Genomic DNA, 56907 nt, shown 5'->3' with positions numbered 1-56907 from the left:
CGAGCTGCGCGACTACGGCTTCTCGACCGCCATCGGCATCGGTGGCGACCCGATCGTGGGCACCACCCACATCGACGCCCTCGAGGCGTTCGAGAACGACCCGGAGACCAAGGCGATCGTGATGATCGGCGAGATCGGCGGCGACGCCGAGGAGCGGGCCGCGGCCTACATCGCCGAGCACGTCACCAAGCCGGTCGTCGGCTACGTCGCGGGCTTCACCGCGCCGGAGGGCAAGACGATGGGTCACGCCGGTGCGATCGTGTCCGGCTCCGCCGGCACCGCGCAGGCCAAGAAGGAGGCCCTCGAGGCCGTCGGCGTGAAGGTCGGCAAGACGCCGTCCGAGACCGCCGAGCTGATGCGGGAGATCCTCAAGGGTCTCTGATCGGCGCCTGACGCACGTCACGTACGACGGCCCGTCCTCCTCCGGGAGGGCGGGCCGTCGTCGTCTCCGAGCGTGGTCCCCAGGACCTTCTAGGGCCCGTCGGCGAGCGCTGCCAGCTGCTCGAGCACGTCCTGTGCCTGCGCGATCGCCTCGTCCAAGGCGGCGTCGTTCGCCTCCGGCGTGCCGCCGCCCTCCGACTCGCTGCCGACGATCAGCAGCCCACGTCCGACGGTGCCGGCCGCGAGCACGCCGGTGCTCTCCTCGAGGACGGCGCCGTCGACCGTGGTCACCCGTCCGATCCGGACCCAGCCCTCGCCCTCGGCGGCCGTCGACACGTCGTACCGGGTGGTGACGGCGCCGTCCTGCGCCTCGCACGCGGTGAAGGCCGCGGTCAGCGAGGCGAGGGCGTCGGCGGCCTCCTGGGGCTCGTCGTACAGCGCGACCCCGCGGAACGCTCGCTGCGTGGGCCCGCGCAGCACGGCCGTGCCGTCGCTGGTCGGGGAACCGAACCGGGGTGAGGCACCGCAGGCCGTCGTCACCTCGTCCGAGCCCGGCAGGATGCCGCGCCCGCCGTCCGATTGCCACTCGTAGTCCTGCCCGCTGGGCCACCCGGACGCCAGGGTGAGCTCGTCCGGGAAGGTGCTGGTCGATCGATCGGGCACGGGTGCCGTGGCGCCGTCCGGCGCTGCGGCGTCGGACCGCATGAGGTCGACGGCGACAGGGAGCATCCGCTGCATCGGCGTACCGTCCAGGAAGGTGTAGTCCTCTCCGACGATCTGGGTGCGGACCACGGTCAGCCGATCGCCGCTGACCGCGAGGCCGGTCTCGGTGATGTAGGCGGAGTCGCCGAACTCGTCGAGGTCGCGCGGGACCGGACCGTAGTTGGCCTGGATCACGGTCGCCCCGACGCCGGCTGCGACGTCAACCGGCAGCGGGTCGAAGATGCTCGCCTCCGTCACGCCCTCGACGCCCTCCTGGCAGTCCTTCACCCAGCTCTGGATCTCGCTGTAGGCCTGCCGGGCATCGGCGTCGGTGATGAACTGGGCCACCACCTGGTCCATCGCGTCGCCGCGCACCTCCACGTCGGCGCCGTCGGGCGAGGTGTTGCGCAGCTCGAAGCTGCGCTCCCGTACCGAGACCGCCCCCTGGCTGGCGAGGCTCCGCCGGGCGCACGGGTGGTAGTCGGCCTCCCGGTCGGTGCTGTCCGGGCCGGTCACGAACCAGTCCGCGCCGTCGCTGTACACCGTGTCGTCGTCGCCGAGCAGGTCGGACTCGGTGACCACGGACGACGCGCCGTCGGTCTGGTCGGCCGGCGGCACCTCGACGGTGCGGTGGGCGCCGCCGGTCATGGCAAGCACCGGTGCGGCGATCAGCGCGGCGGCCAGTGTCGCGCCGCCGGCGATCATCGCCCGGTTGCGGCGCCTGATCCGGTCGCCGCGCCGTCGGATCTCGGCCGGCGGGAGTGGCATCGGACCTCCCTCGATCTCGGAGCCGAAGCGGCTCAGCCTCTCCATCGGGTCAGACATGGCTCACCCCTCCTCCCTGCAGTCCGCCGGCCTCGTCGCTGAGCAACGCGGCGAGAGCGGTGCGGCCACGGCTGAGCCGGGCCTTGATCGTTCCTTCCGGTACGCCGACCTCGGCGGCCACCTGGTGTACCGGCAGGTCGGCGATGTGGTGCAGCACCAGCGCCTGGCGCTGCGCCTCGGGCAGCTGCCTGAGCGCGGCCACGAGGGTGACGTGGGACTCGTCGAGCGCGGCCGTCGTCAGCGGTGCGCCGACGGCGCGGTCGACGGGTCGCTCGGCGACCCTGCGGCGGCGCCAGCGGCTCACCGCGAGTCGGTACGCCGTGGTGCGCACCCATGCCTCGGGGTGGCCGGAGCGCTCCAGCTTGCGGCGGTGCGCCCAGGCGCGGGCGAACGCCTCCTGGACGCACTCGGTGGCCTCGTCGAGGTTCCCGATCATGGCGTACACCTGCCCGGTGATCCGCCGGAACGACGCGTCGTAGAGGTCATCGAACTCGTCGGCGTCCATCGCCCCCCCTTCCTCCTGCCCGCCGTGCGCGGTGCCTGTCGAGAGGGTTTACGCGCCCGGTCGGCGTACGGTTGCACGTCCGACCCGAGAAATCTCGCAGCCGACCCGGGGCGGCCGGGATCAGTACGCCGGCATCTCGCCGATCCGCTGCTGTGCACGCCGGGCCAGGGCCACGAAGTCGGCGTCGCTCATCCGGGCGTCGGGTGCCGCCACGTAGAGCAGCTGCGTCAGCGCGGTCCGTCCGCGCACCGCTGCGAGCTGGTACTCGACGGTGCGGTCGCCCGGCAGCTCCGTCACCAGGCGCCACGCGGAGAGGCTGCCGGTGCCGTCGTCCTCGGTCGCGAGCCGCGTGACCGTGGTGCCGGCGCTGGCCTCCTGGTCGGGGCAGCCCTCGACCTGGGAGCGCATCAGCTCCGCGAACGCCGCGGCGCGGGCGGCGGGCAGCGAACCGACGACCTGGGTGAGGCCGGCGGTCTCCGGGAGGTCGCTGTCGACGAAGACGAACGTCCGGAACAGGTTCCTGCGCACCTTCGCCCCACGGAACTCGTCGCGCAGGAGGACCGTCGAGCAGCCGACGCTGACCTCGCCACGGCCGCCGGTGACCTCTCGGGCCGGGGTGCCGACCAGGGCGCCGTGCCCCGTGCCGACCGGGGGCAGGTCGATCTCGGAGAGCAGCGCGGGCGTGCGGCCGATCGGGAAGGGATCCCGGTCCACGGGCGGGGGCGACGCCGGCGCGCAGGCGCCGCCGTCGGCGAGGTCGCACAGGCGGTTCACGGCGGTGCTCAGCAGGTCCGCGATGGCCTGCCGGTCGGCCCGGCCGGGGGCGACCTCGGTGCGCAGCGAGGTGACGGTGACGAACTTGCCGGTCCGGGCGACCCCGGCGAGCACGGTGCGGTCCGGGTCGTCGGTCTCGGGGCCGGTGTCGCGCAGCAGCAGCAGGGCGGCCTGGTCGCCGAGGTCGGGGACGTCGGCGGTGCTGAGCAGCTGCGTGTGCGGCAGCTGGGACCGGTCCTGGTTCGCCGGCGGGGTGCACGCCGCGAACCACCCCACCGACGTCCGGAAGCTGCGCTGGGCCGCACGCCGGTTGCTCGACGCCTCCGCGGTCTGCACGAAGCGTCGCGTCACGCCGTCCTCGTTGAGCCGGAACGGGCGGACCCAGGCCCCGACGCCCTGGGGGTCGGCGTACCGGGTGCTCTGGCAGGGGTGGACCAGGCCGTTGCCGGTCGAGTTGTCGGTGGTGCGGCCCTCCTGCCAGGCCCGACCGCCCGCGAGCCGGCCGCGCACCTCGATCAGCGGCAGCAGAGCCGTGTCGGGCAGGCTGACCTGGACCGCCGGCGGCTGCGAGGGCTGCGCGGTCGGGGTCTCGGCGCGGTCCAGCGTCGGGCGGGCCCCGGTCGCGTCGCCGACGAGCGCGCCGGCGGCGAGCAGGCAGGCGACGGCGGTCGTGGCGCCGACGATGGTGTGGGCCCGGCGGCGAGCCGCCCCGGCGCGCCGCAGGATCGAGGCGCGGGGCCAGGTCACCCCGGCGGTGGCCTTGCCGAGCTCGGCGAGGGCGAACGGGATCGCCGAGGTGGGGATGTCGCGCTGCAGCGCGAACTGCGCCGCCGCGGCCTGCAGCTCGCGCTCAGCCGCCTCCAGCGGCAGCCCGACCTCCCGGGCCATCTCGGGCATGGTGACCGCGGCGAGCTGGGTCAGCAGCAGCGCCGCGCGCTGGTTCGCGCTCAGCCCGGCCAGGGCGGCCAGCGTGGCGCGGGTCTCCTCGTCGACGTCCTTGCCGCGGCCCCACGGCTTGGTCGAGGCGCGGCGCTGGGCGTTGCGCCAGGCGCGGGGGCGCACCTGCCGCTCGGGAGCGTCGGTGTGCGACAGCTTGCGCCAGTGGTGCCAGGCCACCACGAACGCCTCGCGCACCGCGCTGCGCGAGGCCGTCAGGTCCCCGGTCAGCGCGAACGCCTGCAGCAGCAGCCTGCCGCGCGCCTCCTTGTAGAAGGCGTCGAAGCCGGCGGCGAGGTCGTCTCGGGACGGGGGAGCGGGCCGGGCTTCGACGTCGGTCATGGCCGGACCACGGTACGGCATGGCCTGATCGGCGTGGCGACGCAGTGGGTGCTTCGGCGACACGCATGATGAGAGAGCCATGACCTCGCTCCCCTCCTCGCTCAGCCGACGCACCAGCCACGACGGCGGGACCCGCTCCGCCGGGCAGGTCAGCCGCGACCTCGCCACCCGTCGACCCTTCGTGGCGACCGCGACCCTCGGCGGCGCGTTCGCTGCGGTCGGGCCGGTCGTGGTGTGCATGGCGGTCGCGGTCGTCGGCTGGTTCCTCACCGACGCGGGCGGCCACGGCGAGCCCTCCGACGCGCTGCGCGTCGGCGCGTCCGGGTGGCTGCTCGGGCACGGCAGCGGCCTCGGCGTGGGCGGCGTGCGGATCACCGCCGTACCGCTCGGGCTGACGCTGCTCTGTGCCTGGGTGGTGTGGCGGGTCGGTCACCGCGTCGGCGAGGCGGTCTCGGGGCACGGCCCCGACGCGGCCCGGCTCGCGGACGGCGAGCGCGACTGGACCGTGCCGACCGCGACCGTCCTGTTCACCGCCGGCTACGTCATCGTCGCGAGCCTCACCGCCAGCACGGTCGCCACGGCGGCCAGCGACCCGAACCTGACCCGGGTGATCGGCTGCTCGATCCTGCTCGGCATCGCGGTCGGCGGGCCGGCGATCGCCCGCGGCTCCGGTCGGGCGGCGATCTGGGTACCGGCGCTGCCGGCCGCGCTGCGCGCCGCCACCGCCTTGGCCCGCACGATCCTGCTCTGGTGGCTGGCGGCCTCGGCGCTCGCCTTCGGGGTGGCGTTCGTCCTCGACCTCTCGACCGCGGCGAACGTGGTCTCCCAGCTCGGCGCCGGCACCGGCGACACCGCGCTGATCGCGCTGCTCAGCGCCCTCGTCGTGCCCAACGCGGTCCTCTTCTCCAGCAGCTACCTGCTGGGGCCCGGCTTCACCGTCGGCACGGGCACCCTGGTCTCGCCCGGTCTGGTGGTCCTCGGCCCGCTGCCGATGTTCCCGCTGCTCGCGGCCCTGCCCGACCCCGGTACGCCGCCCGCCTGGACCGAATGGCTGATGCTGGCCCCGCTGCTGGTCGCCTTCGTCGCCGCGGCGCGCTGGCAGCGGCGGTCGCCGGCCCCGGGGTGGGACCAGGTCGCGATCCGCGGCTGCGGCGGCGGCATCCTCGCCGGGGTGCTGCTCGGCCTGCTCACCCTGCTCGCCGGGGGCGCCGTCGGCCCCGGCCGGATGAGCCAGGTCGGACCGTTCGCCTCCGACGTGCTGCTGCACTCGATGACCGCCTTCGGCTTCGGCGGTCTCCTCGGCGCGCTGGCGATGGCCGGCTGGCAGCGACGCGGGCCGCGGACGCGCGGGGCGCTCGGCTCGCTGCGGGGCCGCCTGCCTGGACGCGGCTGAGCATCCGCGCGGCTGCGCACTAGACTCACCGCTCGTGCCTGCCGCCCCCGCACGCCTGGTCGTGCTCGTCTCCGGAGCCGGCACGAACCTGCAGGCGCTCCTCGACGCCGCGGCCGACCCGGCGTACGGCGCCGAGGTGGTGGCCGTGGGCGCCGACCGCGACGGGATCGAGGCGCTCGAGCGAGCCCGTCGTGCCGGCGTGCCGACCTTCGTCCACCGGCTGCGCGACTTCGAGTCGCGCGGGGACTGGGACGCCGCGCTCGGCGCGACGGTGGCGGCGTACGACCCCGACGTGGTGGTGCTCGCCGGCTTCATGAAGCTCGTCGGCCCCGCGTACCTGGCCGCACTCGGCCAGCGCACGGTGAACACCCACCCGGCGCTGTCGCCCGCGTTCCCCGGCATGCACGGGCCGCGGGACGCGCTGGAGTACGGGGTGAAGGTCACCGGTGCGACCCTCTTCGTCGTCGACGGCGGTGTCGACACCGGCCCGATCGTGGCGCAGACGGCGGTGCCCGTGGCCGACGACGACACCGAGGAGACGCTGCACGAGCGGATCAAGGTGGCCGAGCGGGCGATGCTGGTCGAGGCGATCGGGCGGATGGCCCGTGAGGGATACCGCGTCGCGGGTCGTCGCGTGCTGTTCGGGCGCTGACTCCCGCTGGGTGGTGGGTCGTGTGCCCCACGCCCCGTCATGCCGGGTTCTCGGGCACACGACGGCACCCCGTTGGTGGGTCGTGTGCCCCACGCCCCGCCATGCCGGGTTGTCAGGCACACGACCCCGCTCGGGAGGCGCCCCGCGCCGGTTCGCCAGCACCCGCTCGGCCCGACTAAGGTTCGAGCCACACGACTGGCGCAGGTGGGGGACCACCGGGGAGTGACGAGCCGGCATCGACCGCCTGGGTGCCCCTCATCGAAGAACGACCCCACCGATGAGGAGAGTCCCCCGTGACCGACCGGATCCAGATCAAGCGCGCACTCGTCTCCGTCTTCGACAAGACCGGTCTGGACGACCTGGTCCGCGGCCTCCACGAGGCCGGCGTCGAGCTGGTCTCCACCGGTGGGTCCGCCGCCCTGATCGCCGACCTCGGCCTCCCGGTCACCAAGGTGGAGGACCTCACCGGCTTCCCCGAGTGCCTCGACGGCCGCGTCAAGACCCTCCACCCGCGGGTCCACGCCGGGATCCTCGCCGACCGTCGCCTCCCCGAGCACGTCGCCCAGCTCGACGAGCTGGGCGTCGCCCCCTTCGACCTGGTCGTGGTCAACCTCTACCCGTTCGCCGCCACCGTCGCCTCCGGCGCCGGCATCCAGGACTGCATCGAGAAGATCGACATCGGCGGCCCCTCGATGGTCCGCGCCGCCGCCAAGAACCACGCCTCCGTCGCGATCGTCACCGACGGTGCCGACTACGCCGCCGCGCTGGCCGCCGCCCAGGGCGAGGGGTTCACCCTCGCCGAGCGCCAGCAGCTGGCCGCCAAGGCGTTCGTGCACACCGCGACGTACGACGTCCAGGTCGCCTCGTGGATGGGCAACGTCCTCACGGACACCTCGGTGGAGGACGGCGAGAGCACCGGCTTCCCCGCCTGGATGGGCGCCACCTGGGACAAGGCCGCGGTGCTCCGCTACGGCGAGAACCCGCACCAGCCCGCCGCGCTGTACCGCTCCGGCTACGGCCCCGGCGGCCTCGCCGCCGCCGAGCAGCTGCACGGCAAGGAGATGTCCTACAACAACTACGTCGACACCGACGCGGCCCGCCGCGCGGCGTACGACCACGGCGACCAGCCGACCGTCGCGATCATCAAGCACGCCAACCCGTGCGGCATCGCCGTCGGCGCCGACGTCGCCGAGGCCCACCGTCGCGCCCACGCCTGCGACCCGGTCTCCGCCTTCGGCGGCGTGATCGCCACCAACGTGCCGGTCTCGGTCGAGATGGCGCGCCAGGTCGCCGAGGTCTTCACCGAGGTGATCGTCGCGCCCGGGTACGACGAGGGCGCGGTCGAGGTGCTCCAGGGCAAGAAGAACATCCGGATCCTCGTCGCCGAGCCGCTCGCTGCCGGCGGCGTCGAGACCCGCCCGATCAGCGGCGGCCTGCTGGTCCAGCACGCCGACCGGTTCCAGGCCGAGGGCGACGACCCGGCGAGCTGGACGCTGGCCACCGGTGAGGCCGCCGACGAGCAGACGCTCGCCGACCTCGCCTTCGCCTGGCGCTCGGTGCGCGCCGCCAAGTCCAACGCGATCCTGCTCGCCAGCGACGGCGCGGCCGTCGGCATCGGCATGGGCCAGGTCAACCGCGTCGACTCCTGCAAGCTCGCGGTGGAGCGTGCCAACACCCTGGTCGAGGGCGTGGAGCGGGCCCGCGGCGCCGTGGCCGCCTCGGACGCGTTCTTCCCGTTCGCCGACGGCCCGCAGATCCTGCTCGACGCCGGTGTCAAGGCGATCGTGCAGCCCGGCGGGTCCGTGCGCGACGAGGAGACCATCGCCGCGTGCCAGGCTGCGGGCGTGACGATGTACTTCACCGGCACCCGGCACTTCGCCCACTGAGCTGGATGGCGCGAGCGATGTCGCTCGCTTCGCTCGCGCCACGCTGCCGCGCTCGCGGTCGAGGTTCGCTCGGTGCCAGGTGGGCTGGCGGCCTACGGCGGCTGCGCGCGGAGAAGCTCGCTCGCGGCCTCCGGTCGCTCGTCCCTCGCTCCCTCCGGCTCGCTTGCTTCGCGTTCCCCGCGACAGCAGCCGTCAAGCCTCGCGGTGGTTGAGGTGCGAGCGCGCTCGTCCTGAGGTGCGAGCGAAGCGAGCCTCGAAGGAAGCCTCGAAACCACCACACCAACGTTCACTCTGGAAGGATTCGAACCGTGACTGCTCAGAAGCTGGACGGGTCGGCGACGGCCGCGGCGATCAAGGACGAGCTGCGCGTGCGCGTCGCGGCGCTCAAGGAGCAGGGGGTCACCCCCGGGCTGGGCACCGTGCTGGTCGGTGACGACCCCGGGTCGCGCTGGTACGTCAACGGCAAGCACAAGGACTGCGCCGAGGTCGGCATCGCCTCGATCCGCGAGGACCTGCCCGCGACGGCCACCCAGGCCGAGATCGAGGAGGCGGTCGCCCGGCTCAACGCCGACCCCGCCTGCACCGGCTACATCGTCCAGCTGCCGCTGCCCAAGGGCCGCGACGAGAACCGGGTGCTCGGCCTGATCGATCCCGCGAAGGACGCCGACGGCCTGCACCCGACCAACCTCGGCTGGCTCGTCCTCGGCAACCCCGCGCCGCTGCCCTGCACGCCGTACGGGATCGTCGAGCTGCTGCGCCGCCACGAGGTGCCGATCGCCGGCGCCGAGGTGGTCGTCGTCGGTCGCGGCGTCACCGTGGGTCGCCCGCTCGGGCTGCTGCTCACCCGACGCTCGGAGAACGCCACGGTCACCCTGTGCCACACCGGCACCCGTGACCTGGCCGCGCACGTGCGCAACGCCGACATCGTCGTCGCCGCCGCGGGTGTGCCCGGCATCGTCACCGGCGACATGGTCAAGCCGGGCGCCGCGGTCCTCGACGTCGGCGTCTCCCGCGTCGACGGCAAGATCGCGGGCGACGTCGCCCCCGACGTCTGGGACGTCGCGGGCTGGGTCTCCCCGAACCCGGGCGGCGTCGGCCCGATGACCCGTGCCATGCTGCTGGCCAACGTCGTGTCGATGGCTGAGCAGGCAGCCGCGACCGCTCGGTGAGGAGCGACCGCTGAACGAGGAAGGCCCGGCGCCGTCGCGCCGGCACCCACGCACGCTCGGCGGAGCCTTCTACATCGGGATCCTGCTGGCCATGGCGACCGCGATCGGCGTGGTCGCCTTCGGCGGTGACTGGCGCGTCGGCATCCGGATCCTCTCCGGTGCGCTCGGCGTGGCCGGCATCCTGCGCCTGGCGTTGCCCGAGCAGGAGGCCGGCATGCTCGCCGTACGGGGACGGCTGCTCGATGCGGCGCTGCTGATCGGCGTCAGCATCGCGCTGTTCCTGCTCGCCGCGAGCATCCCGGACCAGCCCGGCGTCTGAGGTCCACCCACCCGCCGACTTGCGGGCTGTGGCGGTCCCACTTGCGGGTTGTGGCGCCACAACCCGCACGTCGCGGCACCACAACCCCCAAGTCGCGGGGTGTCAGATCAGGCCGAGCTCGGTGACCGCCGCCTTCTCGTCGGCCAACTCGGCCACCGAGGCGTCGATCCTGCCTCGGGAGAAGTCGTGGATCTCGAGGCCCTGGACGATGCTCCAGTCGCCGCCCGAGGTGGTCACCGGGAACGAGGAGACCAGGCCCTCCGGTACGCCGTAGGAGCCGTCGGAGACCACGGCCATCGACACCCAGTCGCCCTCGGGCGTGCCGTGCAGCCAGTCGCGGGCCGCGTCGCAGGTGGCCGAGGCGGCCGAGGCCGCCGAGGAGGCGCCGCGGGCGTCGATGATCGCCGCGCCGCGCTTGGCGACGGTGGGGATGAAGGTGTTCTCGAGCCAGTCCTGGTCGCCGACGGCCTCGGCGGCGTTCCTGCCGGCCACCTCGGCGTGGAACAGGTCGGGGTACTGGGTGGCCGAGTGGTTGCCCCAGATCGTCATCTTCTTGATCTCGGTGACCGGGGCGCCGGTCTTGGCCGCGAGCTGGGAGATCGCCCGGTTGTGGTCCAGCCGGGTCAGCGCGGAGAACCGCGACTGCGGGATGTCGGGGGCGTTGCTCATCGCGATCAGCGCGTTGGTGTTGGCCGGGTTGCCGGTCACGCCGACGCGGACGTCGTCGGCGGCCACCGCGTTGAGCGCCTTGCCCTGCGCGGTGAAGATGGCGCCGTTGGCCGCGAGCAGGTCGCCGCGCTCCATGCCCGGCCCGCGCGGGCGCGCACCCACCAGCAGGGCGAGGTTGACCCCGTCGAAGATGGCGTTGGGATCGGCGCCGATCTCGATCCCGGACAGGAGCGGGAACGCGCAGTCGTCGAGCTCCATGACGACGCCCTCGAGGGCCTTCAGCGCGGGCTCGATCTCGAGCAGCCGCAGCTCGACCGGGCGGTCGCCGCCGAGCGCGCCGCTGGCGATGCGGAAGAGCAGGCTGTAGCCGATCTGACCGGCGGCGCCGGTGACGGCGACCTTGAGCGGGGTGGTGCTCACGTTCACTCTCCTCAGAGACGACATCGGGAAACCGCTGGCGACGCTAGCAGCGTCGCGGCTGGCGTGGGGGTGGACGACCACGGCTGAACGACGATGCGAGACGATGAGCGGGTGAGCGCTCCCCGTCTTCCCGCAGCGACGCGCGCGGCGGCGGCGCTCCTCCTGGCGCTCGCGCCCATGGTGGCCGGCTGCGGCGCGGAGGCGACCTCGAGCCCGCCGACCGGCGTGGACGAGCTGGTGATCCCCACGCCGGATCCCGCGGCGGAGGACTTCGTCGACGTCGTCGACAACCCGTGGTTCCCCCTCCCCGTCGGGGCGCGGTGGCGCTACGAGGACGGTCTCGGCGCCACCGGCACCGAGACGACCGTGGTGCGCGCGGTGGCCGGCCCCGAACGGGACGGCGTACGTCTGACCGACCGCGTCACGACCGTCACGGGCGCCACCCGCACCGGCCCCGGGGCCGCCGAGCCGATCGTCGAGCGGACCGTCGACCACTACGCGCAGGACCGCGCCGGCAATGTCTGGTGGTGGGGGAGGGACGAGGTGTGGTTCGACGCCCCGGGTCTGGCGATGCCCGCCTCCCCGCGCCGCGCGGACGGCTTCCGGATGGCGCTCGCTCCCGGCCTCGACGTCCGCGCCGAGGTGACCAGCACCGACGCGACGGTGCTCACCCCGCTGGCCGAGTACGAGCCCGCGGTGGTGCTGCAGGTGACCACCGGCGACGCCGGGTTCGCGGTCGAGTACTTCGCCGAGGGCGTCGGGCTGGTCCGCGACAACACGGCCGGCCTCGTCGCGTACGGCGAGCCCCGCTGATCCGCGCCGGCCCGGTGCCGCCCGGTGGCGCCCGGGTGTCCCCGCGGTGCGGGAGCGTCGGCTCAGTCCTGCGGGCGCACCACGGTCGGCTCGCCGTCGTCCGGGTCGGGCTGCCCGGCCGCGGGGTCGGCGGTCCCGGCGGATGCCTCGGGCGGCGCGGGCACCCACTGCTGGGCGTTCGGGTCCCACATCCAGCCGTCCTGGATGATCGGCTGCGCCTGGCCCTGGGCCTCGCTCTGCTGGTTCCACTGCTGCTCGAACTGGTTCGGCGCGCCGAGGCCGGGTACCCCGGCGCGACCGGCGCCGAAGCCGGAGCCCGGCACCGGCTCCGCGTGGCGGCCGAAGACCAGTGGGTAGAGGAGGCCGGCGATGGCGCCGCCCAGCAGCGGCGCGACGATGAACAGCCACAGGTCGACGATGGCGTCGGCGCCCGAGAAGAAGGCGACGCCGATGGACCGGGCCGGGTTGACCGAGGTCCCGGTGGCGTTGATCCCGACGAAGTGGATCGCGGCCAGCGACAGGCCGATGGCCAGCGGCGCGAACGCGACGGTGTCGTTGCGCTCGTCGGTGACCCCGAGGATCACCACCAGGAAGATGAAGGTGAGCAGCAGCTCGATCAGGAAGGCGCCGGCCCAGGCGACGTTGCCGTTGTCGCCGAAGCTGTTGCTGCCCAGCGGCTCCCCGAAGGACCAGCCGATGTCGCAGGCCGCGGTGGTGATCGCCAGCGCGAGGCCGCCGACCAGCGCGCCGACCACCTGGGCGGCGGCGTAGATCCCGGCCTCGGTCCAGGCGATCCGGCCGGCGATGGCGGCGCCCACCGAGACGGCCGGGTTGAAGTGGCCCCCGGAGACGCGTCCGAAGGTGTAGGCCATCATCACGATCGCGATGCCGAACGCGAAGCCGGTGGCGACCACGTCGGCTCCGGTGAGGACGGCGGCGCCGCAGCCGATGAAGACCAGCACGAAGGTGCCGACCGCCTCGGCGGCCACCTTCTGCGTCAGGCTGGGCGGGGCGATGGTCTCTTCCACGACTGCTTCGGTCATGTCCTCAGCTCTCCTCGGCTCGGCGCCTCGTTGGGGTGCTCGCCTCCTGGGCTGCTCAGCACTCTAGGACCTGCGCGGGTCCGTGTGAACGTGCGTGGGATCGCCGCGGGACCGGGCCGTCACTAGGGTGGGGGCCGGACGGAGCCGATCTGCTGAACAGCCATCAGATATCTTGACGTCAAGCAATCTCGTGAGATCCAGGAGCGACGCCGCAACATGTCCGACACGCCCAGCATCATCTACACCCACACCGACGAGGCGCCGCTGCTGGCGACGTACTCCTTCCTGCCGATCATCTCCGCCTACGCCGCCAAGGCGGGCGTGAACGTGGAGACCCGCGACATCTCCGTCGCCGCGCGGATCCTCGCGCAGTTCGGTCTCGCCGACGACGCGCTGACCGAGCTCGGCGAGCTGGCCAAGACCCCGGCCGCCAACATCGTCAAGCTGCCCAACATCTCCGCCTCGATCCCGCAGCTCAAGGCTGCGATCAAGGAGCTGCAGGCGCAGGGCTTCGACGTTCCGGACTACCCCGAGGCGCCGGCCACCGACGCCGAGAAGGAGATCCGCGCGAAGTACGACAAGGTCAAGGGCTCCGCGGTCAACCCCGTGCTGCGCGAGGGCAACTCCGACCGCCGCGCGCCGGGCTCGGTCAAGGGCTACGCCAAGACCCACCCGCACCGCAACAAGCCGTTCGCCGAGGGGTCGAAGACCAACGTCGCCACCATGGGCGAGCACGACTTCGCGAGCAACGAGAAGTCGGTGACCATCGCTGCGGACGACACCCTGAAGATCGTCCTGGAGACCGCCGCCGGCGAGACCGTCCTCAAGGACGGCCTGAAGGTGCTGGCCGGCGAGATCGTCGACGCCACCAAGATGGACGCCGCCGCCCTCAACGCCTTCCTCGCCGACGCGATCGCCCGCGCGAAGGACGAGGACGTGCTGTTCTCGGTGCACCTCAAGGCGACGATGATGAAGGTCTCCGACCCGATCATCTTCGGCCACGTCGTGAAGGTCTTCTTCGCCGACGTCTTCGCCCGGTACGGCGAGGAGCTGGCCGCCGCGGGCCTCTCGGCCAACGACGGCCTCGGCGCGATCCTCGCCGGTCTGGACCAGCTCGCCAACGGTGCCGAGATCAAGGCCGCCTTCGACGCCGCCCTGGCAGCGGGCCCGCGCCTGTCCTACGTCAACTCCGACAAGGGCATCACCAACCTGCACGTCCCCAGCGACGTGATCATCGACGCCTCGATGCCGGCCCTGGTCCGCAACGGCGGCCGCCTGTGGGGCGTCGACGGCGGCGAGGACGACACCCTCGCGGTGATCCCGGACTCCTCCTACGCCGGCGTCTACCAGGCCGTGATCGAGGACGTGAAGGCCAACGGCCCGCTCGACCCGGCCACCATCGGCACCGTGCCGAACGTCGGCCTGATGGCGCAGGCGGCCGAGGAGTACGGCTCCCACGACAAGACGTTCGAGATCGCCGAGGCCGGCACCGTCAAGGTGGTCGGCTCCGACGGCACCGTCCTGCTCGAGCACGACGTGCAGCCGGGCGACATCTGGCGCGCCTGCCAGACCAAGGACGTCCCGATCCGCGACTGGGTGAAGCTGGCCGTCTCCCGTGCCCGCGCCACCGGCGTGCCGGCGGTGTTCTGGCTCAACGAGGAGCGCGCCCACGACGCCGAGCTGATCAAGAAGGTCGCGGCCTACCTGCCCGAGCACGACACCGAGGGCCTCGAGATCAAGATCCTCGCCCCGGCGGAGGCGACCACCTTCTCGCTGGGCCGGATGCGCGACGGCGAGGACACCATCTCGGTGACCGGCAACGTGCTGCGCGACTACAACACCGACCTGTTCCCGATCCTGGAGCTGGGCACCTCGGCGAAGATGCTCTCGGTGGTCCCGCTGATCGCCGGCGGTGGCCTGTTCGAGACCGGTGCCGGTGGCTCTGCGCCCAAGCACGTGCAGCAGCTGGTCGAGGAGAACTACCTGCGCTGGGACAGCCTCGGCGAGTTCTTCGCGCTGGTGCCCTCCTTCGAGAAGTACGCCGAGCAGGCGGACGACCCGGCGGCCAAGGTGCTCGCCGACGCGCTCGACGCGGCGACCGAGACCTTCCTCAACGAGGACCGCTCCCCGGGTCGCAAGCTGGGCACGATCGACAACCGCGGCTCGCACTTCTACCTGGGCCTGTACTGGGCCCAGGAGCTGGCCAAGCAGACGGCGGACGCCGACCTGGCCGCCGCCTTCGCGCCGCTCGCCGCCACGCTCGCCGAGAACGAGGAGAAGATCGTCGCCGAGCTGCTCGCGGTCCAGGGGCAGCCCGCCGACATCGGTGGCTACTACCGCCCCGACGACGCGAAGGCCGCCGCGGTGATGCGCCCGAGCGCGACGCTGAACGCGGCGATCGACGGGTTCTGACCCCCGACCGTTCGCCGGACGGCCCCCGGAGCGAGAGATCGCTCCGGGGGTCGTCTTGTTTTCCGGATCCCTGCCCGACTGCGCGAGGATCGCCCGGACGATCTCCAGTCGTCCTGGGGCGGGCAATAATCAGAGGCGCGACCCCGGTCCGCCTCCGTAACTTGGATCCGATGACCACGCTTCTCGACCCCGTCGCGCCGCGCCAGGCGCCGGCCGCCCCCGACCCGTCCCGCCAGGTCGGCTGGCGCCGCCTGCGTGGGCCCGCGGCCGGCTTCGCCGTCGCCGCCGTCGCGGTGGGAGCGCTCGGGCAGGCGCTGGGCACGGTGGCGGCCGGGCAGGTGGCCGAGGGACCGACCGCGACGCTGGTGGGGCTGCTCGCGCTGTTCGTGGTGGGCTCTGCCGTCGTCGACACCGCCGGCCGGGTGGTCTGGGCCGGCGTCGTCGACAGGGCGGAGGGCCGCCTCCGCGGGGACCTGCTCAGCGCCGCGCTGCACCAGCCCCTGGCGCACCTGACCGAGCAGGCGGTCGGCGAGGTCCTCGACCGCGTCGACGACGACACCCACGAGGTCGGCACCCTGCTGCGCCAGCAGGTCTGGATGGCCATGCGCACCGCGTTCGCGGCGATCCCGATGTGGCTGGTCGCCGGCCTGGCCTGGTGGCCCGCGTTCGTGCTGTTCCCCGTCGTCGGCAGCGTCACCGTCTGGGTGATGCGACCCCGGCTCGCCGAGATCGCTCGCCTCAAGGTGATCGAGGAGGCCGCCTGGACCGACCACGCCGCGGCACTGGAGGAGGGCATCGCCGGCCGCGACGACCTGCGCACCAGCCGCGGCCAGGCCTTCGCCGTACAACGCCTGGCGCGGCTCTCCGCGGCGGTCCACGAGAAGTTCCTGCGGGTGCTGGGCGTCGAGGCCGGGCTGGCGGTCCGCGTGGGGCTGCTGCTGCACGGCCTCCTGGTCGCCATCGCGGTCGCCGGAGTGGCCCTGGTCAGCGGCGGGCTGCTCGACGTCGCCGGCCTGGTCACGCTCTTCCTGGCGACGACGATGTTCGTCGGTCAGATCAACAACCTGGCCCACCAGCTGCCCGACATCCAGGCCGGGCTCGGCGCGGTGGTGCGGCTGCGCGCGCTGCTCGCCTCCGAGCAGGAGCCGGACGGCGGCGCCGACGTCCCCGAGGGCGCCCTGGACCTGACGATCCGGGACCTCGACTTCTCCTACGCCGAGGGCGGCTTCGGTCTGCGCGGGGTGGACCTGAGGCTCGAGGCCGGCCACACCCTGGCCCTGGTCGGGCGCACCGGCTCCGGGAAGTCGACGCTGGCCTCGCTGCTCTCCCGCGCGGTCGAGCCGCCGCCGGGCACGATCTTCCTGGACGGGGTGGACATCACCACCCTCGACCTCCAGGCGCTGCGCAGCCGGGTCGGCGTCGTCACCCAGCGCACGGAGATCCTGGCCGGCACCCTGGCCGAGAACATCACGCTCTTCGCCGACACCCCGCGCACCGAGGTGGAGGCGGCCGTCGCCGAGCTCGGCCTGACCGAGTGGGTCGCCGGCATGCCCGACGGCCTGGACACCCTGCTCGGCCCCGGCGGCACGACGCTGTCGGCCGGCGAGGAGCAGCTGGTCGCCTTCGCCCGGCTGCTGGTGCGCCACGTGCAGCTGGTCGTGCTCGACGAGGCCACCGCGCGGATGGACCCGGTCACCGAGGGTCGCGTCGTGGCCGCCGCCGACCGGTTGATCCGTGGCCGCACCGGCGTGCTCGTGGCACACCGGCTGAGCACCATCGAGCGGGCCGAGGCGGTCGCCGTGCTCGAGCACGGGCGGGTGGTCCAGCACGGCCCGAGGAGCGTCCTGGCCGCGGAGGACGGGCCCTACCGCCGGCTGCTGCTGGCCAGCGGCCACGCCGGTCCCGGCGATGTGGTCGACGGCACGCCGATCGCCCCCGCGGCGCCGGTCGCGCCCGTCGTACCGGCGCAGGAGGCGGAGGACGCCGCGCCGGGCGGCGGCGTGGGTGCGCGCCGGCGGATCGGCACTCCGCCGCAGCGGCCCGAGGTGGGCTCGGGGCCCTCGCTGGCCCGCGGCATCTGGCACGCGCTCTGGATCCGCCCGTGGTGGGGTGCCTGGTCGATCCTGCTCTTCCTCGGCGGGTCGGTCCTGGCGCCGCTCGGCGTGATCACCGGCTTCCTGTGGGGCCTGGTCGTGCAGCGGCTCGCGGACGGCGAGTCGCCCCTGCTGCTGACGGCGCTGCTGGTCGTGGCGCTGCTCTCCGCGCCCCTGTTCCTGGCCGACGCCTTCCGGCGCTACCCGCGCTGGTGGATCGAGGTCATGCTCCGGGTGCGGATGACGGTCCTGCTCGGTCAGATCCGGACCCGCCGACTGCCGCGCACGCCCCCGGGCGAGGTGGTGGCCCGCACGATGGACGCCGACCGCTACGCCCGGTACGCCGACCGCTGGGTCGACTTCGTCAACGGCCTGCTCGTCGCCCTGATCACCATGCTCGTCGGCGGCACCTGGCTCGCCGGTGGGATCCTGCTCGCGGTGATGGCCGCGAGCGCCCTGGCGGCGACGCTGGGGCGGCCGGTCGCGGGTCGCTCGGCCGCGCGCTCCTCGGCGGCCCGCGCCTCGTTCGGGCGGGCCGTGGTCTCCGCGGTGGAGTCGGCGCGGACGGTGAAGCTGGCCGGCCGCACCCCCCAGGTGCGCGCCCACCTGCGCCGGGTCGACGACGGCCGGGTCCAGGCCGCCGTGTTCGAGCACCGGGTGCAGGCGCTGCTGGACGGCGTCCCGATCGTGATGGTCCAGGTCGGCGTCGTCGCCGCGTGGGCGTGCTACCTCGCCGAGGTCTGGGGCCTGGCCACCGCACTGCTGGTGGCGACCGCGGTCAGCGGCTTCGACTGGTTCGGTCGGGTCTCGGGCGCGGTGGTCACCGAGGCGCCCGGCACCCGGGCGTGGCAGCGCACGACGAGCCGGTTCGCCGGCGGCCGCGACCTGACCACGCTGCCCGAGGGCATCGACCTGGTCGCCGGCGAGGCGCCCGGGCCCGACCCGGTCCGCCGGGTCCGCCTGGACCGGCTGGAGCTCTCCGGGTTCTCGGCGGTCCACGACGACGGCACGATCGGCGTCGAGCGCGTCGACCTCGCGGTCGAGCGCGGTGAGCTGGTGCTGCTGGTGGGCCAGGTCGGCTCCGGCAAGTCGAGCCTGCTGGCCGCGCTGGCGGGGCTGATCGAGCACCGCGGCGCGCTGCGGTGGAACGGTGAGGAGGTGACCGACCCCGAGGTGTTCCTCAAGCCCGGCCAGGTCGGTCACGTCGCCCAGGTCCCGCGGGTGCTGTCGGGCTCGTTCTCCGACAACGTGCAGCTCGGCCACGACCGCGCGTTCGACCAGCCGGTCGCGGACGCCCGCCTCGGCGAGGACGTCGCCGAGGCTGGTGGCCCGAAGGCGCTGGTGGGGCACCGCGGCGTACGGCTCTCGGGCGGCCAGGTGCAGCGCCTGGCGCTGGCCCGGGCCCTGGCGGCCGACGCCGAGCTGCTGCTCGCCGACGACGTCTCCAGCGCTCTGGATGCGGCCACCGAGATCGAGCTGTGGACCGCGCTGCGGGCCCGTGACACCACGGTGATCGGCGCGACGTCCAAGCGTGCGGCGCTGGCGCAGGCCGACCGGGTGGTGGTGCTCGTCGACGGCGAGATCGCGGCGGTCGGGCCGTGGGTCGAGCTCGCCGAGCGGTGGGGGCACCTGGCCGGCTGACGCCGCCGAGCCGGGGGTTGGGCGCCGCCGAGCGGGGTCTTCCTGGCTCGGGGGTCACCGACTCACGGCTCGGGTGGTCAGGCGTAGAGCGCCATCAGGCTCTTGCCGGCGGTGGCGACGATCTCCTCCGGTGTCGCCTCCAGTGCGCCCTCCAGCCAGGCGGTGACCAGCTCGGCCATGCCGCCGATGAAGAGCAGGCCGGCGATCTCCTCCTCGTGGGGGCTGCGGTGGGGGAGGCCGAGCCGGTCGCGGGCGTCGACGGCGGAGCGGTGCGCGAAGTCGCGCAGCAGCTCGGTACGACGGGCCCGCAGCGCCGGCATCGCGCCGGCCTCGATCACCGCCACCCGCCCCTTGCGCGGGTCGTCGGTGAGGAACCGCACGAACGCCTCGAGGACGGCGGTGGCCTGGCTGACCGGCTCCGGTCCGGCGGCGTCCGCAGCCGCCTGGGTGACCTGCTCGATCTCGGCCGCGACCGCGTCGAGCACCGCGCGCAGCGCGTCGTCGAGGCCGCCGAAGCTCTCGTAGAAGTAGCGCTCGGTGAGGCCGGCCGCGCTGCACACCGCGGTCATCGTGGTGCGCTGCCGGGGGTCGGCCCAGACCTCGAGGGTCGCCTCCAGCAGTCGCGCCCGGCGCTCGGAGGCGCGCTCGGCCGCGCTCACTCCGCGGTAGACGCCCGACTGCACGGCCATGGGGCCACCCTCTCACGCCGCCGGGCGGGCCCGGCGGAGCCTGCGGGCGCCGCCGACAAAAGGTTGACAGGGTTCCCTTTCAGAATCATGCTCGGCCAGGAGGCATGTCACAACCACTGACGCCCGAGGAGGCGCGATGAGTCAGGTGACCACCGAGCGGCCCCGGCCGCGGCGAGGGGAGGCGCCCGCGGTGACGCGGCCGGTGCCCGCGCTGCAGGCCGACGACCGCGGGCTCCCGGTCTTCGGTCGGATCTTCGACTACGCCAAGGACCCCGTGGCCCTGATGCGCCACCAGTGGGAGACCTACGGCCCGGTCGCGCCGTTCAACGCCTTCACCACCGACGCCGTCATGCTGCTCGGGCCGGACGCCTGCGAGGAGGCGCTGACCAACCGTGACAAGGCCTTCGCCAACGGGCCGGCCTGGGGGCAGATCGTCGGGCCGTTCTTCACCCGCGGGCTGATGCTGATGGACTTCGAGGAGCACCACGGTCACCGCCGGATCATGCAGGAGGCGTTCACCCGGACCCGGCTGGAGTCCTACGCGGGGGCGATGCACCCGGCGATCGCGCGCGGCCTGGCCGAGTGGGGCAGCGACGCGGCCTTCCCGGCGTACCCGCGGATGAAGCAGCTCACCCTCGACATCGCTGCGGACATCTTCATGGGCGGGGCGGCGGACACCTCGCGGGCCGAGATGGAACGGGTCAACCGCGCGTTCATCGCCTGCGTCCAGGCGGCGGCCGGGATCGTCCGCGCCGACGTGCCGTTCACCCGCTGGGGCCGCGCGTTCCGCGGGCGGAAGGTGCTCGAGGAGTTCCTGCGCCACTACCTTCCGGCGAAGCGGGCCGAGCGGACCGACGACATCTTCTCCGTGCTGTGCCACATCGAGACCGAGGACGGCGAGCGGTTCAGCGACGAGGACGTCGTCAACCACATGATCTTCCTGATGATGGCCGCCCACGACACCTCCACCATCACCGCGACGACGATGCTGCAGTACCTCGGCCAGCACCCGGCCTGGCAGGAGCGTTGCCGCGAGGAGTCGCTGGCGCTCGGGGCCGAGCCGACGCTCGCCGAGCTCGAGGGCCTGGGGAGCCTGGACCTGGTGATGCGCGAGGCGCTGCGGTTGCGCGCGCCGGTGCCGATGCTGTCGCGGCACACGGTCAAGGACACCGTCGTGCAGGGAGTCGAGATCCCCGCAGGGACCGACGCGATGGTCTGCGTGCAGTGGTCGCACCTGATGGAGGAGTACTGGACCAACCCGTTCGTCTTCGACCCCGAGCGGTTCGCGTCCGACCGGCGCGAGGACAAGTCGCACCGCTACGCCTGGGAGCCGTTCGGCGGCGGCGTGCACAAGTGCATCGGCCTCTACTTCGCCGGGATGGAGATCAAGGCGATCCTGCACCGGCTGCTGCGCGAGTACCGATGGAGCGTCCCGCCCGGCTACGTCGTGCCGCTCGACAACCACTCGCTGCCGTTCCCCAAGGACGGCCAGCCGCTGAACCTGGTCCGGACCGGCGGCGGCATGGGGACCGGGGGTGCGCGATGACGCTCGCCGAGCCCACGACCACGCCCGCGACCGGGCCCGGCGAGAGCACGGTGCGGCCCGACTGGGTCACCGACGCGCGCCTGGCCTCGCTCACCCGGTGGGTGGCGGTGCCCGCCTCCGGCGGCGACGGCACGCTCGCCGCCACCGCGCCGTACGACGGTCGGCCGACCGCGTCGGTGCCGGCCGGCGTACCGGAGGACGTGGCCGCCGCGGTCGACCTGGCCCGCGCCGCGCAGCCCGCCTGGGCGGAGCTGAGCTTCGAGGATCGTGCCGCCGTGGTGCTGCGCTTCCACGACCTGCTCGTGGAGCGCCAGGACGAGGTGATGGACCTGATCCAGTGGGAGATGGGCAAGGCCCGCTTCCACGCCTGGCAGGAGGTGCTCCAGGTCGCCAACCTGGCCCGCCACTACGCCCGCCGCGGGGCGTCGTACCTGGCCGACCGCAAGGTGCGTGGCGCGATGCCGGGCCTGACCTCGGCGCGTGAGGTGCGGGTGCCCCAGGGCGTGGTCGGGATCATCTCGCCGTGGAACTACCCGCTCTACCTCGGCGTCGGCGACACCATCCCGGCGCTGCTGGCCGGCAACGCGGTGCTCGGCAAGGCCGACCCGCAGACCCCGCTCACCCTGCTGTGGACCCGGGCGCTGATGGCCGAGGCCGGGCTGCCCGAGCATGTGTGGCAGGTGGTCGCCGGGCCCGGCGCTGCGATCGGCGAGGCGGTCGTCGACCACGTCGACTACGTCGCCTTCACCGGCTCGACCGCCACCGGGCGGACGGTGGCGGAGCGGGCCGCGCGGAGGCTGATCGGGGCCTCGCTGGAGCTGGGTGGCAAGAACCCGCTGATCGTGCGCGCGGACGCCGACCTGGATCTGGCCGCCCGCGGGACCGTCGCGGCGGCCTTCGCCAACACCGGTCAGATGTGCATCCACATCGAGCGGGTGATCGTCGACGGCTCGGTCTACGAGGAGTTCCGCGAGCGGTTGCTGGCGCTGACCAGCGGGCAGAAGGTCGGGCAGACGTTCGACTTCGGCTGCGACGTCGGGTCGCTCGCCTCGGCGGCGCAGCTGGAGAAGGTCGAGGCGCACGTCGCGGACGCGGTGGCGAAGGGCGCGACGGTGCTGGCCGGCGGGCGCGCGCGGCCCGACCTCGGCCCCTGCTGCTACGCGCCGACCGTGCTCGAGGGGGTCACCGAGGAGATGGACGTGTGCCTGGGGGAGACGTTCGGGCCGGTGCTCGCGCTCTACCGTGCCGAGGGGGACGAGGAGGCGCTGGCCATCGCCAACCAGGGCTCTGCCGGTCTCTCGGCATCGGTGTTCAGCCGCGACGTCGGGGCCGCGGATGCGCTGGCCCGCCGGATCCGCGCGGGGTCGGTCAACATCAACGACGGCGCCGCGCTGGCCGCCGGCTCGATCGAGGCCGGCATGGGCGGCCGGGGCGACAGCGGTCTGGGCCGCCGTCACGGCGCCGAGGGGATCCGCAAGTACACCGAGTCGCAGACCATCGCCGCGTCCCGGATCGGGCCGGTCGGGCCGCCGCCCGGGATGGCGCTGGAGAGGTTCGTGGCGATGGGCAACGGGCAGCTGCGGCTGCTGCGGAGGCTCCGGGTGCGCTGACGCGACGGTCAGGACGCCGGCAGCCCCGCGAGCAGCTGCTCGCGCGCGGCCAGCCAGTGCCGGCGCACGGCGCGCTCGCTGGCGACCGCACGCATCATCCGCAGCCCCCGGATGGTGGCGATCGTGGTGGCCATCGCGGCGCCGAACTCGGGTCGGTCGACCAGGTGCGGGGCGGCCTGGCGGGCGCCGTCGCCCAGCGTGGTCATCACCGCCCGCTCGAAGCGGGTCAGGTGACGGCGCAGGTCCTCGTCGGTGCGCGCGGCGGCGAGCAGCTCCAGCTGGGCGAGGGAGACGGGGCCGCTGAAGATCTCCCAGAGCCGGTCGATCAGCGCCGCGTACTGCGCCCGCGGCCCGCCGGCGCCCCCGTCGGGGCTCGCCAGCGGCTTGGCGGCGAGGTCGGCGACGAGCCGGTCGGTGAGGTGGCTGAGCGCCTCGACCACCAGCTCGGCCTTGGTCGCGAAGTAGTGCGCCTGCGCGCCCCGGGTGACCCCGGCGCGCTCGCAGACCGCGACGGTGGTGAGGCCGGCGTACCCGTGCTCGACGAGGACGTCGATGGTGGCGTCCAGCAGCGCGCCGCGGGTGGTCGCGCGGCGCTCGGCCTGCGTCCGCCGCGCCCGTCGCGGCGGGGCGGCCGGGTCCGGATCCGGGGCGCTCATGTCGGCCCATCCAACCCGCCCGGGGGCGACATTTCCATGCTTGAGTGCCGAAAAGTTTCGTGCCACCCTGAGGTCGCCGATGTGGCGTGGCTCACAGACGGTCCGCTCCCATGCATGCGAGGAAGGACGAGGATGGATTTCGACGACACCCCCGACGAGGCGGCCTGGCGGGCCGAGGTCCGCGCCTTCCTCGCCGAGAACAAGGCCGAGCTCGGCGACCGGGCCGAGGAGGGGCGGGCGTTCGACAACGTCCTCTCCCGCCAGCGCCAGGCGCTCCTGTACGACGCCGGGTACGTCGGCGTCACCTGGCCGGTCGAGGCGGGTGGTCGGGGCGGCACCCCGATGCAGCAGGCCATCATCGACCAGGAGGTGGCCCGCGCCGGCATCCCGCCGCTGATCAACATGATCGGGATCGGCATGTGCGGACCGACCGTGATCGGCCACGGCAGCCAGGACCAGAAGGACCGCTACCTGCGCCGGCTGCTGCGCGGCGAGGACGTCTGGTGCCAGCTGTTCAGCGAGCCCGCCTCGGGCAGCGACCTGGCCGCGCTGCGCACCCGTGCCGTGCAGGACGAGCAGGGTGACTGGCACGTCACCGGCCAGAAGGTCTGGACCACCCTGGCCCACCTCTCCGACTACGGGATCCTGCTCACCCGCACCGACCCCGACGTGGCCAAGCACCGCGGGCTCACCATGTTCGTGGTCGACATGAAGGCCCCGGGGGTGACCGCCCGCCCGCTGCGGCAGATGACCGGCGGCGCCGAGTTCAACGAGGTCTTCTTCGACGACGTCGTGATCCCCGACTCCGAGCGCCTCGGAGACGTCGGCGACGGCTGGCGCGTCGCGCTGACCACCCTGATGAGCGAGCGGCTCACCCTCGGCGGCGGTGGCAGCGACATCGGCGCCAACGTGGAGCGGGTGGCCGAGCACGTCGCCGCCCGGATCGGCGACCTGCCCGAGGGGCGGCAGGCGCTGGTCCGCCAGGACTTCGCCCGTTCCTACGTCGCCACGCTGGGAGCCCGCTACACGGGCTACCGGCTGCTCACCGCGCTCTCCCGGGGCGCGTTCCCCGGCCCCGAGGCCTCGGCCGGCAAGCTCGCCGGCACCCGGGCCGCTCGCGAGCTGGCCGACCTCGCGGTGCGGCTGCTCGGCGACGACGCCGTCTACGCCGCCGACGCCGAGGGCAACGCCGGCTGGCAGCTGCTGCAGGCCGGGCTCCCGGGCATCGCCATCGCCGGCGGGACCAACGAGGTGCTGCGCAACATCATCGGCGAGCGGGTGCTCGGGCTGCCGCCCGAGCCGCGGGCCGACAAGGACAAGACGTTCCGAGAGCTCGCGGCAGCGGGCGCCTGAGGGGGGCAGCGATGTACTTCGACCTGAGTGACGAGCAGCGCGACCTCGCCGCGGCCGCCCGCGACTTCCTGACCGGCTCCGCCTCGCCCGCGGCGGCGCGCGCGGCGCTGGACGAGCCGGGCGCCGCGATCCCGCCCGGACGCACCGAGCTGGTCAAGAGCGGATTCGCCGCGATCACCGTGCCCGAGTCGGCCGGCGGCGGGGGCGGCTCCGTGCTGGACCTGGCCGTGGTCGCGGAGCAGGCCGGTCGGGTGCTGGCCGGACCCTCGCTGGTCACGTTCGCCCGCGCGGCCGTGCTGCTCGACGGCGACGCCGACCGGCTGGCCGCGCTGGCCGACGGCAGCCTCGCGGTCGCGGTCAGCGACGGCGGCCCGGTACTCGATGCGGCGGGCGCCGACGTCTTCTTCTCCCGGCGCGGCGACGACGTCGTGCTCGGCCGCGGCAGCGTCACCGAGCGCGCGCCGATCGACCCGACCCGCGGCCTCGGTGACGTCGTACTGGAGGAGGGGGAGGTGGTCGCAGCCGCAGCCGACGGGGCGGCCGACCGCTGGACCCGTGCGGAGCGGGTCGGCCGGGTGATCCTCGCCGCCGAGGGCCTGGGCGCCGCCTCGAGGGCGCTGGAGATCGGCGTCGCCTACGCCAAGGAGCGGCACGCGTTCGGCCGCCCGATCGGCTCGTACCAGGCGGTCAAGCACGCGCTGGTCGACGCCTACGTCGAGGTCGAGCAGCTGCGCTCGCTGGTCTGGTGGGCGGCCTGGTCCGCCGACGAGTCCCCGGCCGAGCTGCCGCTGGCCTCGGCCGCGGCCAAGGCCGCTGCGGCCGCCACGCTGGAGCTGGCCGCGGAGACCCTGATCCAGGTGCACGGCGGGATCGGCTTCACCTGGGAGCACGACGCGCACCTGTACTGGAGGCGGGCCAAGGTGGACCGGTTCCTGCTCGGCGACGACGTCGCCGCGCTCGACGAGGTGGCCCGGATCGCGATCGCGGCCGCGGCCGGGACGGAGGTGGACCGATGAGCAGCACGGAGGTGGCAGCGATGGAGGTCGGCAAGCACAACCTGGCGCGGCTCGCGGAGGAGCACTACGAGCGGGTCGGCGATTTCGACATGCTGTGGTTCGAGGGCGCCTGGCACACCACGGGCGAGATCCACGGCCGGGCGGCACGGGTCGCCGGCGGCCTGCGCCGGATGGGGATCGAGCCCGGTGACCGGGTGGTGGTGCTGATGATGAACACCCCCGAGGTCTTCGTCAGCTACCAGGCGATCTGGCGCGCCGGCGCCGTGGTGACCCCGGTGATCTTCCTGCAGACCGAGCCCGAGCTGCACCACATCCTGGAGAACTCCGGGGCCAAGGCGGTGATCGTCAGCGACCTGCTGGTGCCGCTGGCCGCGGGGGCGGCCCAGGGGCTGGACCTCCAGCTGCTGGTCGTCGGCGACGTGCCCGAGGGTGTCGAGAACGCCATTCCGTACGCCGACCTGGAGACCGCCGACCCGCTCCCGATCGAGCCGCGCGCCGACCAGGACCTGGCCGCGCTGCTCTACACCGGCGGCACCACCGGGCGGGCCAAGGGCGTGATGCTCAGCCACCACGGCCTGTGGGAGTCCGGCCGCGGTGTCGAGGCCATCGCGCGATCGATCGACGCCACCCGGACGCTGCTGCCGCTGCCGCTCTCGCACGCCTTCGGGCTGATCGTGACGATCGCCGGGCTGCACAGCGACCGGCGGATCGCCTCCTTCATGCAGCGCTGGTTCGACGCCCGGAACTGGCTGGAGCTGGTGCAGGAGTTCAAGATCGAGTCCAGCTCGGTGGTGCCCTCGATGCTGCAGATGATCCTCGAGCTGCCCTACGCCGACTACGACCTCAGCTCGCTCACCTCGTGCGGCTCCGGTGCGGCCCCGCTGCTGCCGGCGGTCCGCGAGGAGGCCGAGCGGGGCCTGGGGATCGTCCTGCTGGAGGGCTACGGGTGCACCGAGTCCAGCGCCGTCATCTCGACGCCGCCGTCGGTCGAGGAGAACCGCCCGGGCAGCGTCGGCAAGCCGCTGCCGCAGCACGAGGTCGCGATCCTCGACCCGCTCGGCAACCCGGTCCCGGCCGGTGAGGAGGGCGAGATCTGCGTCCGCGGCGACGGGATCATGCTCGGCTACTGGAACGACCCCGAGCAGACGGACCGCACGGTGGTCGACGGCTGGCTGCACACCGGCGACGTCGGTCGGTTCGACGAGGACGGCTACCTCTACGTGGTGGACCGGCTCAAGGACCTGATCATCCGCGGTGGCTTCAACGTCTTCCCTCGCGACGTGGAGGACGCGCTGCTGGAGCACGACGCGGTCGCGTCGGCTGCGGTCGTCGGCGTGCCCGACGAGGCCAAGGGCGAGGAGGTGGTCGCCGTGGTCGCGCTGCACCCCGGCCACACCGCGGACCCGGAGGAGCTGGTCGAGTTCGCGAAGGCGCGGCTGGCGAAGTACAAGTACCCGCGCGAGGTGCGGATCGTCGACGCGGTGCCGCTGACCAGCGTCGGCAAGACCGACCGGAAGGCGGTGCGCTCGCTGGTGCGCGGCTGAGGAGGGCCCGCGACGGCTCAGGAGGTGTACCGGACGAACCCCTCCTGGGCCGCGCTCGCGACCAGCGTCCCGTCGGCCAGGTGCACCTGCGCCCGGGTCAGGCTCCGGCCGTCGGCGGCCCAGGGCGAGTCCATCCGCCACAGCATCCACTGGTTCGCGTCGACCGGCCGGTGGAACCACAGTGCGTGGTCGAGGGTGGCGGGCGAGACACTGGCGTCGTACGCGCTGCGGGCATGGGGCCGCAGCGCGGTGTGCAGGATCCGCATGTCGCTGGCGTAGGTGAGCACCGCCGCGTGCAGCACCGGGTCCGCGGGCACCGGCGACCCGGGGCGCTTCCAGACCAGGGTCGGCTCCTCCGGGGGCACGGGCGTCGAGAACCAACCGGGGCCGAGGCCGACGGTGCGCAGCTCGAACGCGTCGAGCGAGGTCCCGTACGACGCGAACGCCTCGCGCCCCGGCAGCAGCTCGGTCAGCGCGTGGTGGTCGGGCGGCAGCGTCTGCGGCGCGGGTGCCTGGGGGCCGGCGACCTGGTGCCGACCGCCCGCCTGCGGGGTGGCGAAGGAGCAGGTCATCTCCATGATCACCCGGTCGTCCTGGACGGCGCTGACCCGGCGGTGGCTGATCGAGCGGCCGTCGCGGAGGCGGGTCACCTCCATCCGCAGCGGCCGGGTGGCGTCGCCGGCGCGCAGGAAGTACGCGTGCAGCGAGTGCGGTGCCCGGACCCCGCTCGATCCTTCGACCGTGCGGGCCGCGGCGACCAGCGCCTGCGCCGCGACCAGGCCGCCGAAGACGTGACCGGTGTGCACGCTGGTGCGGGCGTGCTCGGCGGCGAACACGTCGGGCCGGTCATCGGGGGCCGGTGCGAGGTCGAGCAAGGTGAGCAGCTCGGCCATCGGGGTGGTCCAGGCGGGCTCGTCAGCCGGCTCGATGGTCGGATCGGCGGGATCTGCGGAGGTCACGCCGGCCAACCTAGTGACCCGGCCGCCGGATCCGTGGCACCCGTCGTACCGCGGGCCGTCGGATACCTGCACTGCTGCCGATTGCCTGGCCTGTGACCCTTGACACGTTCCGGTCCGGTGCCAAGACTGACAGGGATTCCTGTCAGACGAGCAGCAGCAGTTGAGAGCAGCAGTTGAGAGAGCGGAGTGTCCAGGTGACGAAGCCCCGTGAGATCGCCGGTCTGTCCATCATCGTCACCGGGGGAGCGCGGGGCATCGGCCGCGCCACCGTCGAGCGGCTCGCCCGGGCCGGCGCCTCGGTCGCCGTCGGCGACCTGGACCCCGACCTGGCGGCCGCGGCGATCGCGCCGTTCGGCGACCGTGTCGCCGCCGCCCCGCTGGACGTCACCGACCCCGCATCCTGGCGGGAGTTCCTCCAGGCCGTCGGGCACCTGGGGCCGTGGGACGTGCTGGTCAACAACGCCGGGATCATGCCGCTCGGCCCGGTGCTCAAGGAGGCCGACGAGGTCACCCGGGCGATCTTCAACGTCAACACCCTGGGCCCGATCAACGGCACCAAGGCGGTGGCGCCCGGGATGGTCGAGCGGGGCCGGGGGCACATCGTCAACGTCGCCTCGGCGGTCGGCCGGATGGCGGTCGCCGACGGCGCCACCTACTCGGCCTCCAAGCACGCGGTCGTCGGCTTCACCGAGGCGATCCGTGCCGAGCTCGCCCCGCAGGGCATCGAGGTCTCGATGGTGCTCCCGGCCGTCGTCCAGACCGAGCTGTCCGCCGGCGTGCCAGCCGCGAAGGGGGTCCCGCCGGTCTCCGCCGACGACGTGGCCGCGGTGATCGAGGGCGTGATCCGCAAGCCGCGGGCCGAGGTGTGGGTGCCGCGCTGGGCGCAGGGACTGACCAAGGCCAGCCTCGCGATGCCCCGCAGGCTGCAGGACGCGATGGCCAAGGCCAGCGACGCCGGCGAGGTGCTCTCACAGGCCGACCCGGCGGCGCGCGCGGCGTACGAGGAACGCGCCCGCCGCAACGCCCACTGACGCGACCGGCCCGCCACCCCGGCCCGCATCGACCGGCACCGACCAGCACCGACCGGCGACCACCCACCGACCCGCGGAGGACCAGCGATGACCGATGAGCGCCCGTTCCAGATCAACGGCTTCTGCCACCTGGCCCTGGTCTGCTCCGACATGCAGCGCACCGTCGACTTCTACTCCGGACTGCTCGGGCTACCGCTGGTGAAGACCCTGGAGCTCCCCGAGGGCGGCGGCCAGCACTTCTTCTTCGAGGTCAGCCCCGGTTCCTACCTGGCGTTCTTCTGGTTCCCCGACGCGCCCGACCCGGTTCCCGGTGTCTCCTCGGCCGCGGACATGCCGGGGTACGGCGAGATCACCTCCGCCGTGGGGTCGATGAACCACATCGCGTTCACCATCCCCGAGGACCGGTTCGAGGAGTACAAGGCCCGCCTCGACGAGGCCGGCGTGCGCACCGGGTTCATCCTCAACCACGACGACAGCCCGTGGGGCGTCGCCGCGGCGATGCACCCCGGCGTCTTCATCCGATCCCTCTACTTCCTCGACCCCGACGGGATCCTGCTCGAGTTCGCCGCCTGGACCCGGGAGATCGGGCCCGACGAGGCCCGGCACGCGCCGATGACGGCCGCGGACCGGGTGGCGCCCGCGGCGGCCCCCGCACCCGCCGTACCCGCGGAGGCCTGAGCCGATGCCGCGACTGCGCCAGGTCCCGCGTTCCGAGGCGGACGCAGGGATCGTCACCGCCATGTACGACCTGCTGTTCGGCGAGCGCGACCCGGTCGCCGAGCCCGGCACCGAGACCGGCACGCCGGGTGACTGGTGGACGGTCTTCGCGCTGGTGCCGGACGTGCTCACGCACGCGGTGCAGGGCTTCGGGCTCTACCGCTCGGAGAAGCGCCTGCTCGACCCCGTCCTGCGCGAGCTCGGCCAGACCCGAGCCGGCTGGGCGCGGGGCAGCCAGTTCGTCTTCTCCCAGCACTGCAAGTCGCTGCGCGCACTCGGGGTGCCCGAGGAGAAGATCGAGGCGATCCCCGGCTGGCAGGTCTCCGGGCAGTTCGACGAGGTCGAGCGGGCCGTGCTGGCCTACACCGACGCCCTCGTGTACGACGGTGGGCGGGTCGCCGACGAGGTCTTCGACGCGCTGCGCCGGCACCTCAGCGACGAGCAGGTCCTCGAGCTGACCTACATCACCGCGCTCTACGAGATGCACGCGGTGATGAGCCGCGCGCTGCGCACCGAGTTCGACGACCGTCCCGAGCCGATCGTCGAGGTCGCGGCGCCGGAGGGCGGCGGCGCCCACGACGTCGGCGCGACGATCTCGGGCCGGCGGTGAGCGCCGCGTGATCGATCCCCGCGCTGCGCACGACCGGCCGGACCCGGCCGAGCTGCTGGAGGCCGTGCGCGAGTACCTCGACCACCCCGCCGAGGGTGGCCGTGACCGGCTGCACCGCCGGGTGGCCAGCAACGTGGTGGGGCTGGTCGAGCGCCAGCTGGCCGTGGCCGACGCCGATGCCGCCGCGCACCGCGACCGGCTGGCCGCGCTCGGTGTCGACGACAACGCCCAGCTCGCCGCGCTGGCGGCCGAGGTCGACGAGACCGACCCGCGCCACGGCGTGCTGAGCGCCGCTCTCGCGCAGTGGGCCCGCGCCAAGGTCGCCGTGAGCAACCCCCGCTACCTGGAGGAGGGACGATGAGCGGCACCGACGCCGAGACGAGCCACGGGCTGGACGACGTACCGGGCCGGGTGCGCGCGCTGCGCGCGAGGGTGAAGGAGTTCATGGTCGAGCTGGTGGAGCCGGCCGAGCCGGTCCTCCACGAGGGCGGGCCGGACGCCGACGCGCTGATGGGGCGGCTGCAGCAGCAGGCCCGCGACGCCGGCCTCTGGGCGATCGGCCACCCCGAGCACCTCGGCGGCGGCGGGCTGCCGTTCCTCGACTACGTGCACGTCAACGAGGTGCAGGGGCGCAGCGAGTTCGGCCAGGTCGCGCTCGGCACCTTCACGCTCCAGGACTCGCTGATGCTGGACCGCTACGCCAGCGAGGAGTGGCGGCAGAAGTACCTGCGCCCGATCGTGGAGGCCGAGTTCTGGCCGAGCTTCGCGATGACCGAGCCCGGGATCGCCGGCTCGGACCCGACCCGGCTGCAGACCTCCGCGGTCGTCGACGGCGACGAGTGGGTGATCAACGGCCGCAAGTGGTTCACCACCGGCGCCCAGCACGCCCGCTACACCACGGTGATGGTCCGCACCGAGACCGATGCGCCGGTGCACGAGAGCTTCTCGCTGATCATCGTGCCCACCGACGACCCGGGCTACCGGATCGTGCGCGACACCCCCGTGCTCGGCATGGCCTCCGACCACTGCGAGGTCGCCTACGAGGACCTGCGGGTGCCGCTGGGGAACACGCTGGGGCCGCGCGGGGCCGGGTTCCGGATCGCGCAGGAGCGGCTGGGGCCGGGACGGATCTTCCACGCGATGCGCTGGCTGGGACAGGCACAGCGGGCCTTCGACCTGATGTGCCATCGGCTCAACCAGCGCGAGGCGCACGGCTCCCGGCTGGCCGACAAGCAGCTGATGCAGCAGCACGTCTTCGACTCCTGGACCGAGATCCAGTCGGCGCGGCTGATGACGCTGGCGGCCGCGCGCCGGATGGACGCCGGCGACCAGGCCCGCGTCGAGATCGGCGCCCTCAAGGTGGCCGGCGCGCGCGTCCTGCACGACGTCGTGGACCGGGCGCTGCAGGTCTACGGCGCCGAGGGACTCACCGACGACACCCCGCTCAGCCGGATGTACCGCGCCGCGCGGCTGGCCCGGTTCTACGACGGGCCCGACGAGGTGCACATCCAGTCGGTCGCCACCCGGCTGCTGCGCGGGTACGACGCCGGACGCGAGTGGGACTTCGGCGGTCGGTGACCGGGGCCGCGGTGAGCGTCGCGCCCGGTCCGGGGGCGGGCGCGACGCTCGGGCGGTCGGCTGCGGTCGGCTGCGGTCGGATGGTCAGGCGGTCAGCAGCAGCATCGCGTCGTACTCCGCCTCCGCGGCGCGACGGCCGATCGCGGCCAGCTCCACGGAACGCTCCGCGCCGCTGAGGTGGCGACCGGCCTGGTGCAGGCAGATCACGCCCCAGCGGAAGCAGCCCATCACCTGCCACCAGCGCAGCCGGTCCGGCTCCACGGGGCAGCCGCCGGCGGCCTCGTAGGCCCGCACCAGGTCGGCGACGTCGCCGCAGCCGGCCACCTCGGCGGGGAACCCGAACCGCCAGGCCCGGATGGTCAGCCAGGCCAGGTCCTCGACCGGGTCGCCCAGGTGGGCGAGCTCCCAGTCGAGCACCGCCCGGACGCCGTCGGCGCCGACGAGCACGTTGCCGAGCCGGAAGTCGCCGTGGACCAGGCGGGGCGCGACCGGCGCGGGCCGGTGGCGTCGCAGCCAGGCGGCGACGTACCCGAGGATCGGGTGCGGATCCGGCTCGGTGTCGAGGATCGCGGTCCAGGCGTCGAGCTGGTCGTCGCGGGGGAGGTCGGGGCCGTCGCCGCCGGTGAGCGAGGCCGGGTCGATCGCGTGCAGCCGGGCCAGGATCCGGCCGGCCTCGGCGGCGAACCCGTCGCGGAAGCCGGCCAGCGCCGGGTCGCGCAGGATCCGCTGCGGCACCGACTCGCCCTCGACGTGGCTCATCAGCACGTAGCCGGCGGCCAGCGGTCCGGGCCCGGTGCCATGGGCCAGCACGTCGGGACTCGGTACGCCGTGGGCGCCGGCGGCCGCCATCAGCGCGGCCTCGCGCAGCAGCGCGGGCGCGTCGAGCGAGCCCGGGGTGTTGAGCCGGAGCACCAGCGCCGGGGCGTCCGTGCGCCGCAGCAGCCAGGTCTGCCGGGAGGCCCCGGCCGGCAGCCGCGCCGCCTCCTCGATCCCTGCCGCGGGACCGGGGGCGACCTCGGCCAGGGCAGCGACGAGGTCTCGGCTCTCGGCGACGGCGGCATCGGCGGTCATGGCCGTGATTGTATGCAGTCATGGCGGAGGTGCGCAGCGTCGAGATCGTCGAGGTCGGCCCGCGCGACGGCCTCCAGAACGAGCCGCGGCAGCTGTCCACCGCCGCGAAGGCCGTCTACGTCGAGCGCGCGTTCGCGGCCGGCGCGACCCGGGTGGAGATCACCAGCTTCGTGCACCCCCGCGCGGTCCCGGCGATGGCCGACGCCGAGCGGGTCGCCGCGGCGGTGCACGGCGGTCCCGGACGGGTCCGCTCGGCCCTCGTGGTCAACGGCCGCGGCCTGGACCGGGCGCTGGCCGCGGGCGTGGACGAGCTCAACGCGGTGCTGGTCGCCTCGGAGACGTTCTCGCAGCGCAACCAGCGGATGAGCGTCGATCAGACCCTGGCCGAGATCGGCGCGATGGCGGCCGGCGCGGCGGCCGCCGGCGTACCGCTGGGGGTGACCGTCGCCTGCGCGTTCGGCTGCCCGTTCGAGGGGCCGGTCGCCGAGGAGCGGGTGCTGGACCTGGCCGAGCGGGCCGCCGCCCACGGGGTCGGCGAGGTGTCGCTGGCCGACACCATCGGGGTCGGTACGCCGGACCGGGTCGAGCGGCTGGTCGCCGGAGTCGCCGAGCGGCTGCCCGGGGTGCGCCGGCGCGCGCACTTCCACAACACCCGCAACACCGGCTACGCCAACGCCGTGGCCGCGGTCGCCGCCGGCATCGATGCCCTCGACGCCGCGACCGGCGGCATCGGTGGCTGCCCGTTCGCGCCGGCCGCCACCGGCAACATCGCCACCGAGGATCTGGCCTACCTGCTGCACGGGATGGGGGTGAGCACCGGGCTGGACCTGCCAGCGCTGGTCGACAACGCCGTGTGGCTGCAGGGGGAGCTGGGCGGAGGCCCGGTGCCGGGGCAGCTGTCGCGGGCCGGGCTCTGGCCCTGAGTCACCCCTGCTCGTCCGCGCGCAGCCCGGCCAGCAGCGCGTCGCGCCCCTGCAGGATGTGCTCGACCATCAACGCCCCCGCCCGGGCCGGTTCCCGGGCCGCGATCGCCCCGCGGATCAGCCGGTGGAACTCGTGGGACTGTCGCGACTGCTCGGCGCTGAAGCCGCGGAAGGAGCGGAAGACCAGGGTGGCGTCCACGGTGCGCAGCAGCATCTGCTGCAGGTGCCGGTGGCGGGCCGCGGCGGCGATGCCGAGGTGGATCTCGGCGTTGGCGGCGTCCAGGGCGCGGGTGCGCTCGAGCGGGTCGCCGGTGCCGGACGTGCCGGCCGCGAGCGCCTCCCCGAACGCGGCGATCCCGCCGTCGATCACCGCCAGGTCCTCGGTGGTGTGGCGCTCGGCGGCCAGCTCCGCGGCGTACCCCTCCAGGCGGGCCCGCAGCGCGTACAGGTCGACGACGTCCTCGGCCTCGAACGCGCGGACCGTGGCGCCGCGGTGCGGCTCGAGCTGCACCAGGCCCTCGGCGTCGAGGGTGCGCAGCGCCTCGCGGACGGGCGTGCGCGAGAGGTCGAACTCCTCGGCGATGCGCTGCTCGACCAGGCGCGCCCCCGGCTCGTAGCGGCCCTCGATGATCGCGGTCCGGATCTGCTGGTACGCCGTCGTGGCGGAGGCCCGGGGGGAGGGGGTGGTCACCCGCCGAGGATATCCGTGCCCGAGCCGCGACCCTGGCGACCTGCGCGCGCGATTGCATACAATCTGGGCATGGGTGGTCCTCTCGCCGGCATCCGGGTGCTCGAGCTGGGGAGCTTCATCGCCGGCCCGTTCGCCGGTCAGCTCCTCGCCGACTACGGGGCGGAGGTGGTCAAGGTCGAGCCCCCGGGCCGCGGCGATGCGATGCGCACCTGGGGGCACACCCGCGACGGGGAGAGCCTGTGGTGGCCGACCATCGCCCGCGGCAAGCGCTCCCTCGCCCTCGACCTGCACGGTGAGGAGGGGCGCGCGGTGCTGCGGGCGCTGGCCGACGAGGTGGACGTGATCCTGGAGAACTTCCGGCCCGGGCTGCTGGAGCGGTGGGGCCTCGACCACGCCACGCTGGCCCGCACCAACCCCGGGCTGGTGATGGTGCACGTGAGCGGGTTCGGGCAGACCGGACCGCGGGCCCGCGACGCCGGCTTCGGCAGCATCGGCGAGGCGATGGGCGGGATCCGGCACACCACCGGCGAGCCCGACCGGCCGCCGGCGCGCGCCGGCGTCAGCCTCGGCGACTCGCTCGCGGCGCTGTTCGCGGTGATCGGCACCCTGGCCGCGCTCAACGAGCGGCACGCCAGCGGACGGGGGCAGGAGGTGGACGTGGCGATCTACGAGGCCGTCGCCGCGCTGATGGAGTCGACGATGGCCGACCACGCGCTGGCCGGGGTGACCCGCGGACGGTCCGGGTCGGTGCTGCCGGGCGTCGCGCCCTCCAACGTCTACCCGACCGCCGACGGCTCCGGGGTGATCCTCGCGGCCAACGCCGACGCGGTCTTCGCCCGGCTGGCGGACGTGATGGGGCGCCCCGAGCTCGCCGACGACCAGCGGTTCGCCGACCACCAGGCCCGCGGCGCCCACGCCGGCGAGCTGGACGCCCTGATCGGCGCGTGGACGGCGACGTACGACGCGGAGGAGCTGCTCGGCGCCCTGACCGGGGCCGGGGTGCCGGCCGGGCGGATCTACACCGCCGCCGACATGCTCGCCGACCCGCACTACCGGGCCCGGGAGATGGTCCTGCACCTGACCAACGCCGCCGGCCACGAGGTGCCCAGCACCGGGCTGGTGCCCAAGTTCTCCCGGTCGACGCCCCCGGTGCCGCGCCCGGGCCCGCCGCTCGGCGCCGACACCCGCGACGTGCTCGCCGACGCGGTGGCGCGGGCGGGGCTGGACTACGCCGCGCTGCTGGCGGCGGGCACGATCGCCGAGCCGACGGGAGGCCCCGCGGCGACCTGAAGCGGCTGGACGAGGCACCTGCCGTGGCCGGCAGGGAGACGCCGCTCGCCGATCCGGCGCCACCCGCGGGTGTCGCGCGAGGCGGGCGGCTCCCGACGCACCGGAGGTGTGCTGGTCCGCGGCCCGCGCGGGTGCAGCCGGCAGCTGCGTCCTCACAGCCGCGGTGCGGCAGCTCCCGGAACTGGCGGCCCGGTCCACGCGGAGGCGTGATGCGTGCGACACCCGGAATGCACGGCCCCGACCGCCGGTTACCTCCTCACATGACCCCGCCCGCGCGCCCAGCCCGCCCGGCCACCCCGGCTGCCACCCCGGTGGCAGCCCGATGACGGCCACGGAGACCGCGCGCACCCAGCGGGAACGCACCGGCGGCACCGATCCCGACCGCGCCGCGATCGCGATCCTGGCGCTCGCCGTCGGCGGCTTCACGATCGGCACCACCGAGTTCGTCACGATGGGCGTGCTGCCCGACATCGCGGCCGGCCTCGACGTGTCGGTGCCGACCGCCGGGCACGCGATCTCCGCCTACGCGCTCGGGGTCGTGGTCGGCGTACCGATCCTGGCCTTCTTCGGCGCACGGCTGCCGCGCCGGGCGATGCTGGTCGGCCTGATGGGCGCGTACGCCGCCTTCAACCTGCTCAGCGCGGCGGCGCCCAGCTTCGCGGTGCTGACCGCGGCCCGGTTCCTCGACGGGCTGCCGCACGGCGCCTACTTCGGCGTGGCCAGCCTGGTCGCGGCCGGGCTGGTGGCGCCCGGGAAGCGGGGCCGGGCGGTGGCGGCGGTGATGCTCGGGCTGTCGGTGGCGAACGTCGTCGGCGTGCCCGCGGCGACCTGGCTGGGGCAGAACCTCGGCTGGCGCGCCACCTACCTGGCCGCCGCCGGCCTGGCGGTGCTGACCGTGGCGGCGGTGCTGGCCGCGGTGCCGGCGATGCCGGGCAACCCCGAGACCAGCGGCCGCAAGGAGGCGCGTGAGTTCTTCGGCAACGCCCAGGTGTGGCTGACCATGGCCGCCGGCGCGGTCGGGTTCGGCGGGCTCTTCGCGGTCTACTCCTACATCGCTCCGACCGTCACCGAGGTGGGCGGGCTCGGCCGCGGCACCGTGCCGCTGTTCGTGCTGGCCCTGGGACTGGGCATGGTCGTCGGCACCTGGCTGGCCGGCGAGCTGGCCGGCATCTCGGTCTTCCGCAGCCTGCTCTTCGGCGGGATCAGCTGCGGCGTCGTGCTGGTCGTCTACTTCTTCGCCGCCCCGTACGGATGGCTGCTGTGGCCGGTCGCGTTCCTGGTCACCGCGACCGGGTCGATCCTGGTGGTCAACCTCCAGCTGCGGCTGATGGACGTCGCCGGCAACGCCGTCACCCTCGGCGCCGCGATGAACCACGCCGCGCTCAACGTCGCCAACGCCATGGGCGCCTGGGCCGGCGGCCTGGTCATCGCGGCCGGCTACGGCTACCGCGCGCCGGCCCTGGTCGGCGCCGCGCTCGCCGTCCTCGGGGTCCTCATCCTGCTCTGGTCCGCGGCGCTGCACCGCCGCCCCGCCCCCGCCTGAGCCGGCGCGGGGTGGAATCGGTCTCACCCCGGCGACGACCCGTTTGATTCCCGATCCCACTTTCCTGCGAGAATCGTCGCCATGTCCGCCACCACCGCCCAGCAGACCGCGCCGGAGACGGCGCCGCCGGCGGCTCCCGAGGCGGGCCCGCGTCCGCGGGTGCTCTCCGGGATCCAGCCGACCGCCGACTCCTTCCACCTCGGCAACTACGTGGGAGCGGTCCGGCAGTGGGTGGACCTGCAGCGTGACCACCAGCCCTTCTTCTTCATCGCCGACCAGCACGCGATCACCGTGGACTGGGACCCCAAGCTGCTCCGTGAGCGGACCCTGCGTGGCGCCGCGCAGCTGCTCGCCGCCGGCGTCGACCCGGCCAGGTCCGCGATCTTCGTGCAGAGCCACGTGCCGGCCCACGCGCAGCTGGCCTGGGTGCTCAACGGCCTGACCGGCTTCGGCGAGGCCCGCCGGATGACGCAGTTCAAGGACAAGACCGCGAAGGGCGGCGAGGGTGCGGCCAGCGTCGGCCTCTTCGCCTACCCGGTCCTGATGGCCGCCGACATCCTGCTCTACCGCCCGCACTACGTGCCGGTGGGCGAGGACCAGCGCCAGCACCTCGAGCTCACCCGCGACCTGGCGCAGCGCTTCAACAGCCGGTTCAAGAAGACCTTCCGGGTGCCCGAGCCCTACATCCTCAAGGCCACGGCGAAGCTGTACGACCTGCAGGAGCCGACGAAGAAGATGTCGAAGTCGAGCTCGGGGCCGATGGGCCTCATCGAGATGCTCGAGGACCCCAACCGCACCGCGAAGAAGATCCGCTCGGCGGTCACCGACTCCGGCTCGGAGGTCCGGTTCGACCTGGAGGAGAAGCCGGGGGTGAGCAACCTGCTCACCATCCACTCGGCGCTCACCGGCGAGCCGGTGCCGGCCCTGGAGGAGCAGTACGCCGGCAAGATGTACGGCGACCTGAAGAAGGACGTCGCGGAGGTGGTCGTCAACTTCGTGACGCCGTTCCGCGAGCGGACCCTGGAGCTGCTCGACGACCAGACCTACCTCACCGAGGTGCTCGCGCAGGGCGCGGAGACCGCCGGCGCGGTGGCCGAGGCGACGCTGCGCGACGTCTACCAGCGGATCGGCTTCGTCGCCCCGGCCGTGCGGACGGCGACGGGCGGCTGATGCTCACCATCGGCGTGGCGATCGCCGTCCCCGAGCCCTGGGCCGCCCAGCTCGAGGAGTACCGCCGCGCCATCGGCGATCCCACCGCGTCGGGGGTGCCCAGCCACATCACGCTGATCCCACCCACGGTGCTGCCGATCCGCGACCTCGACGTGCTCGAGCAGCACCTGAAGGGCGCGGCCGCCGAGGTGGGGCCGTTCCGGGTCCACCTGCGTGGCACCGGCACGTTCCGGCCGGTGTCGCCGGTGGTCTTCGTCGGCCTCGCCGAGGGGATCTCCCGGTGCGAGCAGCTGGCCGACGCCGTCCGGAGCGGACCGCTCGCGGTGGAGCTGGACTTCCCCTACCACCCGCACGTCACCGTGGCCCACCACCTCGGGGATGCCGAGCTCGACCGGGCCTTCGAGGAGCTGTCGGGTTTCGACTGTGCCTTCGAGGTGAAGGATTTCCACCTCTACGTCCACGAAGGGGAAGCGGGGTGGAAGGTGAGGAGCACGTTCGCGCTCTGAGCCGGTGCCGATGACCGCACTCGCAGACCAGCAGGCCAAGGCGCGCAAGACCCTGGCGACGGCCCGCCGCAAGGGCCCGCTCCTGGACCACGTGATCCGCACCGTCCAGCACTACGGCAACGCGAAGGGCAGCCTGCAGGCCGGCGGGATCACCTACTTCGGCTTCATCTCCTTCTTCCCGATCCTGGCGCTGGCGTTCGCCGTCGTCGGCTACGTCGCGCGGATCTTCCCCGACGCCGAGGACAACCTGGTCACCGCGCTGAACTCGATCTTCCCCGGCCTGATCGGCAACGGGGACGGGCAGATCTCCCTCGACACGATCTCCAGCGCGGCGCCGAGCATCGCCTCGATCGGTCTCCTCGTGGTCCTCTACTCGGGGCTGGGGTGGCTCTCCAACACCCGCTCCGCGCTGCTGGTCATGTTCGACCTCCCGTCCTGGGACCAGCCGAGCTTCGTGATCGGCAAGCTGCGGGACCTGATGACCCTCGCGGTGCTCGGCGTGGTGCTGATCGCCAGCGTCGGCCTCTCCGGTGCGCTGCGCGGGCTCTCCCAGCAGATCCTGGACTGGATCGGCCTCGGCGCCGACCTCGGCTGGCTGCTCAACGTGACCGCGGTCGTCTTCGGCCTCGCGGTCAACACGCTGCTCTTCTACGCCATGTTCCGACTGCTCGCCCGCCCCGACCTCCCGCAGCGCGCGCTGATCTCCGGCGCCGTCCTCGGCGGCATCGCGTTCGAGGTGCTCAAGCAGGTCTCCCAGTGGCTGCTGCAGTCGACGTCCAACTCGCCGGCCTTCCAGGCGTTCGGGATCGCGCTGATCCTGGTGATCTGGATCAACTACGTCGCCCGCGTGCTGATGTACGCGGCCGCCTGGGCCTACACCGCCCCCTCGGCCCGGGGCAGCCACGTCGACCACACCCAGCTGGTGCTCGGCCCCCAGCTGCCGCCCGGCGGCCTGGACGAGGGCGGCCGACCCTGGGTCGGTCCGTTCGCGGCCGGTGCGGCCGCGATGCTCGCGGTCGTGGCCGTCGTACGCCGTCGTCGCTGAACCCCACCGCACCACCCGCACCACCCGCACCACCCACAGATCGAGGAAGCACCATGAAGTTCGAGCGCAAGCACGCCATCCTGCTCCTGGCCGTGGCCGCCTGGAACGTGATCTCCTTCGGCAACTTCGCCAAGAACCTGTACGGCGCCTACGAGTCCGGCGAGGAGCGGGCGACCGGGTACTGGGTCGCGCACACCGTGCTGATCGTGGTGAACATGGCGATCGCCGCCGCCCTCGGCTCGCTCGGCGTGAAGGCGCTGCGCAGCACCCGCGACGCCTGAGTCACCCCTCCGCAGCCCCGACACCCGCGGATGGGCGCCGGCGACACCCGGCCGCCTAGACTGCGCATCGACAGATCGCGCTCGTCGACGAGCGCAGCTCCTTGGAAGGCCGAGCAATGGGCGACCTCCCCGCGGTGACCGCGCGGCCGCGTCGTCTGCTCAGCGGTCGCGGTGCCGCCGCCGGCCTCGTCGCCGCCTTCGGGGCGCTGGTCGCCCACGTCGCCTCCGGCGGCGCCATCGAGGTGGCCCCCGGCGTGGTCGCGATCGCGATCGCCCTGCCGCTGGGCACCGCGATGACCCGCGGTCGGCGGGCGGACCTGCGGCGGCTGGCCGTGGTGGCCGTGGCCGTCCAGGGCGCCGGTCACCTGACGCTGATGACGACCCCGGGCGGCGCCGGCGGCGCGAGCGCCGTCCACGAGCATGGTGCGAGCGGCATCCATCCGACCGTGATGGCGCTGCTCCACCTGCTGGTCGCGGTGGCCACGGTGGCCGTCGCCGCCGGGGTGGACCGCGCGATCCTGGTCCTGGTCGGCGACCTGGTGGCCCGGTTCCTGCCGCGGCTGCGGGGCTCCGTCAGCGTCCCGGTACGACGCGTCACGCACGGCGTGGGCCGGCACGCGGTCGCCACGATCCGCGCCGCCGTCGGCGGTCTGGTCGCCCGCGGGCCGCCGTGGTCGGGGCCCCGCGCCCCTGCCCCGCTGACCATCGCGCTGCGCTGACCCGTCCGGGAGGGCGCGGCGCGCCCTCCTGCGCGCGATCCCGCGCGCCTCCGCGAACGGATCTGTACCGATGATGAAGAAGCACCTTCCCGCCGCCGTCCTGGCGGCCCTCCTGGTCCCCGGGCTGGCCGCCTGCGGCAGCGACGACGCCCCCGAGGGCGACGCCACCGACACCGCCAGCGCGACCGTCGCGGCCGGCGTCGCGGCGGACTCCCTGACCGTCGCCGACCCGTGGGTCAAGGCCGTCGACGGCGGCATGTCCGGCGCGTTCGGCGTCCTGACCAACGACTCCGACGCCGACATCACCCTGGTCTCGGCCGACACCGACGTGGCCGGCATGGTCGAGCTGCACGAGACCGTGCAGAACGACGACGGCTCGATGGCCATGCAGCCCAAGGAGGACGGGTTCGTGGTCCCGGCCGGCGGCGAGCACGTGCTCCAGCCCGGTGGCGACCACATCATGCTGATGGGACTCTCCGGCGCGTTGGAGGCCGGCACCACGGTCACCGTGACGCTGACCTTCGACGACGGCTCCACCCAGGAGGTCGTCGCGACCGTCAAGCCGTTCACCGGCGCCGACGAGACCTACCAGGGCGGCGACCACTCGAGCGACGACATCAGCGACGGCATGAGCGACGACATGGGCGACGACATGAGCGACGGCATGGGCCACGACATGGGCGGCGAGGGCTGATGCCCGGCGGTCCGCGCTGGGACCGCCGCAGCATGCTCCGGACCGGCGCCGCCGCCTTCGGCGGCGCCGGGGTCGGCTGGAGCGCCTCGGCCCTGCTGCCCAGCGAAGCCTCCGCCGCCACCTCGGCGGCGGGGGAGACCCTGACGCTGGCCCCGCCCGCGGGCTCGGAGACCGCACCCGCGGTGGTCGGTCGCCACCAGGCGGGTGTGACCACGCCGCCGCAGGCACACCTGGCGCTGGTCGGCTGGGACCTGCGGGCCCGGCGCAGCCGGGAGTCGCTGCGGCGGATGATGCGGCTGCTCACCGACGACGCCCGGCGCCTGGCGGCGGGGCGGGCCGCGCTCGCGGACACCGAGCCCGAGCTGGCGGCGTACCCGTCCCGGCTCACGGTGACCTTCGGCTTCGGTCCCCGGGTGATGCGCGAGCTCTCGACCGTCGACGCCGGGCTGGAGCCGCTGCCGGCGTTCCGCGGTGACGCCCTCGACGACGCCTGGGGCCAGACCGACGTGGTCGCCCAGATCTGTGCCGACGACCCGATCACGCTGGCCCACGCCCGGCGGATGCTGCTCAAGGACGCCCGCGGCTTCGCCGAGGTGCGCTGGATCCAGGAGGGGTTCCGCACCGCGCGGGGCACCGCTCCGGCCGGCGCCTCGATGCGCAACCTGATGGGCCAGGTCGACGGGACGGTCAACCCCGACCCCGCCGAGCCCGACTTCGACGGGTTGATCTGGGCCGACGGGGAGGCCGGCGGCGGTGCTGGCGGCCGTGCTGGCGGGGAGGCCTTCGCCGGCGGCACCTTCCTGGTGGTCCGCCGGATCCGGATGGACCTCGAGGGCTGGGACCGGGTCGACCGCAGGGGCCGCGAGGAGGTCGTCGGTCGGCGCCTGGACAACGGTGCCCCGCTGACCGGCGAGCACGAGACCGACGCCCCCGACTTCAACGCGACGACCTCGTTCGGGTTCCCGGTGATCGACCCGGCCAGCCACATCGCCCGCGCCCGCAGCTCCGACCCGGTGCAGCGGTTCCTGCGCCGGCCCTACAACTACACCGTTCCCGACCCGTCGCGGCCGACCGGCGAGGACTCCGGTCTGCTCTTCCTCGCCTACGCCGCGGACGTGGCCCGGCAGTTCGTCCCGGTGCAGCGGCGCCTCTCCGAGATGGACCGGCTGAACGAGTGGACGCAGGCGATCGGCTCCGCCGTCTACGCGATTCCGCCCGCGGCCACGGATGATGGGTACGTCGGCGAGTCCCTGCTGGGCACCGACGCGTAACGACAGCCAGGAGTAGTGAACGTGAAGAAGACCCCGCGCCACGCAGGCTGGGCCGCCACGCTGGTGGCCCTGGTGGCGTCCGCCCTGTTCGGCGTGGTCGCGGCGGGCTGGTCGAACCCGGCCGCCGCCCACACCTCCCTCGTCGGTTCCACGCCCGAGGACGGTGCGCGCCTGGACGCGCTGCCCGCGGAGATGACGTTCACCTTCAGCGAGCCGATCAGCCCGCCGGCGTACGTCGTGGTGACGGCGCCCGACGGCACCCCGGCCGCCGCCGAGGAGGTGCGCGTGGCCGGCACCGAGGTCAGCGTGGCGCTGGCCGACCCGGGCATCGCCGGCCGCTACACCGCCGCCTTCCGGGTGGTCTCCGAGGACGGCCACCCGGTGACGGGGCAGCTGAGCTTCGACGTCGGCGACGCCGCGGCGTCCGACGAGCCGTCCGATGAGCCGTCCGGCGCCACGTCCGACGAGCCTGCCGACGAGCCCGCCGACGAGCCGGTGACCGATGCCGCGATCGGCGTGGAGGTGGACCCCGGGCCGTCCCGCAGCACGATCTTCTGGGGCGTGGGCATCGGTCTGTTCGCGGTCGCCGGTGGGCTCGCGCTGCTGGCACGGAGGTCGCGGTCGTGAGCGCGCCCGCCCCCCAGCGCCCCGCGACGACCGGCGAACGTCCGGGCCCCGCCGACCGTCGCCGGCCGGTGCTGGCCGCCGCGGCGGTCCTCGCCGGCCTCGCCGCGCTGGTCACGCTGCTGCTGGTCGGTGGTGGCGCGCCGCGGGAGCCGATCCCCGGGCTGCCCGATCCCGGCCGGCTGACCGGATGGGGGCTGCCGATCGTGCGGCTGCTCACCGACCTGCTCGCCGTCGGCCTCGTCGCGGGGCTGATGGTGGCCCCGCTGACGATGCGTCGGCCCGCCGACGAGATGAGCGGACGGGCGCTGCGCGCCACCGGTTCGGTGCGCTGGCTCGCGGCGGGCTGGGCGCTCGCCGCGCTCGCGCAGCTGGTGCTGACCTTCTCCGACCAGTTCGCGATCCCGCTCGGCGACGTCACCTGGGTGGAGTTGCGTGGCTTCGCCCGGACCGTCGACCAGGGGCAGGCGCTGGTCGTCCAGGCGCTCCTGGCCGCCGCCGTGGCCGTCGTCGCGCGCTGGATGCTGACCAACCGCTCCGTGCTGATCCTGCTCGGTGTCGCCCTGGTGGGGCTGGTGCCGCCGCTGCTCACCGGCCACGCCGCCTCCTCGGGCAGCCACGACACCGCGATCGTGGCGATCGTGATCCACGTGCTGGCCGCCGTGGTGTGGTCCGGCGGCGTGCTGGCGCTGTGGTGGCACCTCGGCTCCGCGGAGGAGCCGCGCCTCCGGGCGGTACGCCGCTTCGGCGCCGTCGCCACCTGGTGCTTCGGCCTGGTGCTCGCCTCGGGCCTGCTGAGCGCGTGGGTGCGCGTGGCATCGGTGGACGAGCTGCTCTCGGCGTACGCGCTGGGAGCCCTGGCGAAGGTCGCGGTCGTCGGCCTGATCGGCGTGCTGGTGATCCGCTACCGGCGCCGACTGCCCGACGCCGGCCTGTCCGCGCGGGCCCTGCTGGCGCGGCTGACCGCGGTCGAGGGCGGCCTGATGGCGATCGCGATGGGTCTGGGCGTGGCGCTCTCCCGCACGCCGCCGCCGGTCGGCGAGCCCTACACCTCGGCGGCCGAGAGCCTGCTCGGCGGGCCGATCCCGCCCGAGCCCACGCTGGGCCGGCTGCTGTGGTCGTTCACGCCGAGCGGCCTCGGCCTCGCCGTGGTCGGCATCGGCACCGCGGCGTACCTGGTCGGTCTGGTCACCTTGCGCCGCCGTGGCGACTCCTGGCCGGTCCTGCGGACGGTCTCCTGGTTCCTGGGGATCGCCCTGGTCGGCTACGCCACCCTGGGCGGCCTCGGCGTCTACGCGAACGTCATGTTCAGCGCCCACATGGCGGCGCACATGATGCTCTCGATGGTCGCCCCGATCCTGCTGGTGCTCGGCCAGCCGATCCAGCTGGCGCTGCGCGCGTTGCCCGGTAGCGACGTGCCCGGGGGAGTGGGCCCGCGCCAGATGCTCGCGACCGCGCTCGGCTCGAGGATCGCGCGGCTCTGGCTCAACCCGGTGACGGCGGGTCTGCTGCTGGTCGGTGCGCTGTACCCGGTGTACCTCACCGGCCTGTTCGACGGCCTGATGCAGAACCACCTGGGCCACCTGATGATGGAGGCGCACTTCCTCGTCGCCGGCCTGATCTTCTTCGAGCTGCTCCTCGGCTCCCGCCCGGGCCATCAGGTCTCCTACATCAGCCGGCTGATGCTGCTGCTGGTCACCATGCCGTTCCACGCGTTCTTCTCGATCACCGTGATGGGCTCCGACACCGTCGTCGGCGAGCGGTACTACTCGCTGCTCGACCTGCCCTACGTGCCCGACCTGCTCGCTGACCAGAACCTCGCCGGCTCCATGAACTGGGCCCTGGGCGAGGTGCCGATGGTGATGGTGATCGTGGTGCTGGTCATCCAGTGGTTCCGCGACGACACCCGTGAGGCCAAGCGGCGCGACCGGGCCGCCGACCGGGACGGGGACGCCGAGCTCGCGGCCTACAACCGGATGCTGCAGGGGATCGGCGACGAGGTGAAGCGCCACCCCTGACCCGCCGAGTGGGTGGGTAGCGCCGGCCGAGTCGGTCGAACCCGCCGGCCGAGTCGGTCGAACCCGCCGGGGGCTTCGAGCGGTGCCGACCCCGCGCCGACGGTGCTGCTCATCGGCGCCCTCACGACCCGTCGGGTGGCGCGGCTCCTGCCGGCCCGGGGGACAGCGACAGGTCGGCGGTGAGGTAGTGGGCGAGCACCGGGCCGAGGAGTCCCGCCAGGGTGTCGCGGTCGGCCTCGACCAGGGCGGGCAGCCCGACGATGTGCCGGGCCAGCACCAGGCCGGCGATCTGGGACCCCATCAGGCTGGCCCGGAGCTCGGCGTGGTCGGTGCCGAGTCGCTGCGCCAACGGCAGCAGCAGCTGGCCGACCAGGCGGTCACGCACCAGGGCGGCGGCCTGGTCCTCGGACGCCGCGGCGCGCAGCATGCCCGTCACGACCTGCCGGCCCGAGGGGGAGTCGAGGAGGTCCAGCACGAAGCCGGCCAGCCGGCCGCCGAGGCCCGTCGGCCCCGGCGCCAGCAACCTGTCGAAGGTCGACCCGGGGTCGAAGGGCAGCTCCACGGCGGCGACGAAGAGGTCGCCCTTGGAGCCGAAGTAGTGACTGACCAGTCGTACGTCGACCCCGGCCGCGGACGCGATCTGCCGCAGCGACGTACCAGCGAAGCCGTCCTCTGCGAACAGCCGGCGCGCCGCCTCCAGGATCTGCCCGCGCGCGTCCGAACCGCCCGGCCGTCGGCCGCGACGGCCGCTCACCGGTGCCCCTTGACAAAATTCATCAGGTGGAGAATAACATTTCATCATGCGTGGAAATACAACCGTGGCCGTGAGCTCGACCGGTCGGATCATGCCGGTCATCGGCATCTCGCTGATGACGATCGTCTCCGCCGTGGTCGGCCTCAACGTGGCCCTGCCGGACATCGCCCGGGCGACCGGCGCGACCCAGACCCAGCTGACCTGGATCATCGATGCCTACACCGTCGTCTTCGCCGCGCTGCTCTTCTTCGCCGGCGCGCTCGGCGACCGGTTCGGCCGCAAGGCGCTGCTGCTGGTGGGCCTGACGATCTTCGGACTGGCGGCGGTCGCGGGCGCCTTCGTCGACACCCCGACCGGGCTGATCGGGGTGCGCGCCGCGATGGGTCTGGGTGCCGCCGCGGTGATGCCGACGACGCTGTCGGTGATCACCACCTCCTTCCCGGAGGAGGAGCGGCCGCGTGCGATCGGGGTGTGGGTCGGCATCGCCGGCGCCGGCGCGGTCGTCGGGCTCTTCATCACCGCGATCCTGCTCGAGCTCTTCGCCTGGCAGTCCTTCTTCTGGCTCAATGCCGGGCTGGCCGCGATCTCGGTGGTCGGGACGCTGGTCGTCGTCCCCGACTCCGTCGACGAGCACCCGCCCGCGGTCGACGTGGTGGGCGGCCTGCTGACCCTGGTCGGCATGGGCCTGCTCGTCTTCGGCATCATCGAGGGGCCCGAGCGCGGCTGGTCCGACTGGATCACCCTGGTCGCGCTGATCGGCGGCGCCGCGGGGCTGGCGGCCTTCGTGTGGTGGGAGCTGGGGCGCGAGCAGCCGCTGTTGGATCCCCGGCTCTTCGCGGTCCGGGGCTTCTCGGTGGGCAGCCTGGCGATCGCGGTGACGTTCTTCTGCTGGTTCGGGCTGATCTTCTCGATCCTGCAGTACCTGCAGTTCGTGATCGCGCTGAGCCCGCTGGAGGCGGCGCTGAGGATGCTGCCGATCCCGTTCCTGCTGATCCCCACCGCACGCCTGGCGCCCCGCCTGGCGGCCCGGTTCGGCTTCCGCCACCTGGTGCCGCTCGGGATGGTGCTGCTGGCGGTCGGCCTGTACGTCGTCAGCCTCTCCCAGGTCGACCTGAACTACCCGGTCTTCGCCCTCGGGCTGCTGATCGGCGCCGCGGGCATGGGGCTGTCCGGCACGCCAGCCACCACGGCGGTGACCGAGGCGCTGCCGGCCGCCAAGCAGGGCGTCGCCTCGGCGATGAACGACACCGCCCGCGAGCTGGGCTCCGCGCTCGGCATCGCCGTGCTCGGCTCCACCCTCAACCAGGTCTACCGCGACGGCCTGGTCGACCACGTCGCCGGGCTGCCGCAGCAGGCGGCGGACGCGGTCCTGGGGTCGGTCGCCTTCACCACCTCGCCCGAGCTGGCGCGGCTCGGGGAGCGCGGCCAGCAGCTCGCCGAGCTGGCCCGCCAGTCCTTCGTGGACGGCGTCAGCGCCGCCCTGGTGGTCGCCGCCGGGGTCGCCCTGGTGACGGCGGTGGTGGTCCTGGTGTTCGCCCCGAGGCAGGACCACCGGGACCAGTAGGTCGTACGACGACGACGGCCGTTGCCGCCCGGTCTCCCGGAGCGGCAACGGCCGTCGGTCGTCTACCCGCGGCTACGGCGGGTCAGAGGCCCATCTTCATCGCGGTGCGGAGGTCCTTGTTCAGCTGGCTGATGACGTCCAGCGGGATCTCCTTGGGGCACGCCGAGGCGCACTCGCCGATGTTGGTGCAGCCGCCGAAGCCCTCGTGGTCGTGCTGGCCGACCATGTCGACCACGCGCGAGTAGCGCTCCGGCTGACCCTGCGGCAGCTCGCCCAGGTGGGTGATCTTGGCGCCGAGGAACAGCGACGCGGAGCCGTTCGGGCACGCCGCCACGCAGGCGCCGCAGCCGATGCAGGTGGCCACGTTGAAGGCGCGCATCGCCTTGTCGCGGGGCGCGGGCACCGAGTTGGCCTCGGGGGCCGAGCCGGTGTTGGCCGAGATGTAGCCGCCGGACTGGATGATCCGGTCGAACGCGGAGCGGTCGACGATCAGGTCCTTGATCACCGGGAACGGCTCGGCGCGCCACGGCTCGACGGTGATCGTGTCGCCGTCGGAGAAGGAGCGCATGTGCAGCTGGCAGGTCGTGGTGACCTCCGGGCCGTGCGCCTGGCCGTTGATCATCAGCGAGCACATGCCGCAGATGCCCTCGCGGCAGTCGGAGTCGAACGCCACCGGCTCCTCGCCGGAGGTGACGAGCTGCTCGTTGAGCAGGTCGAGCATCTCCAGGAACGACATGTCGGTGGAGACACCGTCGAGCTGGTACGTCTTGAGTCCGCCCTGGTCCTGCGGGCCGCTCTGGCGCCAGATCTTGAGGGTGATCTTCACTTGTACGACCTCTGCTTCATCTCGATGGCGGTGTAGATCAGGTCTTCCTTGTGCAGGACCGGCGAGCCATCCTCACCGCCCCACTCCCAGGCCGCGACGTAGGCGAACTCGTCGTCGTGACGCATCGCCTCGCCGTCCTCGGTCTGCGACTCGGCCCGGAAGTGGCCGCCGCAGGACTCGCGCCGGTTGAGCGCGTCGATGCACATGAGCTCGCCGAGCTCGATGAAGTCGGCGACGCGGCCGGCCTTCTCGAGGTCCTGGTTGAGGGTGTCGGCGGAGCCGAGCACCTTGACGTTGCTCCAGAACTCCTTCTTGAGGTCGCGGATCAGGCCGATGGCCTTGATCAGGCCCTCCTTGGTCCGCTCCATGCCGCAGTACTCCCACATGATCTGGCCGAGCTGCTTGTGGAAGGAGTCCACGGTGCGGGTGCCGTCGATCGAGAGGAACTGGTCGATCCGTGCCTGCACCGCCTGCCGCGCCTCGACCACGGCCGGGTGCGACTCGTCGACGGTCTCGAACGGGCCGTCGGCGAGGTAGTCGCGGATGGTGTTCGGCAGCACGAAGTAGCCGTCGGAGAGGCCCTGCATCAGCGCGGAGGCGCCGAGGCGGTTCGCGCCGTGGTCGGAGAAGTTCGCCTCACCGGCGCAGAACAGGCCGGGGATGTTGGTCTGCAGCTCGTAGTCGACCCACAGGCCGCCCATCACGTAGTGCACGGCGGGGTAGATCCGCATCGGCAGCTCGTAGGGGTTCTCACCCGTGATCCGCTCGTACATGTCGAGGAGGTTGTCGTACTTCTCCTCGATGGCCTCCTTGCCGAGGCGCTCGATCGCGGCACCCAGGTCCAGGTAGACGCCGCGGCGGACCATGCGCTTCTCGCCGTCGGGGCCGGTCTCCTCGACCTGAGGTCCGACGCCGCGGCCCTCGTCGCACATGTACTTGGCGGCACGGGAGGCGATGTCGCGGGGGACCAGGTTGCCGAAGGAGGGGTAGATCCGCTCCAGGAAGTAGTCGCGGTCGGCCTCGGGGATCTCGCGGGGGTCCTTGTCGCAGTCCTCGACGTTCTTCGGCACCCAGATCCGGCCGTCGTTGCGCAGCGACTCCGACATCAGGGTCAGCTTCGACTGGTGCGCGCCGGTGACCGGGATGCAGGTCGGGTGGATCTGCGTGTAGCAGGGGTTGGCCATGTAGGCACCCTTGCGGTGCGCGCGCCACGCGGCGGTGACGTTCGAGCCCATCGCGTTGGTGGAGAGGAAGTAGACGTTGCCGTAGCCGCCGGTGGCCAGGACGACCGCGTCGGCCAGGTGCGTCTCGATCTCGCCGGTGACCATGTCGCGGGCGATGATGCCGCGGGCCTTGCCGTCGACGACGATCACGTCGAGCATCTCGTGGCGGGTGAACTGCTCCACCGTGCCGGCGGCGACCTGGCGCTCCATGGCCTGGTAGGCGCCGATCAGCAGCTGCTGACCCGTCTGGCCGCGGGCGTAGAAGGTCCGGGAGACCTGCACGCCACCGAAGGAGCGGTTGTCGAGCAGGCCGCCGTACTCGCGGGCGAAGGGGACACCCTGGGCGACGCACTGGTCGATGATGTTCGCGCTGACCTCGGCCAGGCGGTAGACGTTCGACTCGCGGGCCCGGTAGTCGCCGCCCTTGACCGTGTCGTAGAAGAGGCGGTACGTCGAGTCGCCGTCCTCCTTGTAGTTCTTGGCCGCGTTGATGCCGCCCTGGGCGGCGATCGAGTGCGCACGACGCGGGGAGTCCTGGTAGCAGAAGGACTTCACGTTGTAGCCGGCCTCGCCGAGGGTGGCCGCGGCGGCGCCGCCGGCCAGGCCGGTGCCGACGATGATCACCGAGAGCTTGCGGCGGTTGGCCGGGTTGACCAGCCGGTTCTCGAACTTGCGCGTGGTCCACCGGTCCTTGATCGGACCGGTCGGGGCCTTCGGGTCGACGAGGCCGTCACCGAGGGTGTAGAAGCCCTCGGCGTCGTCGGAGACCTGCGTGGGGGCCGCGTTGAGCGGGGTGAGGCCGTCGTGGAGGGTGCTGCCAGCCATGGGTGCGGCTCCTTACTTCTCGATGATGCCGACGAGGACGGACAGCGGAACCAGCGAGAAGCCGCCCGCGATGACGATGGCGACGATCCAGCCGGTGGCGCGGGCGCGGGCCCGCGAGGTCGCCGAGTTGGTCAGGCCCAGGGTCTGCAGCGAGCTGAACGTGCCGTGGTGCAGGTGGAAGCCGAGGGCGACCATCGCGATCAGGTAGATGATCGTCATCCACCACACGTCGAAGGTGTCGACCAGCAGGGCGTAGGGGTTGTCGCCGCCGGTGTCGCCGTTGCTCGGGTTGATCTTGACGATCGTGAAGTTGAGCAGGTGCCAGACGACGAACACGAGGATCGTCAGGCCGCCCCAGCGCATCGTGCGCGAGGAGAGCGAGGTGGTGCTGCGCTTGACCGCGTACTTGACGGGGCGGGCGGCGGCGGCACGACGCCACAGCGCCACGGCGCAGGCCACGTGGATCACGACCGCGGCGATGAGGCCGATCCGCATGATCCAGAGGAAGCCCTCGTGCGGGAGCAGCGGCTCGCCGATCTCGCGCAGGTGCTCGGCGTAGTGGTTGAACGCCTCCTCACCCGCGAAAGCCTTGAGGTTGCCGTACATGTGCCCCAGTACGAAGGCGATGAACAGCAGGCCGCTGACGGCCATGAGGAGCTTGAGGGCGATGGTCGACCTGGTCGACCGGGAGCCCTTGACCAATGAGGGTCGCGTCGTCGTTGCCACGAGGGGTCAGGCTACCCCTGCTACCGAGCCGTAGGTCACGCGGCCGGTGTGAGATATGCACGTAAGGGTGCCCTTACCTAGCGTAGCGGGCGGGGCCAACCGTCCCGCAGCGGCCTCAGGCCAGCGCCGGCGCCAGCGTCGCGTAGTGGTGTCCGACCAGCTCCTCGACCGCGTCGTGCCAGGTCCGTTCGGCCAGCACCGTGCGGGCGTGCGTGCCCAGCAGCGCCCGCTGCCGGTCGGCGGCCATCGAGTCGACCGCCCGCACCAGGTCGCCCCTCCGGTCGGGGTCGTAGAGGACGCCCGTCTCCAGGTGCCGCACGATCTCGGCGGCCGCACCGGCCCGCGGCGCCACCACCGGTACGCCGGCCGCGCCGGCCTCGCGCAGCACGTGGCCGTCCGTCTCGTGCGTGCCCGGGTGGACCAGCACGTCGAGGGTCGGCAGCGCGACGGTGAGGTCGCCGGTGGCGAGCGGGCCGATCAGCTTGGCCTGGGGCAGTCGGCGCTGCAGCCAGTCCCGCTCGGGACCGTCGCCGATCAGCACGGGGCGGATCCCCTCCAGCGCGGCGAGCTCGGCCAGTCGCCGTACGCCGTGGTGCTTGTGCAGTGCGCCGACGTAGCCGACCACCACCAGCGCCGGGGTGTGTCGGCGCGCCTTGGCCTTCGACCAGACGGAGTGCAGCCAGTGGTCGCGCAGCGCGGGGGTGAAGGCGGCGGTGTCCACGCCGGGCGCCCAGGCCCGGGCGTGGACCCCGAGCTCGGCGGCCCGCGCCACCATCCACGACGAGGTGACGAGCGTCAGGTCCGCGCGGCCGGCGATCCGGCTGCGCCAGTAGTCGGCGGCGAGGTCGAGGACCGGTGACTGCTCCACGGCGATGGTCGGCAGGCCGAGTCGGCTGGCGTGCTTGATCGCCTTGCGACCGACGGCGCGGGGGGAGTGGACCTGGACGATGTCGGGCCGGAAGCCGGCCAGGGTGTCCCTGATCTGCGACCCGGTCGGCTCCAGCGGGCGGACCCGGGCCACCTCGCAACCGCGGTAGCTGGCCAGACCCGGGCCGGGCGCGACGATCTGCACCGCGTGGCCGAGGTCGAGCAGGCGGTCGGCGGTCGCCTTGATCGTGGTCGTGGTGCTGTCCACGGCCGGGTAGAAGGTCTCGGTCACCAGCGTGATCCTCATGCGGCCAGGGTGCGAGCCCCACGCGCACGGTCTGCTGCGTCCAGGCGGAGTCCAGGTGAACGGCCGGCGGCCGCTCGGGGCGTGTGACGCTCGTCGCTCGACGGATGGTCCCGGGGACGGGTGCGGGCCCACCGCGGCTACCCTGACCGCGTGACTGACACGCCGCTGACGCTCGCGCAGCCCGAGGACACCCACTCGGGTGCGGAGTGGGAGGCCGCCGCCGCGGCCGTGCTCCGCAAGTCGCGGAAGCTCGCCGAGGACGACGCCGACTCGCTGGTCTGGGACCGACTGACCCGCTCCACGCTGGACGGGATCCCGATCACCCCGCTGGGCACGCCCGCGGACCTGGACGGTCTGCAGACCGCCGGCCGGCCGACCCGGGCGGGAGCGTGGGACATCCGCGCCCACTACGGCCACGCCGACGCCGCGCTGCTCAACGAGCACGCCCTGGTCGACCTGGACGGCGGCGTCACCTCGATGTGGGTGAGCACCGCCGACGGCGCCGACCTGCCCGACGTGCTGGACAAGGTGCTGCTCGACCTCGCCCCGGTGGCGATCTCCTCGCCCGCCCCGCTCGCGGCGGCCCGCGCGTTCGCGGCGCTGGTCGCGGAGCGGTACGTCGACCCGCACCCGCACACCAACCTCGGCGCCGACGCGGCCACCGCCTCGCCCGAGGACCTGGTCGCCGTGGCCCGCCTCGCGCTCGACCTCGGCGTCCTCGGCGTCGTGGTGGACGGCACCGCCGTGCACGACCGCGGCGCCTCCGACGTCCAGGAGCTGGCCGCCGCGCTGGCCACCGGCGTGGCGGCCCTCCGCACGCTGACCGACGCCGGGATCGGCGTCGCCGAGGCTGCCGCGCTGATCGAGTTCCGCTACGCCGCCACCGCGGAGCAGTTCCCGACGATCGCCAAGCTGCGCGCGGCGCGCCGGCTCTGGGCCCGGGTGCTGGAGCTGAGCGGGGTCGAGGACGCGGACGCGCGCGAGCAGCGCCAGCACGCGGTGACCAGCCGTCCGATGCTCGGCAAGTACGACCCCTACGTGAACATGCTGCGTACCACCGTGGCCGCCTTCGCCGCGGGCGTCGGCGGGGCCGACGCGGTCACCGTGCTGCCGTTCGACGCGCCGCTCGGCCAGCCCGACGGGTTCGGCCGCCGGATCGCGCGCAACCTCTCCCACCTGCTCATCGACGAGTCGCACGTCGCCGAGGTCGCCGACCCCGCCGGTGGCTCCTACGTGGTGGAGAAGCTGACCGACGACACCGCGGTCGCGGCGTGGGAGCTGTTCGCCCGCCTCGACGCGGGCGAGGACCTCGAGCCGCTGATCGCCGACGTGGTGGCCCGCCGCGAGCAGGAGGTGGCGACCCGCAAGCGCCCGCTGACCGGGATCAGCGAGTTCCCGAACCTGGCCGAGACCCTGCCCGAGCGCGCCCCGCTGGTCGACGCCGGCGAGCCGGTCCGCCGCTACGGCGCCTCCTTCGAGGCGCTGCGCGACGAGCCCGCCGCCGCGCGGGTCTTCCTGGCCACGCTCGGCCCGATCGCCCAGCACACGGCGCGGGCCACCTTCGCGACGAACCTGTTCGCGGCCGGCGGCGTCGCGGTCGACCCGGCCGGGCCGACCGCCGGCGTCGAGGACCTGCTGGCGGCGTACGACGGTCAGTCGGTGGCCTGCCTGGCCGGCGCCGACGCGGCGTACGGCGAGTGGGGCGCGGAGGCCGCCGCGGCCCTGCGTGAGGCTGGCGCGACCCGCGTGATCATCGCCGGCAAGCCGACCGACTACACCGACGACTCGTGCGCGATGGGCGTGGACGCCCTCGCGTTCCTGACCCGCACCCGGGAGGCGCTGGCATGAGCAGCATTCCGAAGAGCTTCGCCGGCCTGACGCTGGGCGGTGGCACCCCCGGTCAGCCGGCCGCGCACGGCGACACCGACCCGTGGCACAGCCCCGAGGGCATCGCGATCAAGCCCTCCTACGGCCCCGAGGACATCGCCGGCCTCGACGCGCTCGACACCTGGCCGGGCCTGAGCCCGTTCCTGCGCGGGCCGTACCCGACGATGTACACCACGCAGCCGTGGACCATCCGCCAGTACGCCGGCTTCTCCACCGCCGAGGAGTCCAACGCGTTCTACCGGCGCAACCTGGCGGCCGGCCAGAAGGGCCTCTCGGTCGCCTTCGACCTGGCCACCCACCGCGGCTACGACTCCGACCACCCGCGGGTCCGCGGCGACGTCGGCATGGCCGGTGTCGCGATCGACTCGATCTACGACACCCGGACGCTCTTCGACGGCATCCCGCTGGACCAGATGTCGGTCTCGATGACCATGAACGGCGCCGTGCTGCCGGTGCTGGCGCTCTACATCGCCGCCGCGGAGGAGCAGGGGGTGAAGCCGAGCCAGCTCGCGGGGACGATCCAGAACGACATCCTCAAGGAGTTCATGGTCCGCAACACCTACATCTACCCGCCGGCGCCGAGCATGCGGATCATCTCGGACATCTTCGCGTTCACCTCCTCGGAGATGCCGCGGTTCAACTCGATCTCGATCTCCGGCTACCACATGCAGGAGGCCGGGGCGACCGCCGACCTGGAGCTGGCCTACACGCTGGCCGACGGCGTGGAGTACATCCGCGCCGGCCTGGAGTCGGGGCTGACCATCGACCAGTTCGCGCCGCGCCTCTCGTTCTTCTGGGCGATCGGCATGAACTTCTACATGGAGGTCGCCAAGATGCGCGCGGCCCGGGCGCTGTGGAGCCGGCTGGTGCGCCAGTTCGACCCGCAGAACCCGAAGTCGCTGAGCCTGCGCACCCACAGCCAGACCTCCGGCTGGTCGCTGACCGCCCAGGACGTCTTCAACAACGTGGGCCGCACCTGCATCGAGGCGATGGCGGCCACCCAGGGCCACACGCAGAGCCTGCACACCAACGCGCTGGACGAGGCGATCGCGCTGCCGACCGACTTCTCCGCGCGGATCGCCCGCAACACCCAGCTGCTGCTGCAGCAGGAGAGCGGCACCACCCAGTCGATCGACCCGTGGGCCGGCTCCTACTACGTCGAGCGGCTGACGCACGACCTCGCCGAGCGCGCCTGGGCCCACATCCAGGAGGCGGAGGCGGCCGGCGGCATGGCTGCCGCCATCGAGCAGGGCATCCCGAAGATGCGCATCGAGGAGGCCGCCGCCCGTACCCAGGCCCGGATCGACTCCGGCGCCCAGCGGGTGATCGGCGTCAACACCTACCGGCTGGAGTCCGAGGACCCGCTCGAGGTGCTCAAGGTCGACAACGACGACGTCTACCGCCAGCAGGTCGCCAAGCTGGAGCGGCTGCGCGCCGAGCGCAACGCCGAGGACGTCGAGGTCGCGCTGCACGCGCTGACCCGCAGCGCCGAGTCGGGCGAGGGCAACCTGCTCGCCCTGGCCGTCGACGCGGCCCGCAACAAGGCCACCGTCGGCGAGATCTCGGACGCGCTGGAGAAGGTGTACGGCCGCCACCAGGCGGTGATCCGTACCATCTCCGGCGTGTACCGCGACGAAGCCGCCCAGGCCAACGACGGCGCCGGCGACTCCCTCGTCGCCCAGGTCCGCGAGGCGACCGACGAGTTCGCCGAGGCGGAGGGCCGCCGGCCCCGGATCCTGGTCGCCAAGATGGGCCAGGACGGTCACGACCGCGGTCAGAAGGTGGTCGTCTCCGCCTT

General features: G+C 73.5%; 49 protein-coding genes and 1 riboswitch (2 of these 50 running past the window's edge). Of the genes, 34 read left to right on the top strand and 15 right to left on the bottom strand.

Annotated features, from left to right (window positions below; genetic code table 11):
* Positions 1-382: the end of a succinate--CoA ligase subunit alpha gene (gene sucD / locus E8D34_RS11315; protein WP_136594735.1), read on the top strand. It extends 515 nt beyond the left edge of the window; 382 of the gene's 897 nt are visible here — the last part of the coding sequence; its start codon lies off the left edge, out of view; the stop codon is at positions 380-382.
* Between the two features lie 89 nt (positions 383-471).
* Here the strand turns inward: sucD and E8D34_RS20770 are convergent, their stop codons facing one another.
* The 3 genes from E8D34_RS20770 to E8D34_RS11300 form a co-directional block, all read right to left on the bottom strand.
* Positions 472-1908 carry a hypothetical protein gene (locus E8D34_RS20770; protein ID WP_168929410.1) on the bottom strand — a complete coding sequence of 479 codons (1437 nt, stop codon included), beginning with the start codon at positions 1906-1908 and terminating at the stop codon, positions 472-474.
* Positions 1901-2413, bottom strand: a complete 513-nt coding sequence (locus tag E8D34_RS11305) for a SigE family RNA polymerase sigma factor (protein ID WP_136594734.1) — start codon at positions 2411-2413, stop codon at positions 1901-1903. The genes E8D34_RS20770 and E8D34_RS11305 overlap by 8 nt, the downstream gene beginning before the upstream one ends.
* Before the next feature lie 120 nt (positions 2414-2533).
* Positions 2534-4465, bottom strand: coding sequence for a hypothetical protein (locus E8D34_RS11300; RefSeq protein WP_136594733.1), 1932 nt, complete (start codon positions 4463-4465; stop codon positions 2534-2536).
* Positions 4466-4544: 79 nt separating this feature from the next.
* Between E8D34_RS11300 and E8D34_RS11295 the strand changes: the two genes are divergently transcribed.
* The 5 genes from E8D34_RS11295 to E8D34_RS11275 all read left to right on the top strand — a co-directional run bounded on the left by E8D34_RS11295 (position 4545) and on the right by E8D34_RS11275 (position 9884).
* The gene (locus E8D34_RS11295) at positions 4545-5858 is read left to right on the top strand and encodes a DUF6350 family protein (RefSeq protein WP_136594732.1); all 1314 of its coding nucleotides are present in this window, start codon (positions 4545-4547) and stop codon (positions 5856-5858) included.
* 34 nt (positions 5859-5892) lie between these two features.
* Entirely contained in the window at positions 5893-6510 is a 618-nt protein-coding gene (purN, locus tag E8D34_RS11290) for a phosphoribosylglycinamide formyltransferase (RefSeq protein ID WP_136594731.1), read from the top strand.
* Positions 6511-6691: 181 nt separating this feature from the next.
* Positions 6692-6767: riboswitch (ZMP/ZTP riboswitch) on the top strand.
* Positions 6768-6803: 36 nt separating this feature from the next.
* Positions 6804-8396, top strand: a complete 1593-nt coding sequence (gene purH, locus E8D34_RS11285; RefSeq protein ID WP_136594730.1) for a bifunctional phosphoribosylaminoimidazolecarboxamide formyltransferase/IMP cyclohydrolase — start codon at positions 6804-6806, stop codon at positions 8394-8396.
* Positions 8397-8704: 308 nt separating this feature from the next.
* Positions 8705-9565 (top strand): bifunctional methylenetetrahydrofolate dehydrogenase/methenyltetrahydrofolate cyclohydrolase, encoded by an 861-nt coding sequence (locus E8D34_RS11280; RefSeq protein ID WP_136594729.1) that lies wholly within the window; start codon positions 8705-8707, stop codon positions 9563-9565.
* Positions 9566-9656: 91 nt separating this feature from the next.
* The gene (locus E8D34_RS11275) at positions 9657-9884 is read left to right on the top strand and encodes a DUF3017 domain-containing protein (RefSeq protein ID WP_136594728.1); all 228 of its coding nucleotides are present in this window, start codon (positions 9657-9659) and stop codon (positions 9882-9884) included.
* A gap of 102 nt (positions 9885-9986) precedes the next feature.
* Here the strand turns inward: E8D34_RS11275 and E8D34_RS11270 are convergent, their stop codons facing one another.
* Positions 9987-10973 (bottom strand): malate dehydrogenase, encoded by a 987-nt coding sequence (locus E8D34_RS11270; RefSeq protein ID WP_136594727.1) that lies wholly within the window; start codon positions 10971-10973, stop codon positions 9987-9989.
* A 111-nt stretch (positions 10974-11084) separates the two neighbouring features.
* On the opposite strand from E8D34_RS11270, the gene E8D34_RS11265 reads away from it, so the two are divergent.
* Positions 11085-11786 carry a hypothetical protein gene (locus tag E8D34_RS11265; RefSeq protein ID WP_136594726.1) on the top strand — a complete coding sequence of 234 codons (702 nt, stop codon included), beginning with the start codon at positions 11085-11087 and terminating at the stop codon, positions 11784-11786.
* Positions 11787-11848: 62 nt separating this feature from the next.
* Here the strand turns inward: E8D34_RS11265 and E8D34_RS11260 are convergent, their stop codons facing one another.
* Positions 11849-12829: an aquaporin gene (locus E8D34_RS11260; protein WP_136594725.1), complete on the bottom strand. Its 981-nt coding sequence runs from the start codon at positions 12827-12829 to the stop codon at positions 11849-11851.
* Positions 12830-13045: 216 nt separating this feature from the next.
* On the opposite strand from E8D34_RS11260, the gene E8D34_RS11255 reads away from it, so the two are divergent.
* Both E8D34_RS11255 and E8D34_RS11250 read left to right on the top strand, forming a co-directional pair.
* Positions 13046-15241, top strand: a complete 2196-nt coding sequence (locus E8D34_RS11255; RefSeq protein ID WP_136594724.1) for an NADP-dependent isocitrate dehydrogenase — start codon at positions 13046-13048, stop codon at positions 15239-15241.
* Between the two features lie 170 nt (positions 15242-15411).
* The gene (locus E8D34_RS11250) at positions 15412-18975 is read left to right on the top strand and encodes an ABC transporter ATP-binding protein (RefSeq protein WP_136594723.1); all 3564 of its coding nucleotides are present in this window, start codon (positions 15412-15414) and stop codon (positions 18973-18975) included.
* Between the two features lie 77 nt (positions 18976-19052).
* Here E8D34_RS11250 and E8D34_RS11245 read toward each other — a convergent pair whose 3' ends face one another.
* Entirely contained in the window at positions 19053-19664 is a 612-nt protein-coding gene (locus E8D34_RS11245) for a TetR/AcrR family transcriptional regulator (RefSeq protein ID WP_136594722.1), read from the bottom strand.
* Between the two features lie 136 nt (positions 19665-19800).
* Between E8D34_RS11245 and E8D34_RS11240 the strand changes: the two genes are divergently transcribed.
* Together E8D34_RS11240 and E8D34_RS11235 are read left to right on the top strand one after the other, a co-directional pair.
* Positions 19801-21210 (top strand): cytochrome P450, encoded by a 1410-nt coding sequence (locus E8D34_RS11240; RefSeq protein WP_136594721.1) that lies wholly within the window; start codon positions 19801-19803, stop codon positions 21208-21210.
* Positions 21207-22820: a succinic semialdehyde dehydrogenase gene (locus tag E8D34_RS11235; RefSeq protein WP_136594720.1), complete on the top strand. Its 1614-nt coding sequence runs from the start codon at positions 21207-21209 to the stop codon at positions 22818-22820. The genes E8D34_RS11240 and E8D34_RS11235 overlap by 4 nt, the downstream gene beginning before the upstream one ends.
* 8 nt (positions 22821-22828) lie before the next feature.
* Here the strand turns inward: E8D34_RS11235 and E8D34_RS11230 are convergent, their stop codons facing one another.
* Positions 22829-23476, bottom strand: coding sequence for a TetR/AcrR family transcriptional regulator (locus tag E8D34_RS11230; protein WP_136594719.1), 648 nt, complete (start codon positions 23474-23476; stop codon positions 22829-22831).
* A 132-nt stretch (positions 23477-23608) separates the two neighbouring features.
* Between E8D34_RS11230 and E8D34_RS11225 the strand changes: the two genes are divergently transcribed.
* Genes E8D34_RS11225 through E8D34_RS11215 form a run of 3 tightly spaced genes read left to right on the top strand, consistent with a single transcriptional unit; the run spans position 23609 to position 27389 of the window.
* Positions 23609-24829 carry an acyl-CoA dehydrogenase family protein gene (locus E8D34_RS11225; protein WP_136594718.1) on the top strand — a complete coding sequence of 407 codons (1221 nt, stop codon included), beginning with the start codon at positions 23609-23611 and terminating at the stop codon, positions 24827-24829.
* An 11-nt stretch (positions 24830-24840) separates the two neighbouring features.
* Positions 24841-25845 (top strand): acyl-CoA dehydrogenase family protein, encoded by a 1005-nt coding sequence (locus tag E8D34_RS11220; protein ID WP_136594717.1) that lies wholly within the window; start codon positions 24841-24843, stop codon positions 25843-25845.
* A complete protein-coding gene (locus E8D34_RS11215; protein ID WP_240771295.1) occupies positions 25842-27389 on the top strand; it encodes an AMP-binding protein in 1548 nt (515 codons plus the stop codon). The genes E8D34_RS11220 and E8D34_RS11215 overlap by 4 nt, the downstream gene beginning before the upstream one ends.
* A 17-nt stretch (positions 27390-27406) precedes the next feature.
* On the opposite strand, the gene E8D34_RS11210 is transcribed toward E8D34_RS11215, so the two are convergent.
* Positions 27407-28348: an acyl-CoA thioesterase domain-containing protein gene (locus E8D34_RS11210; protein WP_136594716.1), complete on the bottom strand. Its 942-nt coding sequence runs from the start codon at positions 28346-28348 to the stop codon at positions 27407-27409.
* 194 nt (positions 28349-28542) lie between these two features.
* Here E8D34_RS11210 and E8D34_RS11205 point away from each other — a divergent pair, with 194 nt between their 5' ends.
* The 5 genes from E8D34_RS11205 to E8D34_RS11185 all read left to right on the top strand — a co-directional run bounded on the left by E8D34_RS11205 (position 28543) and on the right by E8D34_RS11185 (position 32284).
* Entirely contained in the window at positions 28543-29379 is an 837-nt protein-coding gene (locus E8D34_RS11205; protein ID WP_206056679.1) for an SDR family oxidoreductase, read from the top strand.
* A gap of 87 nt (positions 29380-29466) precedes the next feature.
* Positions 29467-30057: a VOC family protein gene (locus tag E8D34_RS11200; protein WP_136594715.1), complete on the top strand. Its 591-nt coding sequence runs from the start codon at positions 29467-29469 to the stop codon at positions 30055-30057.
* A gap of 4 nt (positions 30058-30061) precedes the next feature.
* The gene (locus E8D34_RS11195; RefSeq protein ID WP_136594714.1) at positions 30062-30706 is read left to right on the top strand and encodes a carboxymuconolactone decarboxylase family protein; all 645 of its coding nucleotides are present in this window, start codon (positions 30062-30064) and stop codon (positions 30704-30706) included.
* A gap of 7 nt (positions 30707-30713) precedes the next feature.
* Positions 30714-31067 carry a DUF6285 domain-containing protein gene (locus E8D34_RS11190; protein WP_206056678.1) on the top strand — a complete coding sequence of 118 codons (354 nt, stop codon included), beginning with the start codon at positions 30714-30716 and terminating at the stop codon, positions 31065-31067.
* Complete coding sequence (locus E8D34_RS11185; RefSeq protein WP_136594713.1) at positions 31064-32284, top strand: acyl-CoA dehydrogenase family protein; 1221 nt, start codon at positions 31064-31066, stop codon at positions 32282-32284. Before E8D34_RS11190 ends, E8D34_RS11185 begins: the two co-directional genes overlap by 4 nt.
* 84 nt (positions 32285-32368) lie before the next feature.
* Here the strand turns inward: E8D34_RS11185 and E8D34_RS11180 are convergent, their stop codons facing one another.
* The gene (locus tag E8D34_RS11180; RefSeq protein WP_136594712.1) at positions 32369-33355 is read right to left on the bottom strand and encodes a phosphotransferase family protein; all 987 of its coding nucleotides are present in this window, start codon (positions 33353-33355) and stop codon (positions 32369-32371) included.
* Positions 33356-33375: 20 nt separating this feature from the next.
* On the opposite strand from E8D34_RS11180, the gene E8D34_RS11175 reads away from it, so the two are divergent.
* Positions 33376-34278, top strand: a complete 903-nt coding sequence (locus tag E8D34_RS11175) for a hydroxymethylglutaryl-CoA lyase (protein WP_136594711.1) — start codon at positions 33376-33378, stop codon at positions 34276-34278.
* Between the two features lies 1 nt (position 34279).
* Here the strand turns inward: E8D34_RS11175 and E8D34_RS11170 are convergent, their stop codons facing one another.
* A complete protein-coding gene (locus tag E8D34_RS11170; RefSeq protein ID WP_168929409.1) occupies positions 34280-34969 on the bottom strand; it encodes a GntR family transcriptional regulator in 690 nt (229 codons plus the stop codon).
* 69 nt (positions 34970-35038) lie between these two features.
* On the opposite strand from E8D34_RS11170, the gene E8D34_RS11165 reads away from it, so the two are divergent.
* From E8D34_RS11165 to E8D34_RS11115, 11 genes are all read left to right on the top strand, one after another.
* Positions 35039-36259, top strand: a complete 1221-nt coding sequence (locus E8D34_RS11165; RefSeq protein WP_136594709.1) for a CoA transferase — start codon at positions 35039-35041, stop codon at positions 36257-36259.
* A gap of 322 nt (positions 36260-36581) precedes the next feature.
* Positions 36582-37802: an MFS transporter gene (locus E8D34_RS11160; RefSeq protein ID WP_136594708.1), complete on the top strand. Its 1221-nt coding sequence runs from the start codon at positions 36582-36584 to the stop codon at positions 37800-37802.
* A gap of 81 nt (positions 37803-37883) precedes the next feature.
* Positions 37884-38972, top strand: a complete 1089-nt coding sequence (gene trpS, locus E8D34_RS11155) for a tryptophan--tRNA ligase (protein WP_136594707.1) — start codon at positions 37884-37886, stop codon at positions 38970-38972.
* Positions 38972-39478, top strand: coding sequence for a 2'-5' RNA ligase family protein (locus tag E8D34_RS11150; protein ID WP_136594706.1), 507 nt, complete (start codon positions 38972-38974; stop codon positions 39476-39478). Before trpS ends, E8D34_RS11150 begins: the two co-directional genes overlap by 1 nt.
* A 10-nt stretch (positions 39479-39488) precedes the next feature.
* The gene (locus E8D34_RS11145; protein ID WP_136594705.1) at positions 39489-40523 is read left to right on the top strand and encodes a YhjD/YihY/BrkB family envelope integrity protein; all 1035 of its coding nucleotides are present in this window, start codon (positions 39489-39491) and stop codon (positions 40521-40523) included.
* A 53-nt stretch (positions 40524-40576) separates the two neighbouring features.
* Positions 40577-40804 (top strand): hypothetical protein, encoded by a 228-nt coding sequence (locus tag E8D34_RS11140; RefSeq protein WP_136594704.1) that lies wholly within the window; start codon positions 40577-40579, stop codon positions 40802-40804.
* 116 nt (positions 40805-40920) lie between these two features.
* Positions 40921-41523 (top strand): hypothetical protein, encoded by a 603-nt coding sequence (locus E8D34_RS11135; protein ID WP_136594703.1) that lies wholly within the window; start codon positions 40921-40923, stop codon positions 41521-41523.
* A gap of 70 nt (positions 41524-41593) precedes the next feature.
* Positions 41594-42217 carry a copper chaperone PCu(A)C gene (locus E8D34_RS11130; RefSeq protein ID WP_136594702.1) on the top strand — a complete coding sequence of 208 codons (624 nt, stop codon included), beginning with the start codon at positions 41594-41596 and terminating at the stop codon, positions 42215-42217.
* The gene (locus E8D34_RS11125; protein ID WP_136594701.1) at positions 42217-43488 is read left to right on the top strand and encodes a Dyp-type peroxidase; all 1272 of its coding nucleotides are present in this window, start codon (positions 42217-42219) and stop codon (positions 43486-43488) included. Before E8D34_RS11130 ends, E8D34_RS11125 begins: the two co-directional genes overlap by 1 nt.
* Before the next feature lie 21 nt (positions 43489-43509).
* Complete coding sequence (locus tag E8D34_RS11120; protein WP_168929408.1) at positions 43510-44115, top strand: copper resistance CopC family protein; 606 nt, start codon at positions 43510-43512, stop codon at positions 44113-44115.
* Positions 44112-46130 carry a cytochrome c oxidase assembly protein gene (locus E8D34_RS11115; protein WP_136594699.1) on the top strand — a complete coding sequence of 673 codons (2019 nt, stop codon included), beginning with the start codon at positions 44112-44114 and terminating at the stop codon, positions 46128-46130. Before E8D34_RS11120 ends, E8D34_RS11115 begins: the two co-directional genes overlap by 4 nt.
* Positions 46131-46251: 121 nt before the next feature.
* On the opposite strand, the gene E8D34_RS21545 is transcribed toward E8D34_RS11115, so the two are convergent.
* On the bottom strand, positions 46252-46884 hold the full coding sequence (locus E8D34_RS21545; RefSeq protein WP_168929407.1) for a TetR family transcriptional regulator: 633 nt from the start codon (positions 46882-46884) through the stop codon (positions 46252-46254).
* A gap of 70 nt (positions 46885-46954) precedes the next feature.
* Here E8D34_RS21545 and E8D34_RS11105 point away from each other — a divergent pair, with 70 nt between their 5' ends.
* The gene (locus E8D34_RS11105; RefSeq protein WP_206056677.1) at positions 46955-48448 is read left to right on the top strand and encodes an MFS transporter; all 1494 of its coding nucleotides are present in this window, start codon (positions 46955-46957) and stop codon (positions 48446-48448) included.
* An 82-nt stretch (positions 48449-48530) separates the two neighbouring features.
* Here the strand turns inward: E8D34_RS11105 and E8D34_RS11100 are convergent, their stop codons facing one another.
* The 4 genes from E8D34_RS11100 to E8D34_RS11085 form a co-directional block, all read right to left on the bottom strand.
* Positions 48531-49274: a succinate dehydrogenase/fumarate reductase iron-sulfur subunit gene (locus E8D34_RS11100; protein WP_136594696.1), complete on the bottom strand. Its 744-nt coding sequence runs from the start codon at positions 49272-49274 to the stop codon at positions 48531-48533.
* On the bottom strand, positions 49271-51322 hold the full coding sequence (locus E8D34_RS11095; RefSeq protein WP_136594695.1) for a fumarate reductase/succinate dehydrogenase flavoprotein subunit: 2052 nt from the start codon (positions 51320-51322) through the stop codon (positions 49271-49273). The genes E8D34_RS11100 and E8D34_RS11095 overlap by 4 nt, the downstream gene beginning before the upstream one ends.
* A gap of 12 nt (positions 51323-51334) precedes the next feature.
* Complete coding sequence (locus E8D34_RS11090) at positions 51335-52048, bottom strand: succinate dehydrogenase cytochrome b subunit (protein WP_136594694.1); 714 nt, start codon at positions 52046-52048, stop codon at positions 51335-51337.
* Positions 52049-52163: 115 nt separating this feature from the next.
* Positions 52164-53222: a glycosyltransferase gene (locus E8D34_RS11085; protein WP_136594693.1), complete on the bottom strand. Its 1059-nt coding sequence runs from the start codon at positions 53220-53222 to the stop codon at positions 52164-52166.
* A 150-nt stretch (positions 53223-53372) separates the two neighbouring features.
* Between E8D34_RS11085 and E8D34_RS11080 the strand changes: the two genes are divergently transcribed.
* Positions 53373-55070 (top strand): methylmalonyl-CoA mutase family protein, encoded by a 1698-nt coding sequence (locus E8D34_RS11080; RefSeq protein WP_240771294.1) that lies wholly within the window; start codon positions 53373-53375, stop codon positions 55068-55070.
* Positions 55067-56907: the 5' portion of a methylmalonyl-CoA mutase gene (scpA, locus tag E8D34_RS11075; RefSeq protein ID WP_136594691.1), read on the top strand. The gene runs 325 nt beyond the window's last position; 1841 of the gene's 2166 nt are visible here — the first part of the coding sequence; the start codon lies at positions 55067-55069; the stop codon falls past the right edge of the window. Before E8D34_RS11080 ends, scpA begins: the two co-directional genes overlap by 4 nt.

The organism is Nocardioides sp. GY 10113, from assembly GCF_004919105.1.
GTDB lineage: Bacteria > Actinomycetota > Actinomycetes > Propionibacteriales > Nocardioidaceae > Nocardioides.
This window is presented reverse-complemented; position numbering and strand designations above follow the sequence as displayed.

Excerpts from the sequence above, each read along its gene's own strand:
- E8D34_RS11300 (WP_136594733.1), bottom strand. The coding sequence starts at position 4,465 with ATGACCGACGTCGAAGCCCGGCCCGCTCCCCCGTCCCGAGACGACCTC.
- E8D34_RS11125 (WP_136594701.1), top strand. The coding sequence starts at position 42,217 with ATGCCCGGCGGTCCGCGCTGGGACCGCCGCAGCATGCTCCGGACCGGC.
- E8D34_RS11220 (WP_136594717.1), top strand. The coding sequence starts at position 24,841 with ATGTACTTCGACCTGAGTGACGAGCAGCGCGACCTCGCCGCGGCCGCC.
- E8D34_RS11195 (WP_136594714.1), top strand. The coding sequence starts at position 30,062 with ATGCCGCGACTGCGCCAGGTCCCGCGTTCCGAGGCGGACGCAGGGATC.
- E8D34_RS11150 (WP_136594706.1), top strand. The coding sequence starts at position 38,972 with ATGCTCACCATCGGCGTGGCGATCGCCGTCCCCGAGCCCTGGGCCGCC.
- E8D34_RS11140 (WP_136594704.1), top strand. The coding sequence starts at position 40,577 with ATGAAGTTCGAGCGCAAGCACGCCATCCTGCTCCTGGCCGTGGCCGCC.
- E8D34_RS11250 (WP_136594723.1), top strand. The coding sequence starts at position 15,412 with ATGACCACGCTTCTCGACCCCGTCGCGCCGCGCCAGGCGCCGGCCGCC.
- E8D34_RS11260 (WP_136594725.1), bottom strand. The coding sequence starts at position 12,829 with ATGACCGAAGCAGTCGTGGAAGAGACCATCGCCCCGCCCAGCCTGACG.
- E8D34_RS11275 (WP_136594728.1), top strand. The coding sequence starts at position 9,657 with ATGGCGACCGCGATCGGCGTGGTCGCCTTCGGCGGTGACTGGCGCGTC.
- E8D34_RS11240 (WP_136594721.1), top strand. The coding sequence starts at position 19,801 with ATGAGTCAGGTGACCACCGAGCGGCCCCGGCCGCGGCGAGGGGAGGCG.
- E8D34_RS11130 (WP_136594702.1), top strand. The coding sequence starts at position 41,594 with ATGATGAAGAAGCACCTTCCCGCCGCCGTCCTGGCGGCCCTCCTGGTC.
- E8D34_RS11145 (WP_136594705.1), top strand. The coding sequence starts at position 39,489 with ATGACCGCACTCGCAGACCAGCAGGCCAAGGCGCGCAAGACCCTGGCG.
- E8D34_RS11175 (WP_136594711.1), top strand. The coding sequence starts at position 33,376 with ATGGCGGAGGTGCGCAGCGTCGAGATCGTCGAGGTCGGCCCGCGCGAC.
- E8D34_RS11135 (WP_136594703.1), top strand. The coding sequence starts at position 40,921 with ATGGGCGACCTCCCCGCGGTGACCGCGCGGCCGCGTCGTCTGCTCAGC.
- E8D34_RS11295 (WP_136594732.1), top strand. The coding sequence starts at position 4,545 with ATGACCTCGCTCCCCTCCTCGCTCAGCCGACGCACCAGCCACGACGGC.
- trpS (WP_136594707.1), top strand. The coding sequence starts at position 37,884 with ATGTCCGCCACCACCGCCCAGCAGACCGCGCCGGAGACGGCGCCGCCG.
- E8D34_RS20770 (WP_168929410.1), bottom strand. The coding sequence starts at position 1,908 with ATGTCTGACCCGATGGAGAGGCTGAGCCGCTTCGGCTCCGAGATCGAG.
- E8D34_RS11305 (WP_136594734.1), bottom strand. The coding sequence starts at position 2,413 with ATGGACGCCGACGAGTTCGATGACCTCTACGACGCGTCGTTCCGGCGG.
- E8D34_RS11180 (WP_136594712.1), bottom strand. The coding sequence starts at position 33,355 with ATGACCGCCGATGCCGCCGTCGCCGAGAGCCGAGACCTCGTCGCTGCC.
- E8D34_RS11095 (WP_136594695.1), bottom strand. The coding sequence starts at position 51,322 with ATGGCTGGCAGCACCCTCCACGACGGCCTCACCCCGCTCAACGCGGCC.
- E8D34_RS11160 (WP_136594708.1), top strand. The coding sequence starts at position 36,582 with ATGACGGCCACGGAGACCGCGCGCACCCAGCGGGAACGCACCGGCGGC.
- E8D34_RS11200 (WP_136594715.1), top strand. The coding sequence starts at position 29,467 with ATGACCGATGAGCGCCCGTTCCAGATCAACGGCTTCTGCCACCTGGCC.
- E8D34_RS11215 (WP_240771295.1), top strand. The coding sequence starts at position 25,842 with ATGAGCAGCACGGAGGTGGCAGCGATGGAGGTCGGCAAGCACAACCTG.
- E8D34_RS11230 (WP_136594719.1), bottom strand. The coding sequence starts at position 23,476 with ATGAGCGCCCCGGATCCGGACCCGGCCGCCCCGCCGCGACGGGCGCGG.
- E8D34_RS11235 (WP_136594720.1), top strand. The coding sequence starts at position 21,207 with ATGACGCTCGCCGAGCCCACGACCACGCCCGCGACCGGGCCCGGCGAG.
- E8D34_RS11245 (WP_136594722.1), bottom strand. The coding sequence starts at position 19,664 with ATGGCCGTGCAGTCGGGCGTCTACCGCGGAGTGAGCGCGGCCGAGCGC.
- E8D34_RS11255 (WP_136594724.1), top strand. The coding sequence starts at position 13,046 with ATGTCCGACACGCCCAGCATCATCTACACCCACACCGACGAGGCGCCG.
- E8D34_RS11185 (WP_136594713.1), top strand. The coding sequence starts at position 31,064 with ATGAGCGGCACCGACGCCGAGACGAGCCACGGGCTGGACGACGTACCG.
- E8D34_RS11085 (WP_136594693.1), bottom strand. The coding sequence starts at position 53,222 with ATGAGGATCACGCTGGTGACCGAGACCTTCTACCCGGCCGTGGACAGC.
- E8D34_RS11165 (WP_136594709.1), top strand. The coding sequence starts at position 35,039 with ATGGGTGGTCCTCTCGCCGGCATCCGGGTGCTCGAGCTGGGGAGCTTC.
- E8D34_RS11225 (WP_136594718.1), top strand. The coding sequence starts at position 23,609 with ATGGATTTCGACGACACCCCCGACGAGGCGGCCTGGCGGGCCGAGGTC.